Raw genomic sequence first — 56,152 nt, forward strand, 5'->3', positions numbered from 1 at the left:
AGCGGTTCCTAGACAGCTCCACTTCACTACCGGGGGCCTTCACCTGTCACATCGACTCACCCACGTGGGGCAGGACAACCTCCCTGGACATCACAACTAGCCGGTGCCGCCGGGGTCGCGCTGCAGCGGGGCGATGCCGTCCTCGCCCGCGAGCAGCCCCCAGCGGCTGGCGGTCAGCCGCAGGCTGGGCAGGTCGCTGAGCGAGAGCACCACCTCGTAGGTGCGCTCGTAGCCGGTGTGCGCGATGCGCCAGCGGCCGTCGTCGCAGCGCCGGTAGCGGTCGGTGTAGAAGGCGGCGCCGCGCAGCAGCATGTTGTGCGCCGGGATCAGCACGGTATCGGCGAGGTACCAGGTGCCGGTGGCGGTGTCGCCGTCCACGTCGATCTCCGGGTGGTCGCAGCGGTGCTCGGTGATCACGTGCGGGCCGAGGGTGTTGCGCAGGAAGGCGAGGAAGGCCTCGCGCGACTCGAACTGCAGGTACTCGCTGTAGGTGGCGGTCGCCTCCGGGATCATGGTGTCGGCGAACTCGTCCCAGGCCTTGGTGTCCAGGGTGCGCAGGTAGCGGAACTTGAGCCGCTCGATCGCGGCGACGTCGGCGGCCGCGCTGCGGTCCGCGCCGCCGTCGGTGCGCGGCAGCCCGCCCGGGCCGTCGAGCCCGACCCGGGAGAGGTCGGAATCCGCCCCGATCCGAGCGGGCTCGGCGGCCGCCGCACCCGCGTCGGCCCGGCCGTCGCGCGGGGGGCCTGCACCCGCCTCGGCGGCTTGCGACTCCCCGCGTCGGGTGCCTGCACCGGCCTCGGCGGCGGGCGGCTCACCGCGTCGGGTGCCTGCACCGGCCGCCGCAGCGGGCGGCTCCGCGCGTCGGGCTCCGGTGCCGGCCGGGGTGGCCCACTCATCAGCGGAATCCGCGCCTGCGGAGGCGCGCTGCCCGTCTCGCGCGCGGCGCGCGGCTCGGACGGGGCCGGCCTCGGCAGGCGGGGCTTCAGCCGAGATCCGCCCTGCGGCGGCCTGGCCCGCGGGCCCCATCCGCCTGCCGCCCGCGGCGATCGGGCCGTCGCCCTGCGGCCGGTCGGCGGCGGCGGGCCGATCGGTTACGGCGGCCGGGCGCGCGCGGGCGCCGCCCGGGGCACCCGCCCCGCGCGGCTCGGCCGCGCCACCGGCCGTTTCGCTGCGCTCCTGGTCCATGACTCCACGATCCCATCCGCTCGCACCCGCTCGACCGAATCGCGAAGATTTGTATCAGATCGCTATCACCGCGGCGGGCGACGCACCGCGGCGGTCAGGTCGCGATCGTGAAACAGGTGCGGCAGAAGTCCTCGCCGAACTCGGTGAGCCGGAGGCTCTTGCGCACAATCTTCGGCGCCCGCCCCGCCTTCTTCAGCGCCGCCTCGACCGAGGGCTGCACCTCGAGCACCATGTAGCGGCTCAGCACCACCGGGTCGTCCGAGGTCCGGGTGAGGCCGAGCCGGTTCAGGTTGATCAGGTACGCGCGGGACCGGTCCGGGTAGCGCACCCCCGCCTGCTCCGGCACCGAGGTGAGGTCGCCCTGGACCAGCTCGGAGCCGATGCCGAGCGGGCGGTTGGTGCGCACGTCCACCGCGGGCTGCGCGCCGTTCAACGCCATGAAGCGCAGGATCCGCGCCTCGTCGGGGGCGAGCTCGTCCAGGATCCGGTCGTAGGCCGGGTGCACGTCCTCGGTGAAGTAGACGTCGGCCGAGCGGGCCAGCAGCGCGTCGCCGCGGCGGCGCAGCTCCTCGGAGCTGGCCGAGCGCAGGTTCGGCCCGATCACCAGCGCCTGCTGCTGCGGCGGCGCGGCGCCGCCCCCGCTGCCGTTCGGCGTCGGCACGTAGCTGACGATCTCGCGCACCGACCCCTCGGTGACGCCGAGCGCGCTGCGCGCGATCGAGCGCAGCGCATTGCCGGTGCGCTCGGCGATATCGGCGGAGGACTCGCCGTCCAGCGCCGCCTGGGCGATCTCGCGGGTCACCTCGTAGCCGGTGCCGACGGCCCACTGCCCGCCGCGCACCACCGACCCCGCCGCCACCCCCGCGGCCCGGAACACCCCGCGGATCAGCCGCGCCTCGTTGCTGATCTGCCGCTGCTCGACATCGGCGCTGCGCTCCACCTCGCGGCTGCCCGGCCTGATCAGGTTCTGACCCGGTGCGGCCTGCCCGGTGGCGGTCCGTCCGGTTCTGTCGTCTGCCACGTCCTACTCCGAACTTCTCGACCCGCGGATGGAAACCGCCCCCAGAATATTGCCCCGCGCCCGCGACCGGTATGCCGGACCCGCGCATTCGGGCGCACCGTGCGGTTCCGCCGCCGCCCTGGTGCTAGTTTGGGGTGCCGGTGCGGCGGCGATCACTGGTGTGTCGGCAGGAGGAAGTCGTGTTGGAGAGTGCTTTCGGGGTCCATCCGACCATTCTCCTCGAGCTGTTGACCATCCCGCTTTTCACCGGCGTCATCGGCTATATCACCAACTGGACCGGCATCCTCATGCTGTTCCGGCCGATCGCGTTCCACGGCTTCCGGCTGCCCGGACTTCGCGCATTGTTTCCCTACCTGCCCAAGCGAATTCAGATCCTGCCGCTGCTGAGCTACGACGGCAGGCTGGGCTGGCAGGGCATCGTGCCCTCGCGCGCGGACAAGATGGCGAGTATCGCGGTCGACAAGGGGCTCTCGAAACTGGGCAGCGTCTCCGACTTCTATCGCGAGCTGGACCCGGAAAAGCTCGCCGAACATCTCACCCGGGTGGCCGACGCGCAGATCCGCGACATCGTCGAGGAAATCCTGCGCCGCGAGCATCCACAGCTCTGGTTCAACCTGCCCGCGCAAGTGCGCGAGAAGGTGCACGAGCGGGTCAAGCAGCAGCTGCCGGATATTCTCCGCGAACTCACCCTGGAATTGGGCGAGAACATCGATCAGCTGCTCGATGTGAAGCAGATGGTGATCCGCTATTTCCAGGCCAGGCCGCAACTGCTGAACCAGCTCTTCCAGGTGCTCGGCGCCAAGGAACTGCGCTTCATGCAGAATTTCGGCTTCTATTTCGGTGCCCCGATGGGCGTGCTGCTGGTCGGGATCCTGCACCTGACCGGCTGGTCCACCCTGGTGGTGCTGCCGGTCGGCGGCATCGTGATCGGCTGGGTGGTGAACTGGGTCGGGCTGAACATGATCTTCGCCCCGGCCTACCCCAAGTGGTGGTGCCCGTGGCGGCAGGGGCTGCTGATCAAGCGGCAGGGCGAGATCACCGACGGCTACGCCGAGCTGGTCTCCACCCAGGTGATCACGCTCGCCAATATCGGCGACGAGCTGCTGAACGGCCCGCGCTCGGACCGCACCATGCAGATGCTGGAGGACACGCTGCGCCCGGCCGCCGACCGCGCGCTCGGCCCGGCGCGGCCCGCGGTCAAGTTCATGCTCGGCAGCCGCGACTACGACACCCTGCAGAACACCTTCACCAGCGAGGCGATGGCCATCGCGCCGATCGCATTCGCCGATCCGGACTTCAACCAGCAGCAGGGCAAGCAGGTCAACGAGTACATCGCCAAGCAGATGGCGGCGCTCTCACCACCCGACTTCGTGGACATGCTGCGCGCCGCGATCAAGCAGGACGAGTGGCTGCTTTTCGTCCATGGCGGCGTGCTGGGGCTGATTGCCGGATACGCTCATATCCTGGTCTTCGGAACGGGAGTGGCAACCACATGGCTGTGAGCGATCCGGGTACGCCCGAGAGCGGCGGGGTCCCCGCCCGGCAGGACGGCGAACCGGAGGTGCTCGGCGCCCCGCCGCGCCGGGAGATCGCGCTCTCCGGGCAGGCGAAGCGGATCGTGCCGATCACGCCGCGGGAGACCGTGCGCGCCGCCACCGGCGTGGCGCGGGTGGCCTGGACCGCCGCCTCCGAGGTGACCACCTGGACCGTCGACACCGCGCTCGGCGTCACCTCGACCGTTGTCCGGGGCAGCATGGCGGGCAACCCGCCGCGGGAGGTGCTGGCGGAGGCCGAGTCCGAGGTGCGCGAGCGGCTGCGCCGGGTGCTCGGGGTCGACGCCGAGCACGCGGGCGGCGACGGCGTGCCGACGCTGCGCGAGCAGGGGGCCGCGCTGCTCCGGCTCTCGGCCAGCACCAGCGCCGAGCCCACCGAGATCCACCCGGCCTTCGCCCGCATCCTCGCCGAGCTCACCCCGGACGAGGCGCGGGTGCTGCGCTTCCTGCACCTGGACGGCCCGCAGCCCGCCATCGACATCCGGCTCGGCCGCCCGCGCACGCTCGGCTCGGACCGGAAGATCACCGGGATCACGGTGCTCGGCGAGCACGCCGGGCTACGCTTCCCGAACCGGATCCAGCAGTACCAGACCAACCTGCGCAGGCTCGGGCTGATCGAGTTCGACCGGGAGCCGGTCGGCAACCCGAACCGCTACCAGATCATCGAGGCCCAGGCCGCGGTGCGGGACCTGCTCAAGCGGTCCGGGCGCGGAGCCAAGGTGCAGTACCGGAGCGTGCTACTCAGCGGCTTCGGCACCGACTTCGTGCGCACCTGCCTGCCGGTGGTCGTGGACGGGCGCACCGCCGAGTCGAGCTGACGGCTCCGCCGCCCGCGGCCGATCAACGGCTCCCGCGGCCTGCTAGAACTCCTCGGCCAGCTCCATCCAGCGCTCCTCCGTGGTCGCCTTCTCGGCGCTGACCTGAACCAGCTCGGCGTTCAGCGTCGCCAGCCGGTCCGGCTCGGTGGCGGCGGCGAGCAGGGCGTCGTGCAGCGTCCGCTCGCGCTCGGTGAGCTTGTCCAGCGCGCGTTCCAGCCGGGTCAGCTCCTTGCGCGCGGCCCGGTAGGCGGCCGGGTCGACGGCCGACCTCGGCTCCTCGGCCGCGGGCGCGGCAGCCCCCCTGCGCGCGGGGGCGGCGCCGAGCGCGGCCCGCTTGCGCAGGTACTCCTCGATCCCGCCGGGCAGGTTGGTGAGCCCGCCGTCGCCGAAGAGCGCCCAGGTGGAGTCGCAGATCCGCTCGATCAGGTAGCGGTCGTGGCTGATCACCACGAGCGTGCCCGCCCAGTTGTCGAGCAGGTCCTCCAGCTGCTGCAGGGTGTCGATGTCCAGGTCGTTGGTGGGCTCGTCGAGCAGCAGCACGTTCGGCTCGGACATCAGGATGCGGGTGAGCTGCAGCCTGCGCCGCTCGCCGCCGGAGAGGTCGCGCACCGGGGTGCGCTGCCGCGCCGGGGTGAAGCCGAGCCGCTCGGCGAGCTGCCCGGCGGAGAGCTCGTAGCCGTCGCCGAGCTCGATCCGCTGCGCCACCTGCTGCACCGCCTCCAGCACCCGCATCTCCACCGGCAGGTCGTCGAGCTCTTGGCGCAGCCAGCCGATCCGGACCGTCTGGCCCTGAATTCGCTTGCCCGCGACCAGCTCGGCGTCGCCCGCGAGCGCGCGCAGCAGCGTGGTCTTGCCGCTGCCGTTCACCCCGACCAGGCCGACCCGCTCGCCGGGGGCCAGCCGCCAGGTGAGGTCGCGGAGCAGCTCGCGGCCGTCCGGGGTGGCCAGCGCGACCTCCTCCAGCTCGACCACCACGCGGCCCAGCCGCTTGCGCGCGAAGCTCGCCAGCGAGACGCTGTCCCGCGGCTCCGGGACGTCCGCGATCAGCGCCTCCGCCGCCTCCACCCGGTAGCGCGGCTTGGAGGTGCGGGCCTGCGGGCCGCGGCGCAGCCAGGCCAGCTCCTTGCGGGCCAGGTTGCGGCGGCGGGATTCGGTGGCGTCGGCCTGCCGCGCCCGCTCGGCGCGGGCGAAGATCCAGTCGCCGTAGCCGCCCTCGTAGCTCTCCACCTTGCCGCCGACGACCTCCCAGGTGCGGGTGGCGACGGTGTCGAGGAACCAGCGGTCGTGGGTGACGACGACGAGCGCGCTGCGCCGGGAGAGCAGGTGCTCGGCCAGCCACTGCACGCCCTCGACGTCGAGGTGGTTGGTCGGCTCGTCCAGGACCAGCAGGTCGAGCTCGCGGACCAGCGCGGCGGCCAGCGCGACCCGGCGGCGCTCGCCGCCGGAGAGCGACCCGACCGAGGTCTCCAGGCCGAGCCCGGCGATGCCGATGCCGTCCAGCACGCCGCGGATCCGCGGGTTGGCGGCGTACTCGTGCTCGGCCAGCTCGCCCGCGTGCACGCCCGCCTCGTCGGCGAGCCCGGCCAGCACCACCGAGCCGACCGTCGCGCCCTCCGGCAGCACGCCGCGCTGGGTCACCACCGCCATGCGCAGCCCGCCCACCCTGCTCACCCGGCCGCCGTCCGGCTCCTCCAGCCCGGTCAGCACCTCAAGCAGGGTGGTCTTGCCGCCGCCGTTCAGGCCGACGACGCCGATCCGCTCCCCGGCGTGCACACCGAGCGAGACGCCGTCGAGCAGCGGCTTGATGCCGAAGCTCTTCGACACCTGCTCCAGGTTGATCAGGTTGGACATGGATCCTTCCGGGGAAACGCGGGAAACCGACGGTCCAGATTACCGAGCGGGCGCTCGGGGCCGGTGAGCGCGGGGCTCCGGGGTCCGCTCCGCGGCATCGCCGGGCACCGGTCCTACTGGACGCATCGGCACCGGCAGCGCAGCCGCGGCTCGGGCGAGCCCCCCCACCCGCGCCCGCCGCGCCGAATGATCGGCGCTATTTCGCGTCCTCGCCGGGGACGATGCGCGCGCCGGGGACCGGGCCGGTCGCGGTGCGCACGCTGCGGCAGACGCCTGCCCCCGCGAGTTCGGCGGCGACGGAGACCGCGGCGTCCGCGCTCTCGCAGAGGAAGGCGCAGGTCGGCCCGGAGCCGGAGACGATCCCGGCCAGCGCACCCGCGGTGACCCCGGCGCGCAGGGTGCGGCGCAGCTCCGGCTTCAGCGAGAGCGCCGCCGCCTGCATGTCGTTGCCGAGCAGCGGCGCCAGCACCGCGGCATCGCCGCCCGCGAGCGCCTGGATGAGCTGCTGCGGCTCGCCGAGCCGCGGCGGGTCGCCCTGCGCGCGCAGCCGGTCCAGCTCGGCGAAGACCGCTGGCGTCGAGAGCCCGCCCTTGGCCAGCGCGAGCACCCAGTGGAAGGTGTTGCGGGCCAGCACCGGGAGCAGCCGCTCGCCCCGGCCGGTGCCGAGCGCGGTCCCGCCGTGCAGCGCGAACGGCACGTCGCTGCCGAGCTCGGCGGCGATACCGGCGAGGTCGTCCCGGCCGAGCCCGAGCTCCCAGAGCGCGTCCAGCCCGACCAGCGCGGCCGCCGCGTCGGCGCTGCCGCCCGCCATGCCGCCCGCCACCGGGATGCCCTTGCCGATGGCGATCTCCACCAGCGGCGCCCGCCCGGCCAGGTGCGCCAGCCGCACCGCGGCCTTCCAGACCAGGTTGGTGCGGTCGGTGGGGACGTCCGCGGCGCCCTCGCCGGAGACCTTCACGGTGAGCGAGCCCGCCGGGGCGATCCGGACGTCGTCGGTGAGCGAGAGCGCCTGGAAGACGGTGGTGAGATCGTGGTAGCCGTCCTGGCGTAAGTCGCCGACGCCGAGATGCAGGTTCACCTTGGAGGGTGCGCGCACGGTGAGGGGGCTCGGGACAACTGACAGCACGGTAGCCGAGCCTAACCGCTGCCCCGGCCGGACGCCCGGCCCCCGCGCATTGCGGTTCGATACCGGGCGGGGGTATCGTCGGAGTTCGGGATACCCCCGGGCAGTATCGCCCCGCCGGTGTCCGACCCATCCGACGAGCACAGGAGCCGAGATGCCGAGCACCACCTACACCGTCACCGGGATGACCTGCGGCCACTGTGCCGCCGCGGTGAAGTCCGAGATCGGCAAGATCGATGGCGTCACCGGGGTGGACGTCGACCTGGAGTCCGGCGCTGTGACGGTGGCGAGCACCGGCGCGCTCGCCGACGACGCCGTGCAGGCCGCCGTCGACGAGGCCGGTTACGAGGTCGCGCGCTGATGTCCGACCGGCTCAAGCTCGCAGGCTTCGGGGTCGCGCTGGTGGCGGTCTTCGCGGTGGCGCTCGGCATCGGCAAGCTCGCGGCGCCGGACTCCGAGCCCGCCGCGCCCGCCGCCGCCCCCGGCCTCGCGGACAGCGCCGACGGGTACACGCTCACCGCGATCGAGGCGCCCGGCGAGCCGAAGGCGCCCGGCGCGCTCCGCTTCCGGATCACCGACCGGGACGGCGCCGCGGTCACCCGCTTCGCCACCAGGCACGACGAGAAGCTGCACCTGATCGTGGTGCGGAGCGACGGCGCCGGGTACCGGCACGTGCACCCGGCCATGAGCCCGGACGGGGTCTGGTCGATCGACTGGAGCTGGGCCGAGCCGGGCAGCTACCGGGTCTTCGCCGACTTCGCCCCCGAGGGGGCGGACGAGCTGGTGCTCAGCCGGACCGTCGAGGTCGCGGGTGCGGTCGCGCCGCAGCCGGTGCCGCCGCCCGCCGCGGTGGCGCGGGTGGACGGGTACGAGGTCACGCTGACCGGTGACCTGAGCACCGCGGGCAGCGAGCTGCGCTTCACGGTCCGGCGGAACGGGGCCCCGGTCACCGATCTGGAGCCGTACCTCGGCGCCTACGCCCACCTGGTCGCGCTGCGCGCCGCGGACCTGGCCTACCTGCACGTGCACCCGGAGGGCGAGGTCGGGCGCACCCCGCCCGGACCCGAGGTCGCGTTCCACGCGGAGGCGCCGAGCACCGGCGACTACCTGCTGTACCTGGACTTCAAGCACGGGGGCCGGGTGCACACCGCGGAGTTCACCGCCTCGGTGGCCGAGCAGCCGTCCGATGACGGGCACGGCAACGAGCACGGCTCCGGTTCCGGCGAGCACGGGCACGGGCACGGGCACGGCTGATCGCCCGCGGGCCTGCGCCGGGACGGCGGCCGCGATTCAGCCCTGTTCCGCCAGCCGGACGTAGGCGGCGGTGTCCAGCGTCTCCCCGCGCGCGGCGGGATCGATCCCCGCCGCGCGCAGCCTGCGCTCGGCTTCGGCGGCGGACCCCGCCCACCCGGCGAGCGCGGCGCGCAGCGTCTTGCGGCGCTGAGCGAAGGCGGCGTCGATCACCGGGAAGACCCGCGCGCGGTGCGCGGCGTCGGTGGCCCACGGCGGCTCGGCGTAGCGGTCGATCCGCACCAGCCCGGACTCCACCCGCGGCACCGGCCAGAACACCTGCGTCCCCACCGCGCCCGCCCGGCGCACGGCCCCGAAGAACCCCGCCTTCACCGACGGCACCCCGTACACCCGGCTCCCCGGCGGCGCCGCCAGCCGATCCGCCACCTCGGCCTGCACCATCACCAGCGCGGTGGTCAACCCGGGCAGCTCGGCGAGCAGGTGCAGCAGCACCGGCACCGCGACGTTGTACGGCAGGTTCGCCACCAGCGCGGTCGGCGCGACCGGCAGCTCACCCGCGCTGACCCGCAGCGCGTCGGCCCGCACCACGTGCAGCCGCTCGGCCAGCTCGGGCGCGCGGTCGACGACGGTGCCGGGCAGCGCCGCGGCCAGCGCCGGATCGATCTCCACCGCGACCACGCTGCGCACCACGTCGAGCAGCGCCAGCGTCAGCGACCCGAGCCCCGGCCCGACCTCGAGCACGGTGTCCCCCGCCCCGACGCCCGCCGCGGCGACGATCCGCCGCACGGTATTGGCGTCGTGCACGAAGTTCTGCCCGAGCTGCTTGGTCGGCCGGATGCCGAACCGCTCGGCCAGCACCCGCACCTCGGCCGGGCCGAGCAGCGCCGCCTTCCCGCGCGCACCGGAGTCGGACTCGGGGTTACCTTCGGGTTCGGGCACCCCGGGAACCTATCAATCGCCGATGCCGAGCCGAGCGGTGCAGGCGGGCCAGGCGCCCCAGCCCTGCCGCGCCCTGGTCACCTCGGCGATGGCGATCTGCTCCTCGCGGGTGGCCAGGTCGGCGCGCGGCGCGTACTTGGTGCCGCCCTGCCGCTCCCAGGTGCTCTGGTCGAACTGGATGCCGCCGTAGTAGCCGTTGCCGGTGTTGATCGACCAGTTCCCGTTGGCCTCGCACTTGGCGAGCGCGTCCCAGACCGCGCCGTCGCGCACCGGAGGCACCTCGGTGCCCGGCTTGGTGCCCTTGCGCACCGTCTTGGGCTGCGCGGGCACGCTGACCGTGGCGCCGACCTGCTCACGCCCGATCTCCAGGCCGTTCACGGTGGTCACCGCGAAGGTCACGTCCTGAACGCCGGGCACGCCCTTGTTCTCGACGACGGTGCGGCTCTGATTCAGCTCCGGATCCTCGATCACGGTCTCCGGCGGCGGCAGCGGCATGGTCTCGGTGCGCTGCTCGGTCCTGGTGCGGGTGACGGTGACCCGCATGCCGTCCACGAGCGGGGTGGCCGCGGCGGGCTCGACGGTGTCCTGCTGCTGCAGCGGCACGCCCGCGACCCGGAGCAGCTCGCCCACGGTCGGCGCGGCCAGCCGCAGGTCGACGGCGGCGGCGCCCCCGTCGGCCAGCGACACCGCGCGCGGGCTCGCGATCTGCAGCGAGCCGCCCGCCAGCGGCAGCCGGTCGCCGCGTTCGGGCCAGACGTACATGTCGGCGGGCACGTCGAGCTGGGCCAGCGCGTCCCCGGCGGTGAGCCCGGTGGTCCAGACCTTCTCCGGCTTGCCGTCGATCGAGAGCTCGATCTCGCGGGCCCGGTTCACGGTGATGGTGGCGCCGTCCGAGAGCCCGTTGCCGACCCCGGGCAGGACGAGGTCGCGGTCGCTCAGCTCGAACCCCGCGGCGCGGAGCACGCCGCCGACATCGGTGGACATCGTGGTGAAGATGGTCTGCTCGCCGTCGACGACGATGGTCACCGTCTTGCGGTTCACGATGGCGAGCGCCGAGCCCACGATCAGCGTGAGCAACAGGGCGGCCACCGCGCTGTACAGCAGCGGCGAACGCGACCGGTTGATCCGCGTGAAGTGCGACATGGTCACAAGACGGTAACGAAGCGAGCCGCTCTCGGCAACCGCGCGAATCTGAACAGCGTCCTTCCAGGTCACGGCGCGATATCGCAGCCGCAGGTAGATAACGCCCCGGTCGCGATGAAAGTGACCCAGGACACACTACAGTTTTCGATCATGAACAGCCGGAAACCCCTGAGGGTCGGCGGTTACCGCAGCCGGTACACCCGCCTGGCATTGGCGGTGCTGATCTCGGCCAGCTCCGCGGGGTCATCGCCGCGCACCTCGGCCAGCGCCCGCACCGTGTACGGCAGGCAGTAGGACTCGTTCGGCGCGCCCCGGAACGGGTGCGGCGTCAGGTACGGCGCGTCGGTCTCGACCAGCAGCTGCGCGGCGGGCACCACCTGCGCCGCCTCCCGCAACTCGTGCGCGTTCTTGAAGCTCACGGTGCCGGAGAAGCTCAGCACGTACCCCTCGGCCACGCAGGCCAGCGCCATGTTCGTGTCGCCGGAGAAGCAGTGGAAGATGACCGTCTCCGGGGCGCCCTCGTCCAGCAGGACGGCGAGCAGGTCGTGGTCGGCCTCCCGGTTGTGGATCATGAGCGGCTTGCCCAGCCGCTTGGCCAGGTCGATATGCCAGCGGAACCCCTCGACCTGGGTCTCCACGTCGGCGCAGCCCTCCAGCTTGCCCGGCCAGTAGTAGTCGAGCCCGGTCTCGCCGACGGCGACCACCCGCGGGTCCGCCGCCAGCCGCTCCAACTCGGCCTTCGCGGCATCGTCGAGCGCGTTCGCCCGGGTCGGGTGCAGCGCGACCGCCGCGTACACCCGCTCGTCCCAGTGCGCGGCCTCGACCGCGAACCGCGCGGCCGCCAGGTCGTCGGCGACCGTCACGATCGTGCCGACCCCGACCGCGGCCGCCCGGTCGGCCAGCGCAGCGACGCCCGCGGGGTCGGTGGCGCCGCAGGCGTCGATGTGCGTGTGCGCGTCCACCAGCGGCGCGAGCGGCTCCGGCGGCTCCGGCGCGGGGCGCGTACGGCTCATCGGGGGCTCCGGGCGATATCGAGGGGAAGCGGGGCAGGCACGCGCATTACAGTAGACACACCATGAGCGAAGCCTTCTACCTCACCACGGCCATCGCCTATCCGAACGGCGCTCCGCACATCGGGCACGCGTACGAGTACATCTCGTCGGACGCGCTCGCCCGGTTCAAGCGGCTCGACGGATACGACGTCTTCTTCATGACCGGCACCGACGAGCACGGCCAGAAGATGCAGCAGACCGCGCAGGCCGAGGGCGTCCCGGTGGAGGAGCTCGCCGCGCGGAACTCCGACGTCTTCGAGGCCATGGACAAGGCGCTCGACATCTCCTACGACCGCTTCATCCGCACCACCGACAGCGATCACCTCGCCGCCAGCGTCGCCATCTGGGAGCGCATGCTCGCCAACGGCGACATCTACCTGGGCAACTACTCGGGCTGGTACTCGGTGCGCGACGAGGCGTTCTACACCGAGGAGGAGACGGAGCTGCGCGACGGCGTCCGCTACTCCACCGAGACCAACACCCCGGTCACCTGGACCGAGGAGTCGAACTTCTTCTTCCGGCTCTCCGCCTACCAGGACCGGCTGCTCGCGCTCTACGAGGAGCACCCCGAGTTCATCGCCCCCGCGACCCGGCGCAACGAGATCATCAGCTACGTCAAGGCCGGGCTCAAGGACCTCTCCATCTCGCGCACCACCTTCGACTGGGGCGTCCCGGTCCCCGGCCACCCGGACCACGTCATGTACGTCTGGGTCGACGCGCTCACCAACTACCTCACCGGCGTCGGCTTCCCGGACACCGAATCCGAGTCCTACCAGCGCTTCTGGCCCGCCGATGTGCACATCATCGGCAAGGACATCACCCGCTTCCACACCGTCTACTGGCCCGCCTTCCTGCTCTCCGCCGGGCTGGAGCTGCCGAAACGCGTGTTCGTGCACGGGTTCCTGTACAACAGGGGCGAGAAGATGTCGAAGTCGGTCGGCAACGTCGTCGACCCGCTCGCCCTCGTCGAGACCTACGGCCTGGACGCCGTCCGCTTCTTCCTGCTCCGCGAGATCTCCTACGGGCAGGACGGCAACTACAGCCACGAGGCCATCGTCGGGCGGATCAACACCGACCTCGCCAACGAGTTCGGCAACCTGGTGCAGCGCAGCCTGAAGATGGTCGCCCGCGACTTCGCCTCCGTCGTCCCGACGCCCGGCGAGTTCACCGCGGAGGATCAGGCCCTGCTCGACCGGGCCAACGGGCTGCTCGAGCAGGTGCGCGCCGAATACGACGGGCAGCAGCTGCATCTCGCGCTGGAGCTGCTCTGGTTGACGCTCGGCGAGGCGAACAGGTACTTCTCGGCTCAGCAGCCGTGGGCGCTGGCCAAGGCGGGTGACACCGCCCGCGAGGGCACGGTGCTCTACGTGACGCTGGAGGTCGTGCGGATCGTCGCGATCCTTGTCCAGCCGGTGATCCCGGGCTCGGCGGGCCGGATTCTCGATCTGCTCGGGCAGTCGGGTCGGAACTTCGCCGACCTCGCCGTCCCGCTGGCCGCGGGGGTGCAGCTGCCCGAGCCGGAGGCGGTTTTCCCGCGGTACGTCGAGCCGAAGTAGCCGCCGGTCAGGGCGGTGTCGTCACGGCCGCATGTGGGTCAGCCCGTGCTGGATGACGTCGACCATCCCCCTCCCCCCGGCGAACACCACGCGGGTGGGGTCGAGGCCGTCCTTCTCCTGCCCGCTGCACACCCCCACCACGAACGGGTTGGGGGTGTGCACCCACAGCGGTCCGCCCGACCAGCCGGGGCCGAGGTCGGGGCGCAGCGCGAACTCGAGCTCCTTGCCCGGGCTGTCGTCATCGATGTCGCGGATGCCCATGTTCAGCTCGACGGCGGGACGCCCACCGAAGGTGCCGGGGTAGCCGGAGGAGACGTAGCGGTGGCGGGAGTACTCGTCCTCGTCACCCCACGACTGCGAGCCCATCCAGCCGAGCACGGTGCCGAGCGGGTTGAAGAGCTTGCAGATGACGTAGTCGTAGCCGGTGGGGCCGTTGCCGCCGGGGTTGAAGCCCCAGTAGCTCTGCACGAACGAGGAGCCGAAGGGGCGGTCGCCGAGGCGGAAGGCGGGGACGAACTCCATGCTCCAGCTGCTCGCGCCCCACGGCGCCACGTGGCCCGCGGTGAGCATCAGGTTGGGGCCGACCAGGACACCGCTGGCGCGCGAGCCGTCGCCGTTCAACACGATGCCGACGGTGCACATGGGGTACAGCATCGGGTTGGGTTCCTCGTGCACGAGCGGCTCGGCGAAGACCTGGCCGTCGAGGGTGAAGGTCTCGGCCACCGCGGGCTCGGCGTAGGTCGCCCACGGCGGGCGGTACGGGGTGGTGGTGGCCGCGCCGCCCGCGAGCGCCGCGGCGGGGTCGACGGCGTGCTGCGCCTGGCCGGGGATCGCGTGCACGAGTCGGCGGATGTCGGAGGGGATCTCGGTGCGCTCGAGCAGGCGGCCGGGCGCGGAATCGATGGTGGTCATGATGTGCTCCGTGCGGAAGGGTGCTCAGGACTGGGGGGCGCGGACGAGTCCGGCGCCGATGTCGGCGGGGTCGGTGTCGGGGGCGAGCCCGTCGAAGGTGGCCTCGCCGATCAGCTTGGCCTGCAGGACCAGCGGGGCGAGCCTGCCCTGCGCGGCCAGCTTCTGTGCCCACAGCGCCGCGACGCCTGCGACGTGCGGGGTGGCCATGCTGGTGCCGCTCATGCTCTCGATGCCGCCGCCGAGGCCGGCGCTCTCGATGTCGACACCGGGCGCGGAGACGGTCGCGCGGGCATTGGAGAACGGCGCGACGGCCTGGCCCCGCGGGGTGCGGCCGAGCGCGCCGACGGCGATGATGCCGGTCGCCGCGGCGGGCGGGGCGACGTCGATCTCGAACGGGGGCGTGCGGTGCCTGCCGCTCTCGTTGCCGGTGGCCGCGACGACCATCGGCTGGCCGACCCCCGCGGTGAGGAACTGCGACAGCGTCTCGAACAGTTTGATGTTGGCGGTGTAGGCGCGCAGCGCCAGTGAGGTCGCCACCGGGATCGGCAGGCGGCGCTCGGTGACCAGGCCTTCGACGTAGCCGGGGAAATCGATGCCGAGCGACATCGAGATCACGTGCGCGCCATTGTCGCGCGCCCACAGGATCGCCTCCGCGATCGTGTCGCTGCCGCCCCCGCCGGGGCCGAGGACCTTGCCGATCAGCGCCCTGGTCACGCCGCGCGCGACGCCGATCCGCGTGCCGCCGACGTCGCGGCCGAAGATCGTTCCTGCGCAGTGCGTGCCGTGGCCGTTCTTGTCGTGCGCCGACCCGTTGCCGGTGAAATCCTTGGTGACCAGGGTGACGCCGGTGAAGGCCGGGTGGTCAGGTTCGATGCCGGTGTCGAGCACCGCGACGGTGATGCCGGTGCCGGTGAACGGGGAGGTCGTCGCGCCGACGGCGGCGACGCCCCAGGTCGGCCCGGCCGCCGCGGGCGCGGGGCCGCCGCGTGCGGTCGGCTCGACGAGCCGCATCGGCATCGCCGGGCCGAAGCCGACGACGGTCGGATCGGCGGCGACCGAACGCAGCGTCGCCGGGGTGATCTCGTCGATGTCGACGCGGACGTCGGCGGCGGTCTCGGCGGGCAGGGCCGCGGGGCCGATATTGGGTTCGGGCAGCACCGCGCGGGCGGGGGCGCGCAGCACGATGAGTTTCTCGCCCGCGAGAACATGGGTTGGACCAGGCATGATGTCTCCGATTTCCGAGGTGGAGGGTACGAGGAGGCATCAAGGCTAGGTCCGGGCACGGCGTCGAATCGCGAGTAGCGGGGTACCCCAATCGCGACCCGACCGCCGACCCCGCACCGGTGATTACGGCGCGGGGTCGGCGACGCGGCGCCTACTTCCAGGCGCCGAAGAGGCGGTCGGCCTCCTTGGCCAACGCCGCCTGCAGGAACGGGCCGAAGCTGACCCGGGCGACCCCGGCGTCGGCGAGCTCCTTCAGGTTCGGGGCGTCGGGAATGCCGATGGCGTTCACCGGCTTCGGGAGCTCGGCGGTGAGGCGGCGGAGGTCGGCGTCGCTGTGCCTGCCGACCGGGTAGAGGACATCGGCGCCCGCCTCGACGGCGAGGTTCAGTCGGGCGATGGCGCGGTCGACGCGATCGCTCTCGTCGCCGTCCTGGCGGAGGAAGAGGTCGGTGCGGGCGTTGACGACGACGTGCACGCCCGCCGCATCGGCGAACTGGCGGAGACCGCGGACGAGGTCGGCGTGCTCCTCGGCCCCGCGCAGCCGCTTGCCCTCGCTGTGCACGGTGTCCTCGATATTGAGGCCGATCGCCCCGGCTTCCAGCAGCCCGTCGATGAGCTGCGCGGGCTCCAGCCCGTACCCGGACTCGATGTCGACCGAGACCGGGACGTCGACGGCCTCGGTGATCTGCCTGGCCCGGGTGAGCAGCTCGGTGTAGCTCATCCCCTCCCCGTCCGGCCTGCCGATGGAATCGGCGACCGGGTGGCTGCCGACGGTGAGCGCGGAGAACCCGGCGGCGACGGCGAGATTCGCCGACCACGCGTCCCACACGGTGGGGAGGACGGCGGGGGTGCCGGGGCGGTGCAGTTCCAGGAACGTCTTGGCCTTGCTCTCCAGAGAGGTCATGTCCCGATCATGCGTCGTCCCGGCGATTCCCGCATACCTCCCGGCCAGCCGGGTGCGTCGGCGCGGCGGGCGGCGAGGACGGCGTCGTAGAGGGCGCGGCGGGGGGCGCCGGTCTCGGCGGCGAGGTCGGCGCAGGCGTCCTTGAGGCGGATGCCCGCGGCGACCCTGGCCTCGACCTCGTCGACCAGGTCGGCCGGATCGAGGGAGACCGGCGCGGCGCCGGCGAGGACGACGGTGATCTCGCCGCGGGCGCCGTCGGCGGCCCAGGCCGCGAGCTCGCCGAGGGTGCCGCGGACGACCTCCTCGTAGGTCTTGGTGAGTTCGCGGCAGACGGCGGCGCGGCGGTCTGGGCCGAGCACGGCGACGGCGTCCGCGAGACAGTCGGCGAGGCGGTGCGGCGCCTCGAAGAAGACGCAGGCGCGCGGCTCGGTGCGCAGCGTGCCGAGCCATTCGCGGCGGGCGCCCTGCTTGCGCGGGGCGAAGCCGTCGAAGCAGAACCGCTCGACGGGGAGCGCGGAGAGCGCGAGCGCGGTGGTCACCGCGGAGGGCCCGGGCAGGCAGGTGACCGGGAGGTCGCGCTCGGCGCAGGCGGCGACGAGGCGGTAGCCGGGGTCGCTGACCGACGGCATGCCCGCGTCGGTGACCAGCAGCACGGTCCTGCCGTCGGCGATCTCGGCGAGCAGCGCGGGGATCCGGGCCGCCTCGACGTGGTCGTAGAAACTGACCACCCGGCCGGTGATCTCGACGCCGAGCGCCTTCGCCAGCGAGCGGGTGCGCCTGGTGTCCTCGGCCGCGATCACGTCGGCGGCGCCGAGCGCGTCGCGCAGCCGCTGCGAGGCGTCGCCGATCTCGCCCATCGGCGTCGCCGCCAGTACCAGCCTGCCCGGTTCGGTCACGGTGCTCCATTCTCCACCGCCTACGATCGGGGCGTGACCCAGGTGACCGGCCCGCGCGCGACGGCGCCCCCCGTGCCCCCACCCGCGCGGTCGAGTCCGGCGCCGCGGCGCCCGGTCCCGGACTTCGGCCCGGTCGACACCGCGCGCGGCTGGATCGTCACCGGCGTGCTCACGCTGATCGCCGCGATCACCCGCTTCGCCTACCTCGGCTACCCCACCGACGCGGGCACCCCGGTCTTCGACGAGAAGCACTACGCGCCGCAGGCCTGGCAGATGCTCACCGGCAACGGCGTCGAGGACAACCCCGGCTACGGCCTGGTGGTGCACCCGCCGGTGGGCAAGCAGCTGATCGCCATCGGCGAGGCGATCTTCGGCTACAACGCGTGGGGCTGGCGCTTCTCCGCGGCGGTCGCGGGGACCCTGCTGGTGCTGCTGGTGATCCGGATCGTGCGCCGGATGGCGCGCTCGACGCTGGTCGGCGCGATCGCCGGGCTGCTGCTGATCGCGGACGGGCTGACCTTCGTCTCCTCCCGGATCGGCATGCTCGACATCTTCATGGCGCTCTTCGTGGTCGCCGCCTTCGGCTGCCTGATCGTGGACCGGGACGAGGTCAGACACCGGTTGGCGCTCGCCGATTTCGAGGGCAGGGCCGCGTTCACCGCGTGGGGGCCGCGGGTCGGGGTGCGCTGGTGGCGGTTCGGGGCGGGGGTGCTGCTCGGGCTCGCCTGCGGCACCAAGTGGTCGTCGATCTACTTCGTGATGGCGTTCGGGCTGCTCAGCGTGGCCTTCGACGTGGCGGCGCGGCGCACCTACGGGGTGCCGCGGCCGTGGCTCGGCACGCTGGTCCGCGATGTCGGGCCCGCGCTGTACGCGCTGGTGCTGATTCCGCTGGTGGTGTACCTGGGCAGCTACGCGGCGTGGTTCGCGAGCGAGGTCGGGGTGTACCGCTGGGCGGTCGGGAACCAGGTCGGCACCGGCGGGCCGTTCGCCTTCGTGCCGGACGCCCTCCGCTCGCTCTGGTTCTACAGCGGCGAGAGCCTGCGCTTCCACTCCGAGCTCACCAACTCGGCGGGCAACCACCACCCGTGGGAGTCCAAGCCGTGGACCTGGCCGATGGGGCTGCGGCCGATGCTCTACTACTACGCCGACGGCGGCGTCACCGGCTGCGGCCAGACCCAGTGCGTCAAGGCGGTCATGCTGGTCGGCACCCCGGCGCTGTGGTGGATCGCGTTCCCGGCGCTGGCCTGGATGATCTGGCGCGGCGTCGTCCGCAGGGACTGGCGGTACGGCGCGGTGCTGGTCGGCTACGGCGCGGCCTGGCTGCCCTGGTTCCTCACCCTGGACCGGCAAATGTACTACTTCTACGCCGTCGCGCTGGCGCCGTTCCTGGTGATGGGGGTCGCGCTGGTGCTCGGCGACGTGCTCGGCCCGGATCGGCGGTTGCCCCGGCTGCGCGGCGCGGCGAAACCCGCGGTGCCGAGCGAGCGGCACAGCCTCGGGCTGCTCGCCGTCTGCCTCTACCTGGGGCTGGTGATCGCGAACTTCGTCTGGCTCTGGCCGATCCTCACCGCGCTGCCGATCACGCCGGGCAACTGGCACGACCACCTCTGGCTGCCCAGCTGGCGCTGACTTGACCGTGCCGCGACGGCATACCTTTCGATGGAGGGGACCGCCCACCGGAAGGACACCATGGAGATCGCCGAGCTGGACGCCACCGCCCAGGCCGAACTCGTGCACACCGGCCAGGCCACCCCTGCCGACCTGGTGCGAGCCGCGATCGAGGCCGTCGAACGGCTCGACCCGCAGCTGGACACCGTGCTCACCCGGACCTTCGAGTACGCGCTCGAGCAGGCCCGCACGGTCGCGAAGGACGCGCCCTTCCCCGGCGTGCCGATGCTGCTCAAGGACTACCACCTGCAGCTCGCGGGCTACCCGTTCAGCCACGGCGGGGTGCCGCTGCTGCGCGACCACGTCTCCGACACCACCACCTACCTGGCCGAGAGCCTGCGCGACGCGGGCTTCGCCTTCCTCGGCCGCAGCCGCACCCCGCTCATGGGCGTGGTCATGGGGACGCACGACCCCGAAGTGAAGACCATGCCGCGCAACCCGTGGAACCCGGAGTACTCCACCGGCGCGTCGAGCAGCGGCTCGGCGGCCGCGGTCGCCGCGCACCTGGTCCCGCTGGCGCACGGCAACGACGGCGGCGGCTCGCTGCGCATGCCCGCCGCGCTGAACGGGGTGGTCGCGCTCAAGGCCACCCGCGGCCGGATCTCGCTCGGCCCGCACGCCGGGCCGACCATGGCGGTCGACCTCTCCTGGGGTGAGGAGTTCGTGCTCACCCGCTCGGTGCGGGACTCCGCCGCGCTGCTCCCGCTGGTCGAGGGGCGCCGCCCCGGCGACCCGTTCCCGCCGGTCCGCGCCGAGACCTCCGGCGTGCAGGGCCCGCTGCGGATCGGGCTCGCCACCACCCCGCCGCTGGCCGGGATCGAGACCGACCCGCAGAACGCGCGGGCCGCCGAGGAGGCCGCGACCGCACTCGCCGAGCTGGGCCACACCGTGGTCCCGGTACAGCCGCCGCGCTACGACATCGGCGCGCACAACTGGCAGTACGGCATTCCGGCCAGCCCGGCGCTGATCGGGCTGGCCCGCACCCTGGACACCATCGGCGCGCTGGTCGGCAGGCCGGTCACCCAGCGCGACGTCGGGCCGGTGGTGTGGGCGATCGCCGAACTCGGCGGCGCCTTCACCGGGACGATGGCGCTGGAGTTCGCCGAGTACCACCAGTCCGTGGTGGTCGGCTGGGACCGCTGGTGGGACGAGCAGCGGCTGGACGTCCTGCTCACCCCGACCACCGCGCGGCGCACCCCGCCGATGACCGACTTCCTGCCGCCGCCGCACGGCACCTTCCAGGTGGACTGGGAGACCCCGGTCAACAATGCCGGTGCGCTGGCCCAGCTCACCCCGCTGATCGCCTACACCCAGATCTACAACTGGTCCGGCCAGCCCGCCGTCAACCTCCCGCTCGGCGTCGACGACGACGGCCTCCCGCTCGGGGTCCAGCTCGGCGGGCGCAGGCTGCGCGAGGACCAGCTGCTCGACCTGGCGGCGGCGCTGGAGGTGGCCCGGCCGTGGGCCGGGCGCAGGCCGCGGATCCGGGCCGGTCAGCCGGGCGGCGGCGCGGCCTCGAGCGCGGAGCGTATGTAGCGCAGCGCACTGCGGTCGTCCAGGCCGAGCCGCCGGATCGCGGCGACGTACTCGGTGGCGGCCCGGCCCGCGAGGTCGCGGGTGGGGTCGCCGGAGGAGGCGATGAAGGTGCCCTGCCTGCCCCTGGTCTCCAGTACCCCGTCGGCTTCCAGCTCCCGGTAGGCGCGGGCCACGGTGTTCGGGGCCAGCCCGAGCTGCCCGGCCAGCGCCCGCACCGTCGGGATCTTGGTGCCCGCGGTGAGCGCCCCGGAGCGCACCTGGGCGACGACGCCGATCCGCAGCTGCTCGTAGGGCGGCACCGCGGAGTCGTGGGTGATCTCGAACTCGAGCACGGCTCACACCCCGTCGCGGGCGATCGGGCAGGACAGGCAGCGCGGGCCGCCGCGCCCGGAGCCGATCTCCGAGCCGGGGATCGGCAGCACCTCGATCCCGGCATCGCGCAGCCTGGCATTGGTCATCTCGTTGCGCTCGTAGGCGACGACGACGCCGGGCGCGAGCGCGAGCGTGTTGTTGCCGTCGTCCCACTGCTCGCGCTCGGCGGTAACGCCGTCCAGCCCGGTGTCGATCACCCGGAGCTTGCCGATCCCCATGGCCTCGGCCGCGGCGGGCAGGAACGGGTCGGGCCCGGCCATGCTCACCCCGCCGTCGCCGGTACGACCGCCGTAGCCGGGTTCGCGGCGGATGGTGAAGGCGTTCAGCGAATCGCGGACCGCCGGGTACATGACCACCGCGTCGGTGTCGACCATGGTGCAGACGGTGTCCAGGTGCATGGTGGCCCGGTTCTGTGCGATCGGCACCACCAGCACGGTGTGCGCCAGGTCGTCGTCGAAGAGGCTGCGCGCCAGCGCCTCCGCCCCGGCCGGGGTGGTGCGCTCGCCCACCCCGACCGCGACCACGCCGGGCGCGAGGAGCAGCACGTCGCCGCCCTCGATCGGCGCGGTGTGCGATTCGTAGGCCCGCCGCACCCCGAGGAAGCGCGGGTGGAAGGCGTAGATCAGGTCGGTGAGCGAGGTCTCCCGGCCGCGCGCGGGCAGCGCCAGCGCGGTGATCGCCACCCGCGGCCCGACCCAGAACGAGGAGTCCCTGGTGAACATGAGGTTGGGCAGCGGGTCGATCACGAAGTCGCTGCCGTGGTGCATGCGGCGCACCAGCGAGGCGGCGTCCGGGCCGAACGGCAGCTCGTCGAAGGTCATCCCGGCGATCAGCACGTTCGCCAGCTCCGGCCCCGGCACCCCGCGCAGGTAGGCGGCGAGCTCATCGGCGAGCGGGTGGCCGAGCCTGCGCGCGTCCACCGCGCCCGCGATGCCCTGGACCCGCGCGGCGCCGCTCACCCCCAGCGTCTCGGCGAGCAGCTCGCCGAGCAGCAGCACCTCGACCCCGCGGTCGCGCAGCACGTCCGCGAAGGTGTCGTGCTCCTGCTGCGCCCGCTCGACCCACGGGATGGCGTCGAAGAGCAGCTGGTCGTTGTTGCGCGGGGTGAGCCTGCGCAGCTCGTCGCCGGGGCGGTGCAGCAGCACCGCGCGCAACCTGCCGACCTCGGAGGTCACCGCGAGCCGGACCTTCGCCTCGTGCCCTTCCCCTTCGTCCATGTACCGACCGTAGTCGCACCCGCGGCGCACGGCACGGCGATTCGGTCCCGGACGGAAGCAACCTGAAGTATTGTTGAGGTGAATGGAGGAGTCCGATGACGACTGCCGATTGGCGTGCGAAGGAGCTGACCCCCGGTCAACTCTCCGAGCGGAGCGGAGTAGCCGTGTCCGCCCTGCACTTCTACGAGCGCGAAGGTCTCATCTCGAGCCGCCGCACCAGCGGGAACCAGCGACGCTACACCAGGGAGACGCTGCGCCGGGTGGCCTTCATCCGGATCTCGCAGCGAGTCGGCATCCCGCTCAGCGAGATCAGGGACGCGCTCGACCGGCTGCCCGCGGGCCGCACCCCGACCCGCCGCGACTGGGAGACGCTCTCCACCGCCTGGCGCACCGACCTGGACGACCGGATCACCCAGCTGGTCCGGCTGCGCGACAACCTGACCGGCTGCATCGGCTGCGGCTGCCTCTCGCTCGGCAGCTGCAGGCTGGTCAACGAGGGCGACCGGCTCGGCAACGACGGGCCGGGCGCCCGGGTGCTCGACGTGCACCTGAACTGCCAGGAGAGCACCGTGTGCGACCCGGCCCCGGACGGCGCGTGCGAGCCGATGGAGAGCGTCGGCTAGCTAGCGCCGCGGCTCGCGCAGCAGCCGCGCGAAGTACTGCGCCGCCTGCCCGATCACGAACTCGTACGGCAGCGCGAACTTCCGCTTCCACCAGTAGGCGAAGCGGATGTCGAACGAGGTGAAGACGAGGAAGCGGTCCTTCTCGACGCCCTTCACGATGGCGGCGGCGACCTTCTCCGGGGCGACGGCGTGCCCGGTGAAGCGGTCGTGCAGCCGGCGCACCCGCGGGTCCTCCTTGTCCACGCCGACCAGCTCGAAGGAGCGCACCAGCGGCGTGTTCACCGCGCCCGGCGCGACCACGTGCACCGAGATGCCGTGCGGGGCCAGGTCGAAGCGGAGCACCTCGGAGACGCCGCGGATGCCGAACTTGCTCGCGCTGTAGGCGGCGTGCCACGGCAGCGCGATCAACCCGGCCGCCGAGGAGACGTTCACCAGCGCGCCGCCGCGCCCGGCCCTGACCATCGGCGGCACGAAGGTCTCGATGACGTGGATCGGGCCCATCAGGTTGACCTCGACCATGCGCCGCCAGTGCCGGTGCTCCAGGTTCTCCACCGTGCCCCAGGCCGAGGTACCCGCGATGTTCAGCACGAGGTCCAGCGCGACGTGCTCGCTGTGCACCGCCTCGGCGAACGCGGTGACCGCGTCGTGGTCGGTGATGTCGAGCGCGCGGAGCGCGAGCACCGTCCCGCCCGCCGCCCGGACCAGGTCGGCGGTCTCGGTCAGCCCTTGCTCGTCGATGTCGGTGAGCACGAGCTGTCCGCCCTGCTCCGCCAGCGCCACCGCGGTGGCCCGCCCTATCCCGCTCGCGGCCCCGGTCACCAGCGCCTTCGCATTCCGAACGGTCACCTTGCGGCGCCGTCGGATACCCACCACAGCCACAGCACGTTCCTCTCGTCAGCGGGCGTCCCGTCGTCGCAGGGTACTTCGGCACGCTCGCCGCTCCGGTGCGGCCGTGCTCAGCGGGCCAGCACCGCGAGCATCCCGGCGACCGCCCGTCCCCAGGTGAACTGCTCGGCCCGGTGCCGCGCGGCCAGCCTGCGGCCGACCGTCGGCATGGCGAGCACGCCGTCAACGGCGCGGGCGAAGGCGGCGGGGTCGTCGGCGGCGACGGCGCCGCACTCCGCGGTGACGATGTCGGCGAGCGCGGAGGAGCGGCTGGCGACCACCGGCGTCCCCGCGGCCAGCGCCTCCAGCGCGGCCAGCCCGAAGGTCTCGTGCGGGCCGGGCGCCAGCGAGACATCGGCCGTGGCGAGCAGGGAGGCGACCCGGTTGCGGTCGGAGATGAAGCCGGTGAAGCGCACCGCGGGCGCGCCGCCGGGCAGCGCGGGCAGCAGCCGGGCGCGCCGCTCCAGCGCCTCCCGGCGCGGCCCGTCACCGGCCACCACCAGCCGCGCGCCGATCCCGGCGTCGGCCAGCGCACCGATCGCCTCGATGCTCCGGTCCACCCGCTTCTCCACCGAGAGCCTGCCGCAGTGCACCAGCAGCGGGTGCCCGGCCACGCCGAGCTCGGCGCGCAGCCCCGCGTCCACCCGGTCCGGGCTGAAGAGCTCCAGGTCCACGCCGAGCGGTACCAACTCCACATTCGGGGCGTCGATCCGGCGGAACTCGGCGCGGGCGAACTCGGTGGTGCAGACGACGACGTCGTACTGCTCGGCGGTACGCCGGTTGGCGATGTCGGCGCACGCCCTGGCCGCCGGGCCGGGCAGCACCTGGCCGAGCAGCCGGTCCAGCCGCTCGTGCGAGATCATCACCCCCGCCACGCCGCGCCTGCGCGCCCAGCGGCCGAAGCCGCGCAGCGTGAGCCGGTCGGAGACCTCGAGCACGTCCGGCCGCAGCCCGGCCAGCACGTCGGCGACCCGGCGCGGGTCGGCGGCGCGGTACCCGCCGGTGCCGGGAATCGGCAGCGCGGGCAGGGTGATCCGCACGGCGCCGGTGGGCAGCACCTCCTCGGTGCGGCGCGGGCCGGGCACGATCAGCACCACCTCGTGCCCGGAGCCGACGTACCCCTCCCCCAGGTGGTGCAGCGCGGTGCGCAGCCCCCCGGAGCGCGGGCCGTAGAAATTGGCGAGCTGCACGATGCGCACCCGCCGATCGTGGAGGCGGCGGCGTGCCCGGCGACCAACGCCGCGTGAACGCGGCCCGAAGAGGCGGCGAACCGCGCGCTTCAGCGCGCGGGCAGGCTGCGATCCGGCCGCGGCAGGTCGAGGTCGAGCGGGATCCGCCCCTCGACCAGGTGCACCTCGACCTGCTCGGCGGGCATCGGCCGCGCGATCAGGAACCCCTGCGCCCGATAGCAACCGAGCCCGACCAGGGTGCGGGCGGCGACCGGCGTCTCCACGCCCTCGCCGACCACGCCGAGCCCGAACGAACCGGCCAGCCCGATGATGGACTTCACGATCGCCAGGTCGTCGGCGCTGGCGCCGAGCCGCTGCACGAAGCCGCGGTCGATCTTCACCGCGTCCACCGGCAGCGCCTTCAGGTGCGAGAGCGAGCTGTAGCCGGTGCCGAAGTCGTCGATGGCGATCTGCACGCCCATCCGCTTGAGCCCGCGCAGCGTCACCTGGGTGCGCGAGAGGTCCTGCACCACCACGTGTTCGGTGATCTCCAGGCAGATCGAGCTGCCGTCGATGCCGAAGAGCCGGAGCATGTCCTCGATCCGCTCCACGAAATCCAGGCTGACCAGCTGCACCGGCGAGACATTGATCCGCATGACGACATCCGCGGCCAGCCCCCGCCTGCGCCACTCGGCGAACTGCGCGCAGGCCGAGCGGATCACCCAGCGGCCCAGCTCGCCCGCCAGGTTGGTGGCCTCGGCCACGCTGACGAAGGCGCCCGGCGGCAGCAGCCCCCTGGTCGGGTGCAGCCAGCGCACCAGCGCCTCCAGCGCGACCACCCGGCCGGTGCGCAGGTCCACCTCGGGCTGGTAGTGCAGGATGAGCGAGCCGTCGGCGACCGCGCCGCGCAGGTTCAGCTCCACGTCGTCCTGCAGCTCGAACTGGGCGCGCATGGCGTCGGTGAAGACCGCGACCCCGTTGCCGCCGCCGGACTTGGCCGAGAGCAGCGCGTGGTCGGCCCGGCGCAGCACGTCGGCGACGGTGGTCTCGCCCGGGATGCCGAGCGCGACCCCGACGCTCGCGCCGCGGCTCACCGACTCCCCGCCGACCGTCACCCGGCGCCCGATCAGCTGCTGGATCCGGGTGGCCTCGTTCTCCGCGGCCACCGCGTCCATCGGCTTGACCGGGACGATCACGAACTCGTCGCCGCCGAGCCTGGCGATCATGTCGGTGGGGTCCAGGTTCTCCCGGAGCCGGGCGGAGAGCGAGCGGATGAAATTGTCACCCGCGGTGTGTCCCAGAAAGTCGTTCAACGCCTTGAGCCGGTCCAGGTCGAGGAAGAAGGTCGCGACCGGGCCCGGGCTACCGGCCCGCAAACGGTCCTCCATGTGCTCGAGCAGCGCCCTGCGGTTCGCCAGCCCGGTCAGGTCGTCGTGCAGCGCGATGTAGCGCAGCCGCTCCTCCGCGACCACCCTGGCCTGCAGCTGGGCGAAGAGCGCGGCGATCGCCTTGAGCACATTGAGCTCGCGGGTGCTCCAATCCCGGTCGCCGACCTTGATGAAGCCGAGCAGCCCGGTGGACTCGCCGCGGGAGAGCAGCGGCACCGCCGCCGAGGTCACGTAGGGCAGCCCGGAGGCGCGCCGGATGGTCTCCTGGTAGTCGGCGTCGTCCCTGGTGACCAGGAACGGCTCGGTCGCGTTCTCCAGCGCCTTGAAGACCGAGTCGGCCTTGTCGAAGTAGACGACCCGGAGCGGGTCCGGGTCCGGCACGTCCTCGCGCGGCGGCCACTCGGCGACCAGGACGGTCGCGCGGCGTTCGCGGTCGGTATGCCGGACATAGCTGAAATCGACGTCGAAGTACTCCACCAGGGTCGCCAGTACCCGTTCGGTGGCCGCCACCATCGTGGTCGCGTCGACACCCATCAGCTCGGAGGCGACTGTGGTCACCAGTGAGTCGAGTGTCCGCCGAGGCACCTTGTCTCCGATCGCACTAGCTGCTGGTGTCCACGCCCGGCAGCGGGCGTCGCCTGCTCCGGACCGTCGCGTCGGCGGCCCGGCTCACGCGCAGCGCCAATGCCATGGTCTCACGTTCGGGAACGCCGACGAGGTGTAGGAATCGTCCCTGAAGTGAGGTCAGTGTATCCACGAAGCCGGGGGAAATCGCGGCCAGTTCGCTGACGTCGCGCGCGTAGAGGAAGACCGGGGAGATCGGTTGCACCGCAAGACCCGCTCGTTGCGCCGCGATCCAGACCCGCTCCGCGGCGGCGCCGCCGCGGGCGTAACCGGTCAATCCCGGCCCGTCCGCCGTCTCGGAAGGCACCGTCAGCACCAGCAGCGCGGCCGCCGCGAGCACCCGATCACGGGTGCTGTCCCCCAGCGCGGCGCCGCCCGACCAGTCCCGCAGATTCGCCATGATGTCGGGGCGTCGCGCCACCTCCAGCGCCACCTGCTCGTCCGGCGCGAGCTCGAGGCTGCGCACGTCGATACCGGTCGTCAGGTCCTCGCTCACCGCCCTGACCTCAGCGAACAACTCGCCGTGCAGGGCGGGCTCCAGATAGCGGACGCGATCCGAGCCCGCCAGGATCGCGGCCGCCTCGGCGAGCGCGTCCTGCTCGTCGACGATCCGCAACACCGCACCTTCCGCCGTTGCGGCGTTGCGCAGCTCGGCCAGGAGTGTCCCGTCCAGTGCGCCGCCCGCGCCGAGCCTGCGGTTGGTCTCGCGGCGCAGTGCCCACGGATAGTCGGCGGCGAGCGCCGGATCGGTGCCGCGTCCCAGACGCAGCTTCGCGATCAGGCCACCGCTGTCCGATTCGCGCAATTCTGTGGAGCCGAGGATGCCGAGCGCCGCGGCGGCCGCGCGCGCGTTGTAGAGCGCGGCGCCGAGCGCCACCGCGCTGCCGCGGAAGCGGTGGTCGAGCGCGGTGCGGTAGTCGGTACGCAGCGCGATCCGGATCTCGTCGCCGTCCGCGCTCAGCGTCCACGGCTGCGCATTGCCGCCGGAGGGGGCGCGCCGCGCGCAGTGCAGCACCCGCTCGACGTCGGTGGCGCCTGCGGGCGGCAGATGCGGATCCAGCTCGTCCGGCTCGGCCGCCGACGCCGGCTGTGCCCCTGGTGCCGCCAGCCGGTCCAGCTCGGTCTCCAGATCGATCCGGACCCGGCCGGAGGGCAGCGCGCCGCCGAGCCCGATCCGGCGCACCGCGGCGGCCACCAGCGCGCCGCCGAGCATGACCTCGCTGCCCAGCTGCGGCCAGGCCGCGAGGGTTTCGTCGATCTCGACCATGCTGGCGCCCATCCGGGCGGAGATCTGGTCCGCGCCGAGGATGCCCATGACGTAGGGCGCCTTGTCCCTGGAGGCGAGGCCGCGCAGGTCGGCGGCCTTGACCCCGCCGAGCATGCCGTGGAAGGGCTCGCGCTCCGGCTCCAGGTCGTAGCGCTCGACGTCGAGCAGGCCGCGGTCGCTGGTCTCCATGATCACCGGCAGCCCGACGGTCCGCGCGTGTTCGCGGACCAGCAGCTTGACGTCGAGCGAGTCGCACTCCTCGACCACCAGCGAAAGCCCGGCCATGAACGCCGCGACGGACTCCGCGTCCACGCCCCCGGTGCACACCTCGACCGGCAGGTAGGGGTCGAGCTCGGCGATCCGCCGCGCCGTCACCACCGCCTTGTTCACCCCGATGTCGAAGAGCGTGGCGGGCACCCGGTTCAGGTTGGAGAGCGCGATCGCGTCGAAGTCGGCCAGCCGCAGCGCGCCGCAGACCCCCTCCTGCGCCAGCGCGTAGGCGACGGCGTGGCCGACGCTCTGCCCCACCACCCCGATCCGCAGCTCGGCGAGGACCGCCTGCTCGGCGGCGGTGAGCTTGTTCCGGTTGCGGTTCAGCCGGACCGCGCGGAACTCCTGCTCGGCGGGCAGCCCGAGCAGCCGGTTGCGCCACGGGTAGTAGACCCAGCGGTCCCCCGCGGGCGGCGGGGTGTCCGGGATCTCGGCCAGCTCCGCGCGCAGCGGGGCGCGCAGGTCGGTGACCTCCACCCCGGGGCGCGCCCGCAGCTCGGCGATGGCGGCCGCGGCCGAGGGCGCCGCGGGGTCGAGGACGAGCGGCCGGTGCGCCGCGGCGGCGTCAGCAGCCATGGAACGGCCGCGGGCGGGGCTCGGGCACGCCGAGCTCGGCCCACTCGGCCCGCATCGCCGCGTACTGGTCGGGCGCCGCGGCGGTGCGGTAGAGCCTGCTGTCCCACCAGATCGGCACGGTGCGGTAGCGGTCGTCCGGGTACGGCACCGGCGCGATCTCGGTGGCCGCGGCGCCGCCGCTCGCCGCGTGCCTGGCCGCGGTGAACGAGGCGACGGTGGCGAAGCAGAAGCGCGCGCCGAGCAGCCGCGGCGCGTGTGCAAGGCAGCGCGAGATCGCGGCGCCGAGCTCGTTGCGGTACGGCGTCTCCCGCGACACCCAGGCGCCGCGCCCCTCGACCACGCCGAACGGCAGCCGCCCGGCCATCATCATGCGCAGCGCGCTCTCCCCCTGGCGGCCCTCCCAGGCCAGCAGCGAGGTGACGTCGACGACCCGCCGGTACGGCCCCTGCACCCGGACCCCGGCCACCACCCGGCCGCCCGCGTCGGTGGCGGTGCAGAAGAGCGCGGTGGTGTCGCCGTCGGCGGTGGCGGCCAGCTCCAGCGCCTGCTCCACCCCGAAGTGCCGGTAGGTGCGCAGCGCGCCGTCCAGGTAGCGGGCCCACAGCCCGGGCTCGGCGGCGGGGGTCGCCAGCCGGATGCGGCAGCCGGAGGCCCGGTCGAGGAAGTGTCTGCCTGCCGTGGTGATCGTGCGCCGCGAGTGGTCGTCGGGTGCGCCCGCGGGGCCGACTGCGATCGTTTCGACAGTCATCTGGTCAACTCCTGCTACCGCCGCCGGGCGGCCCTCGAACCGGTGCGGCAGCCTGCTCGAACGTACTGTCCGGTTCGCCTGCCAGTGGAAGTATCCGTCATTCGACAGGAATTGACCACTTATCCGGTTAATCTCCCGTGACCATGTCACATTTCTATTAATTCACCCCCGGGTGGGTGCCGAGTCCAATATGGAGTGATACCGGATAGACCGGTTGGCCGCGCAGTGGCAACCTGCTGGCAACCTGACCGGAAGTGTCCTGGTCAGACCAGGATCGAGATGAACAATTCGACCGCGTCCGGCTTGCGCCAGACCTCGATCTCCTCCCGGTAGGCCCTGGTGATCTCGGCCGAGGCGGTCGCGTCGTCGACCTGGGCCCAGACGTCCTCCACCGGGTCGTGGTAGTCGCCGTTCGGCTCGAACCTGGCGAAGACGCCCTTCGGCACCCGCACCAGCACGTCGCCCACCGGGACCTCGGCGGGCTCCGGGTAGTCGAGGCACACGACGGCGTTGTAGCTCCCGGCGGGGTCGGGCACGTAGAGCGTGTAGAGCAGGCGCCCGGCGATGTCCCGGTCGCGCAGCCGGTCCTTGAGGAACTCGATCAGGTCGCTGTTGCTGACCTTGAAGCTGGGCCGCACGCGGGGGACGACCAGCCCGCCGTAGATCGCCTCGGGGCGCACCGCGATCGTGTAGGTCATCGCGGCTCTACCGCCAGGTAGAGCTCGATCTTGTAGGCGTGCGGGTACCACTCGAAATCACCGGAGTAGGTGCGCTTCAGCTGATTGTGTTCCTCGGCGTAGGATATTTGCGTCCACAAATCCGTCATAATCTGCGGGAAATTCCCCATCGACGAGAATTTCGCATACTTTCCGCGCGGCAACCTGGCCACGATATGACCCCTCGTGACTTCCTCGAACGACGAACACCGGTAGCCGACGATCTGCGTGTTGTACGTCCCGAGCTCGCCGGAGTAATCGGTGTAGGCGCTGGCGAGCGGGCCACCGAGGTCCTGGTGCAGCACCGCCGTCCAGGCCGCCTCCAGTGCCTGGTCCCGCAGCTCTCCGAGCGCGCGCTTCGGGCTGCGCACCGGCAGCCCGGCAACCCACGTCTCGTCCCGCTCGACGATTTCGAACTGCATGGATCGACTCTTTCGGGTGAAACCGGGGTAGCTCCCGCCAAGGGGCTCTTCGGAGGTGCCATGCTATCAACCCGGAGATCCGGTGATCGATCGCCCGGCCGTGGCGCGGTCATTCCCGCCGCGACATTGATCGACAGCCGGTATCGGATTCCTGCGCAGACGAAGGGAAAGTGAACCATCGGTAATCCCGGAGTTCCCGCCGAACGAATCGGAGGCCGGGCGGCGACCGGCCGGAAATCCGGTCACGGGCGAATCACCGACCCCGCCGAGGTCACCGCCGTCCGCTCGATCGCCGAGCTGGACGCCGCCGTCGCGGAGTGCTTCGGCTGCCCCCGGCTGGTGGCCTGGCGCGAGCGGGTGGCGCGGGAGAAGCGCGCCGCCTTCCGGGAGCAGACGTACTGGGGCCGGGCCGTGCCCGCCTTCGGGCCCGCGGACGCCGCGCTGCTCATCGTCGGGCTCGCGCCTGCCGCGCACGGCGCCAACCGCACCGGCCGGATGTTCACCGGCGACCGCAGCGGCGACGTGCTCTACGCCGCGCTGCACGCCGTCGGGCTGGCCAACCAGCCCACCGCCGTCGCCGCCGACGACGGGCTGCGGCTGCACGGCGTCCGGATCACCGCGCCGGTGCACTGCGCGCCGCCGGAGAACAAGCCGACGGTCGACGAGCGCGACCGCTGCGGGCACTGGCTCGACCTGGAGCTCGGGCTGCTCGCGCCCACCCTGCGCGCGGTGGTCGTGCTCGGCGGGTTCGGCTGGCAGGCGCTGCTCCCGGTCCTCGGCACCAACGGTTGGCAGGTGCCGCGCCCGCGGCCGCGCTTCGGGCACGGCGCGCAGGTCACGCTGGCTCCCGCGACCGCGGAGCGGCGGCCGCTGCACGTCTTCGGCAGCTACCACGTGAGCCAGCAGAACACCTTCACCGGCAGGCTCACCCCGGCCATGCTGGAGCAGGTCCTCGCCGCGGCGGGCGGCGCGGCCGGGCTTCCGGTCAGGACGGACGGGCGATAGCGGCGATCACCACCCGGCCCTCCCACACCGTGACCGTGACGAACTGGCGGTACGTGCGCACGGCGCCGTCCGGGCGGGCCTCGGTGATCACCACGTCGAAGCGGCCGTCCGCCATCTGCGTGATCAACACGCAGTGCTGCGTGTTCGGCGGCACCGAGGCGATCCCCGCGTCGATCACCTCGACCGACGAGACCGCCGCGTCCGGCGTGGTCACCGCGCGCGCCGCGGTGCCGGAGCGGGTCACGTAGTACGCGTGCTGGAAGGCGAGCACCGCCTCGGGGCCGGTCTCGGTGGAGCCGAGGCCGTTGCCGCGGACCAGCCCGTTCTCCCTGGTCGGCTCGCAGCCGGGGCCGCCGCCGAGAATCGGGTCGGTGATCGCCGCGACCGGCTGCCTCGGGTTCGTCGCCGCCGCGGTGTAGGTGAGCACCACCGCCGCCGTCGCCAGCGAGCCCGCCACCGCCACCAGGCCGACCACCAGGGAGCGGCGCACCCGCGGCTTCGCGGGCGCGGGCCGTTCCGCGGAGGAGAGCCCGGGGGTGAGCATGCCAGGCCAGAGCGGGGCGGCCTGCCGCTTCTTCGGCGGGGGCCCGACCCGCTGCGGGGGCGGGGGGCCGACGCGGTCGCGGCGCACGGCGTCGCGCAGGGAGCCGGGCGGCGGTGGGCCCTCGCCGCGCCGCCTGCCCTGCGGAGGGCGGGGCTGTTCGCCCGGGCGCGGCAGGCGCGGGAGTGCGCCCGATGCGGGGGAAGACGGTTCGCCGGAGCGTGCGGTGTCCGGGCGGACGCGCGGCAGCGCTCCCGAGGCGGGTGCGTCGGGCCGCCGCGAGTTCTCGGGGATGCGCCTGGGCAGGGTTCCCGGGGCGGAGGCGTCCGGGTGGACGCGCGGTAGGGCACCCGAAGCAGGGGCGTCGGGACGCACGCGCGGAAGTTCACCAGAGCGCGGGGCGTCAGGACGCACGCGCGGCGGGGCTCCCGAAACAGGGGCGTCGGGACGCACGCGCGGCAAGGCTCCAGAAGCAGGTGCATCAGGCCGGCGTGGCAATGCTCCCGAAATGGGATCGTCAGGACGCAGGCGTGGCAGGGCTCCTGAAGCGGGAGCATCAGGGCGCACACGCGGTAGGGCACCCGAAGCGGGAGCGTCGGGGCGGACGCGCGGTATTTCACCGGAGCGCGGGGCGTCGGGGCGCACGTGCGGCGAGGATTCCGGAGCGGGAGCGTCGGGGCGCGGGCGCGGCGGCTCACCGGAGCGCGGGGCCTCGGGCCGGACTCGCGGCAATGCTCCCGAAGCGGGGGCGTCGGGGCGGGAGCGGGGCGGCTCGGCCGGGCGCGCGGCATCCGGGCGGATGCGCGGGAATTCGCCGGTGCGGTAGGCATCCGGGGGCACCCGCGGTATCTCCCCCGAGCGGTGCGCACCGCCGGTTCGGCGCCCGAAGAGCGGGAATCGCCCGGAGGGCGGCCCATCACCCCCTGGCGCCCCCTGCGCTTCACCGAACGACGCGGCGCCGGTCATCTCACCGCCTCCACGTCGCGGGGCACCGCCCGCAGGCCCCGCCCCGAAAGTCCCTCCGCTGCGCCGAGGCTCACCGTCGGGCAGCTCGCCCCGGCGACCCGGCGGGTCGTACGGACCGGGCTGCCGAGGGCGCCCCGCTCCGTCGCCGTACGGCATCATCTCACCGCGCCGCCCCACCGCGCGCCCGAACGGCCCCGGCTCGGAAACCCCGCCTCCGCGCGGCCCCGCATCCCGCACGGGCCACGGCGCCGAAACCTCACTCTCCCGCGGCCCCCCATCCCGCACGGGCCACGGCTCGGAAACCCCGCCCTCCCGCGGCACGGCACCCCGCGGCTCCCCCCACGGCACCGGCCCGGCATTCCGCACCGGCCCCGGCGCGGCCCCCCGGGGCGGAACCGCCTCGTCCGGCTCCTCCCGCGGCAACCGAACCGGCCCCCACTCGTCGCTGCGCACCCGCCGCACCACCCCGCCGCGCGGCCCTGGAACCTCGGCCCCGCGCTCCGGCGGCACCCCGTCGCGCTGCGCGTCCGCCCGCCGCGAGGAGCCGCGGCGCCCGCTCTCCCGACGCGCGGCATCGCGAAGCGTCTCACCCCGGGGAGCCGCCCGTCCCGCGGCATCCCTTTCCCTCGGCTCGGACGCGTTCCACGACATCATGATCTCGCCACACTCCCTCTGCCGGAGCCCCGCACCACCGAGCCCCGTGGGTCCCTCTCAATGCCGTTGTGCAATAACAAGATTGCATATATCCGCTGTTCACGCTGCTCGAATGCGCCGGACCGACCGGGGCGGCCGGTGTCCGCGCCCACTCCGCAAACCCGCAGTGAACGACCGGACTTTCCCAGCGCACCCCGAATTACGCTGAGCCCGGCGTCTTTCGAACACCCCCCGAGAATTCTGTGATCCAGATCTCCCGCCCCGGCGATCCGTCGAGGGTGGTTGCCATCTGGAAGTACCGTTCGGAAGGACGGCACGAACTGCACAGATGTAATTCCGAGGGTTCGCTCAGCGGTCCCCACCCGCGCGCTTCGGCGCCTCGAACGCGGTCACGACGGCCGCGACCAGGATCAGGATCGCGGAGACCAGCAGCGCCACCTCGAGCCCGTGGTGGAACGCCGCCTTCCCGGTGTTCAACACCTCGTTGATCTTCGAGAGGTACGGCAGGTACGGCGTGATGTTCGTGCCCTCCGGGATCCCGCCCCGCTGCACCGCGTCCACCGCGAACGGCTGCAACTCAGCGGGCAGCCCGAGCTCCGACATCCGCGCCTTCAGGTCCGCGGTGAGCAGCGAGTTCACCAGCGCGCCGAGCACCGCCACCCCGACCGCCGAGCCGACCTGCCGCATCGTATTGGTCGCCGCGGCCGCCATCCCCGAGTGCGCGGCGGGCAGCCCGGAGAGCACCGCCGAGGTCAGCGGCACCACCGCGACGCCGAAGCCGAGCCCCGCCAGTGCCATGGCCGCGGCGAGCGACGGATCGTGGATCGGCCCCGCCAGCGCGTGCCGGGTGAGCAGGATGCCCGCGGCCCCCGCCAGACACCCGGCGATCATCGGCGGCCACGCCCCGCGGCGCGCCACCCAGAATCCCGCGGCCAGCGAGCCGAGCACGATGGCGACGGCCATCGGCGCGAACACCGTCGCCGTCCGCGCCCCCGAGTACGAGTGCGTCACCTGTAGGTACAGCGCGGTGCAGAAGAAGATCGAGAAGATCCCGAAGTAGACGGCGAAGGCCACCACCAGCGCGCTCCGCACCGCGGGCGGCCGCAGATAGCGCAGCTGCAGCATGGGCGCCCGTGCCCGCAGCTCGACCGCGACGAAGGCGACCAGCGCGACCCCGCCCGCCCCGAAGAGCGCGAGCACCGGCGCCGAGGTGTACCCCCGGTGCTCGCCCGCGACGGCCGCGTAGATCACCGCGCCGAGAAACCCGGCGCCGAGCACGAACCCGGCCCAGTCGATCGGCCCGTCCGGCCGGTCGGAGCTCTCCGGCACCGACCACAGCGCCGCCAGCAGCGCCGCCGCCCCGAGTACCAGGTTGAACCAGAAGATCGAGCGCCACCCGTACGCGTGCACCAGCACCCCGCCGAGCACCGGCCCCGCGGCCAGCGCCAGCCCGGCCGCCGCCGCCCACACCCCGAGCGCCTTGGCGCGGGCGCGCTCGTCCGGGAAGATGTGGCGCAGCAGCGAGAGCGTGCCCGGCTCCGATGCCGCCGCACCGACCCCCATGATCGCGCGGCCGAGGATCAGCAGCGGCACGGTGGCCGCGAGCGCCGCGACCACCGACCCGGCGCAGAAGACCACCAGCCCCGCGATCATCACCCGCTTCCGTCCCCACCGGTCGCCGAGCGAGCCGCCCGCCAGCATGAGTCCGGCGAAGACCACCGTGTACGCGTTGACCACCCACTGCAGTGCACTCACGTCGGCGCGCAGCTCGTTCCGGATGGCGCCGAGCGCCACGCTGACGATGGTGGTGTCGAGAAAGGTCACGAACACCACGGCGGTGACCGCCGCGAGTGCCGTGACCGGTCGCGCCGCCGTGCTCGGCGCCCGGTCCGTCGGCCCCACGCGCACAGGGTACGGCGCGTTCCGGCCCGGCACCCCGAATGGCCCGTGAACAGCGGACGACAGCGCGGCTACCCTGCACCGGGGAGGCGATACGTCCGCTCAGCCGGTGCGCAGTGCGATGTCGAACTGATCGGCGCGCCCCGAGTGCAGTTTTCGCACGCCGCTGCCGTCGATCGCCACCCGATAGATACCGAAATCTTTCAACGGATTCTGCTGATCTATCGTCTTCGGGTCCATGGGCCCGCCCACGAATACCAGCGTGCTGCCGTCCGGAGTGAAGACCGGGTCGTCGGCGGCCTCCATCTGCTGTCCCTCGTCGGTGACCTGCCGGGCCGCACCGCCGTCGACAGGGATCATGAATATTTCCGCCGAAGAACCAGAAAGTGCCTGAGCGGGATCGGTGAACACCTGCCCTGGCGCATTCATCGCCGACCGGTGATAGGCGATCCATTTCCCATCCGGCGAAAACGCCGGATTGCCCAGATAGTCGAACCCTTCCGTCTCCGGAGTGCGGATGATCTCTTCGGCGCCCCCACCTCCGTCCACGTTCACCACATAGAGAGCATCCTGGTCAGCGTTCACCACCGCGATCTTCCTGCCGTCCGGAGACCACGATAGGTATTCGAAGCCTTCGTGATTCATTTCCTTCGAACTCGCGACCATGCGTACGCCGCGACCGTCTCGATCCATGACGTAGAGCCCGGACGGCCTGTCATTGTTCCCGAGACGCCAATACGCTATCCGCTCTCCATCCGGTGAGAACTGCGGCAGCCCCACGAGATCATCCTCGTCGCCCGTGTCCACGAGGAGCTGGTGGCCGCTCCCGTCGAAGGCGATCGTGTGGATCTCCGTCGCCCCCGAGCTGTAGGCGGACCCATCGGTGCTCGTCGTCACGAAGACGACAGCGGAGCCGTCGGCTGTCACGTCGTACTCGTTCACGACATCGATGGAGTGGTGGCTGCGATTGCTCGTCGCCAGCAGCACGGGGTAGACGATGAGCGTCGGCCCCGCGTCCCCGGGAGTCATCGAGTAGATTCCGACTTCGTTGTCGACCGAGCGCGCGAAAATTATCCGGGATCCATCATCCGATAAATGCACATCCCCGAAGTAGTCGGTCTCACCTGTAGTCATCTGCTTCGCGGGATCGTCCCCCACTCGGTAATAAAGCTGAGTATCGCCGTCGCGATGTTCCACGAAGAGCAGCGACAGCGGATCAGCGGCACCTCGTCCGATTCCGATGTCGTCTCCATTGATTCCGGACCCGCAGCCGGCAACTGCCAGACACAGAATGATCACCATTGCTGCGCGCTTCATCCGACCCTTTCCGTAGTACGGACGTGAACAGGGCCAGTGTTCCACGGGCTCGAATTCGCACGTGTCGCCCGATCGAAGGACAGCGACCGTTCGGACGCGAATATGTCCGAAGAACCGGACATCACAACGGTGCCGGAAACGAAAGAGGCTCCCGCCTGTGCGGAAGCCTCTTCGGTGGAGCTAAGGGGAATCGAACCCCTGACCTTCTCGATGCGAACGAGACGCGCTACCAACTGCGCTATAGCCCCGTGCGGCTCCGGGGAACCGCGCTGTGACACTGTATCAGGACGTTGCCGCAGACTCCGAATCGAGGCCGTGAGCTGGGGCGATGCCCCGTACGGCCTCGATTCGGCGAACTACTCGCCCACGGCGCGGCGCATGTCGGCGGTACGGTTGCGCAGGGCGCGGGCGGCGGCCGGGTCGAAGGTCTCCAACTGCTCGAAGTCGGGGGCCTCGTCGTCGGGTTCGAGCAGGACGGAGCGGCGGCGCAGCAGGCGGGCGGTGTCCCGGTCCATGCCGACGGCGGCGCGGCGTTCCCGGCGCGGGGCGGCCGGTTCGACCTCCGCCTCCTCGGCCTCGGCCGCCGAGCGGCCGCGGGCGAGCCGGGCGGAGCGGCGGCGCCGGATCTCCTCCTCCATCCTGACCTGCTTGCGCAGGTACGCCAGGTAGGCGACGAGCACGGCCAGGCTCAGCCCGGTGCCCCACCACAGCGCGGGCGCGACGGCGAGGCCGAGGCCGCCGCAGAGCAGCCCCGCGAGCAGCAGGCCGAGCACGGCGCGCTGCCGGAAGGTGTAGCGCGCGGCGCGGGCGATGGCGTCGGCTTCGGGGTCGTAGCCGCCGCGGCCGCGGCGGGTGGGGACGAAGTCGTCGTCGGTGCGCTCGGCGGGCTTCTCGGCATCCCGCTCGCCCTCGGAGCCGGTGTCCCCGTCCGCGTAGCCGTCGTCGTCCAGGCGCGCGGGGGTCTTCGCGGGGGCGGGTGGGATGCGCGCGCTCACCCTGGAGTCGGCGGCGGGTGCGGGGGCGGAGGCGTCCTCGTCCTCGTACTCGGCGTCGTCCTCGTAGGGCTCGTCCACATACTCCGCGGCCTCGGTGCCCCGGTCCTCGTCGTCGAAATCGTCCTCGGCAAGGTCGCTGTCGACACGGTCGTCTTCGGCCCGGTCGCCTTCAGTGAGGTCATCGTCGGTGAGGTCGTCATCGGTGAGGTCGTCGTCGAAGTCGTCGTCGGCACGATCGTCGAGGTCCACCGCCGCTCCGGCGGGGCCGTCCGCGGTGGAGGCTCCTGCGGTCTCGGCGGCGACAGTGTCCGCGGGCCCATCCTCCGGGTCGCGAGGATCGGTGACGGTGTCTTCGTCGTCGGTGACGGGCTCGTCGGCCGATGTCGTCATCCGATCCTCCGCATCATCGCTCTGGGGAAGCCTTCTCGTGCGTCGGGTGGGTCGGTAGTCGGGGTCGCTGTCGTGGCGGCCGTTCTTGCGACGGCGTTTCGAGCCGCCGCGGTACAGCACACGGGTCGCCAGCGCGGCGTCGGTGGTGCGCCGGATGCGCGGGTGCCGGTTCGCGAGCATGGGGAAGATGACGAAGACCCACAGCACGACGAGCCCGATCCACAGGATCGAATTCGGCATGTCGTCAGCACCTCCGTCCCCGCCGGGATTGGTCCACTCGGCCCGCGGCCGGGCCGCACCCCGCCGAGCGACCGCGCAGGCCCTCGTCCGGGGCGGCGGTTCGGCCGCCGCGGAGGCACTTCGGCCGACCTCCTCACCGGTCGGTCGAGCACCTCACAGGCTCCGTGCCGGCGGCGCGGGACGCACCACCGACGTCCGTAGGTTAATTCCGGGTAGAGATCACAACGAGCAGGCGCGCCGTGCACTTGCGCCACAGCAGTCACATTTCCACCACTTCCGCGGCGCGTGCAGCCACCGTATTCCTTTCCCCCGGACGATCCATTCCCCTCGGCGGTGCGCTACCGCAGCTCAGAGCGGCGTCGCGCGTCCCTCCCGCACGATCCGGTCGACCACGGTGCCGAGCACCTCTTCGACCGTGATACCCACCAGCAGATGATCACGCCAGGCGCCGTCGACATCGAGGTAGCGGCGCAGCAACCCCTCCTCGCGGAACCCGGCGTGCCGCAGCACCGCCTGGCTGGCCAGGTTCTCCGGCCGCACGGTGGCCTCCACCCGGTGCAGCCCTACCGGGCCGAAGCAGTGGTCGAGGCCGAGCGCGAGCGCCGCGGTGGCCACGCCCTTCCCGCTCAGGTCGCGCGCCACCCAGTACCCGATCCAGGCCGAGCGCAGCGCGCCGCGCACGATATTGCCCACCGTGATCTGCCCGGCGAAGTCGCCGTCCACCTCGATCGCCAGCGGGATCATGGCGCCGCGCCGCGCCTCGGCCTTCAGCCCGGACCAGAGCGACGGCCAGTTCGAGGCGTGGTTGCGCGCCTCCCAGGTGCCGCGGCCGGTCGGCTCCCACGGCTCCAGGTGGTCACGGTCGCGCAGCCGGATCCGGCTCCAGGCGGCGGCATCCCGCAGCCGCACCGGCCGCAGCCGCACCTCACCGGCGGTCACCAGGACCGGGCCGATCCTGGCGGGCCACCCCGGATGCTGCGCACCCCGGAGAACGCTCATGCCCGCGCCTCAGCCGCGCTGGGAGAGGAACGCGACGCGCACCTCGTCACCGGTGCGGATCTCGGTCTCGTCCGGCTCGATCACGATCAGGCTGTTGGCCTCGGCGAGGGTGGCGAGCAGGTGCGAGGAGCCGTTGGTGCCGTTGCCGAGCGGCTGCACCAGGTAGTCGCCGGTGGTCTCGTCGCGCATGAGCTGCGCGCGCAGGTACCCCTTCCGCCCCGCCATGGAGGTGACCGGCATGATCGTCCTGGCCCGGATGACGCGGCGCATGGGATGCCTGCGGCCGAGCGCGATCCGGATCAGCGGACGCACCATCACCTCGAAGACGACCAGCGCGCTCACCGGATTGGCGGGCAGCAGGAAGGTCGGCACCTCGTCCCGGCCGAGCCTGCCGAAGCCCTGCACCGAGCCGGGATGCATGGCGACCCTGGCGATCTCCAGTTCGCCGAGCCCGTCCAGCGCCTCGCGCACCTGCTCGGAGGCCCAGCCGCCGACGGCGCCCGCGATCACCACCACCTCGGAACGCATCAGCTGCCCCTCGACCACGTCGCGCAGCCTGCGCGGGTCCGAGCTGACGATGCCGACCCGGTTCACGTCGGCGCCCGCGTCGCGCGCCGCGGCGGCCAGCGCGTAGGAGTTCACATCGTAGACCTGCCCCGGCCCCGGCGTGCGGTCGATGTCGATGAGCTCGCCGCCCACCGAGATCACCGAGAGCCGCGGCCGCGGGTGCACGAGCACCTTGTCCTGCCCGACCGCGGCGAGCAGCCCGACCTGCGCCGGGCCGATGATGGTGCCCGCGCGCACCGCGACGTCGCCGGGCTGCACGTCGTCGCCGATCCGGCGCACGTAGTCGCCGGAGCGCACCGGCTCGTAGACCTTGATCCGTGCCCGGCCGCCATCGGTGAAGTCCAGCGGGAGCACGGCGTCGGCGAGCGTCGGCAGCGGCGCCCCGGTGTCGACCCGGACGCTCTGCCTCGGCTGCAGCCGGATCGGCTGCCTGGAACCGGCCACCACCTCGCCGACGACCGGCAGCGTGAGGTCGACCAGCTCGCCGGTCTCGTCCCTGATGTCGGAGCCCGCCGCCGAGACGTCGACGCTGCGGACGGCGTAGCCGTCGATGGCCGCCTGGTCGAAGCCGGGGAGTGGCCGCTCGGTGACGACATCCTCGGCGCACAGCAGCCCCTGGGCCTCCGAGATCGCGACCCGGACCGGCCTCGGCGCGACCGCGGCCGCGGTCACCTTGATCTGCTGATCCTCAACCGAGCGCATCCAGCCCTTCCCTGCTCCTCTCGCACGCCGCCGCTACCGCATCGGCACCGGCGTGCGTACAGCCGGGCGGCGAACACATTCGTACCCGACGTGTCCACCGCCCGTGAAATTCGACCGCGCCCGTCAGTCGTAGGTCGTCAGCTGGGGATCCCAGTCCGGGCCGAGCCGGTGCTGCAGCCACTCCCGAAGGGCCGGGCCGTACTCCTCCCGTTCCAGGGCGAAATCGACCGCTGCTCGAAGATAACCGCCCGGGTTGCCCAAATCGTGGCGCGACCCACGGTGGACCACGACATGAACCGGATGCCCCTCCGCGATCAGCAGCGCAATGGCATCGGTCAGCTGGAGTTCACCGCCCGCGCCCGGCTCGATCCGGCGCAGCGCGTCGAAGATCGCGCGGTCGAGCAGGTACCGCCCAGCGGCGGCGTAGGTGGACGGCGCGTCGGCCAGCGCCGGCTTCTCCACCATGCCGTTGACCCGGAGCACATTCGGGTTCACCGCGTCCGGCACGACCTCGACGTCGAAGACGCCGTAGGCGCTGACCTGCTCCTTGGGCACGTCGATCGCGCACAGCACCGAGCCGCCGCGCTTGCGCCGCACCCGGCTCATCACGTCGAGCACGCCGGACGGCAGCACCAGGTCGTCCGGGAGCAGCACGGCGATGGCGTCCTCGTCGTCGTCGAGCACCGCCTCCGCCTGGGCGACCGCGTGTCCGAGGCCGAGCGGCTCCTCCTGCACCACCGAGCTGACGTCGAGCAGCCCCGGCGCCCGGCGCACCTTCTCCAGCGCCTCGATCTTGCCGCGCTCGGCGAGCGTGCTCTCCAGCACCAGGTCCTCGATGAAGTGCGCGACGACCCCGTCCTTGCCCGGCGAGGTGACGATCACCAGCCGCTGCGCGCCCGAGTCCGCCGCCTCGGTGGCGACCAGCTCGATCCCCGGCGTGTCGACCACCGGGAGCAGTTCCTTCGGCACCGTCTTCGTGACGGGCAGGAAGCGCGTCCCCAGCCCCGCCGCCGGCACCACAGCCGTGCGGAAGACCCCTACCCCGCCATTCGCCGACTGTCCGGCCTTCGCTGTCATACGCCTACCCTATCCATCCATTACATCGCGGGTCCGCCGTACGACGGCCTGCCATTCCGCTGAGCCTATGGTGACGTTCATGGAGATGCCCGGTGAGCGCGGAAAACATGCATGGCGCGACGACATCCTGGCCCGTAGGAACCGGCTCCCCACGGCACAGCACGATGCCGAAGCACTGGCACTCGCCGAGACGATAACCACAGTTCTGTCCGGCCGGGTCGGTTCCGGCCGCGCGCCGGTGGTGGCGGCCTACGTCCCGGTGCGCGGCGAGCCGGGCGACCTGCGCATGCTCGACGCGCTGATCCGGGCAGGCGCCGAGGTGCTGCTTCCGGTCACCGGCGAGCCGGGCGCACTGAGTTGGGCCGCCTACACCGGTGCCGCCCACCTGGTGCGCCGCCGCTTCGGGCTGCGCGAACCGGACGGGCCGGTGCTTCCCCCCGCGGCACTGGCCGGAGCCGGGGTGGTCCTCATTCCCGCGCTCGCCGTCGATCGCCGCGGGGTGCGGCTCGGCCGCGGCGCGGGCTACTACGACCGGAGCCTCGACCTGGCGGCGCCGGGCGCGCGGCTCATCGCGGTGGTCCGGGACGCGGAGTTGGTGCCCGTGCTGCCCGAGGAGCCGCACGACCATCGGGTGGGATGGGCCTTGACGCCCGCGGCCGGTTTGACGCGGCTCGCCGCCGCTGGAGGCCATTCCTGACCGGGAATGAACATCCGATTGGCAACGTTGGCACTGTCGGCGGTAGAGTGCTAGATCGACACAGCCCCGGAGGATCTCGATGCCTACTTATTCGTACGCGTGCACCCAGTGTGACAATCGGTTCGACATCGTCCAGTCCTTCAGCGACGACACGCTGACCGAGTGCCCCGAGTGCACGGGCAGGCTGCGCAAGCTCTTCAACTCCGTCGGCATCGTCTTCAAGGGCAGCGGCTTCTACCGCACCGACAGCCGGGGCGGCTCCGGCACGGCGAGCGAGCCCGCCAAGACCGACTCCGGCTCGTCCGGCTCCGATTCGTCGTCGAGCACGAGCACCCCCGCGCCTGCTTCGTCGGCATCGGCTTCCTCCTCGGGTTCGTCGAGCACCAGTACCGCTGTCGCGAGCTGATCGTAGGCATCCGGCCCGCGCCGCGAAGCCGGGCCGGGCCGAGTTGTCCACAGCTCCGTCGCCATCCACAGGGGCCGGATCGAGCCGGTTCCCGACCGGTGCCGCGCTCCTAGGCTTCGGCCATGCCTCGCTCCGATTCCCCGTTCCGCCGCTCCGCGCTCGGCTCCGAGAGCCGGGTGCTGGAAGCCTTCCGCAACCGCCCGCCCTGGCTCGACGGCATCCTTGCCCGACGGTTACTCGCCGGTTTGCTGGCGCTGCTCGCGGGCGCGCTCTTCCTCCGCGGTGATCCGGGCGCGGCCCGGACCGAGGTCCTGGTCGCGAGCCGTGATCTGACCGCGGGCAGCCTGCTCACCGATACCGATCTGCGCGCCGTCGCGCAGCCGTCGGGCACCCTGCCGGACGGCGCGGTGCGCGATTCCGCCGCCCTGCTCGGCGCCACGCTGACCGGCGCCATGCGCGCAGGCGAGATCTTCACCGACGTGCGCACCGTCAATCCCCGGCTGGCCGGGGTCGCGACCGGCTCCGCGGATGCCAGGATCGTGCCGCTGCGGCTCGCCGACTCGGCGGTCGCCGAGATCCTGCGCGCGGGCGACCGGGTGGACGTCATCGGCGCGGCGAGCGATGGCGCGGGCCGCGAATCCGATCGCCCGCCGCGCACGCTCGCCAGGGACGCGGCCGTCGTTCTGGTCTCGGCGACCGGTGACGGCCGTGGAGCGGAGCGGGTGGTGCTGGTCGCCATGGATACCGGGTACGCCACCGCGGTGGCGGCGGCCTCGCTGAGCAGCGCGCTCACGGTGGTGTTCCATTGAGGGCCCGGCGTGGGAAACGCGAAGGCGGGCCCGTCGCCGAAGCGACGGACCCGCCGGTGATCACGCGGATCGGAGTGCGATCAGCCGATGCTGAACGGCTGGCCCCACAGGGTCACGACCGACATCACGTTGTCGGTCTCCACCTTGACCCGCACGAAGGCGCGCGCCTGGGCGTAGCCACCGCAGCCGGTCAGCCCGATGGTGGAATCGGCCCAGGTCACCGAGCCGGAGTTGCCCTTGAACGAGTTGTTCGTCGAGTGATCCTCGTCGCCGTAGTCGTCCGGCTTCTCGATGTCGAGGATGTAGAACGAGGTCGCCTGGCCCGGGCCGAGCGACAGGCTGCCGCCGCCGCCACCCGCGACGCTGCCGCTGGCACCGTCTTCGGTCCCCGTGATGGTGCCCTCCAGGCCGCCCGTGACACCGCCACCGGCGATGTTGACCTGGCAGCCCACGACATAGCCCGGGTAGATCTTGCCGCCGACGTCCTCGCCGCCCTCGATCGAGACCTGCGCCGAAGCCGACACCCACGCATTGCGGTGCACCGGGGTCGAGCCCAGCGACGGGCTGATGGTGGCCGACTCGCCGACCAGGTTCACCGTCACCACGGTGCCGTCGGAGAGCGTCTCGGTGATGGTGCCGCCCGGCAGCGGCACGAAGGTGTCGGCGTTCGCGGCGCCGGTGGAGAACAGGCCCACGGCGACCGCGGCGGCGGCACCAACGCCTGCCACCCGCGCCAGGTTCTTACGATTGATCATCTGTATTGCCCCTTGAGGGTCGTATTCGCTTCAGCGAGAGGAAGGTTGAGGAAGAGACCGGTGTCAGCCGATGCTGAACGGCAGGCCGTACAGGCTGGTCTTCGAGTAGTTGTCACCGATGATCTCGACGACGCTGTAGGCACGGGCCTGCGCGTAACCGGCGCAGCCCTGGATCTCGATCTCGACATCCTGGTACTCGACCGAGTACACGCCCGGCTTCGTGATGTCCTTCGCTTCGATCTGCACGAACTTGACCTCACCGGGGCCCAGGTCCAGGCCGAGCGAGCCGCTCAGGGTGCCCGAGTCCACGGCCAGACCGAAATCGAGGCCCGCGGAGATCGCGTCATCGGCGATCGAGACCTGGCAACCGACGATGTAGCCGGTGTTGACCTGCGACGCGCCGTGCGTCGAAGAGTTGTTGCTCCCCGGCTCGCCAGCGGGGCCGTTGAACGGGCCCACCTCGCCCTCGGGGGTCTCGGTCACATCCGCGGTGGTCGTGCCCGATACCCAGACCACGCGGCCCGCGCCGTTGGCCGCCAGCGACGGCGACACGATCGCGCTCTCCGCGGTGCGGGTCAGGGTGACCCCCGGGCCCAGCTTCTGGCCGTCCGGCAACGGCACGAAGGTGTCGGCATTGGCCGCGCCGGTCGAAAGCAGGCCCATGGCAACGGCCGCGGCAGCGCCGACGCCCGCAACGCGGGCACCGTGGCGCAGACCGTTGATGCGGTTCTCGCTCATACTTCCCCTCATCAGGTTCGAACAGGCAGCTCGACCATCGAGACTGCACGTGGTCCTCTCAGGCCCAGCTCAGTTTGTCGCCCGTTTGTTGCCGTTATGTAACCGACTGTTATTTCGGCGCAACACCCCGACCTGGCTAATCGGAACCGGGATTCGCCCATGTCGAAGCCGCCCCCACGGTCGAATCCGGGGTGAACGGCACCGCAACAGACGGTTCCCGTGAGGGAGAGTAAACGCTTCGAAAGCAAACCGCCCGACTAGATTTCATTTAGATCATCGTGATCCATGTCACAGTTCGGACACGCCAGCGGGGTGTTTGACGTGCACAAACGCGGGGGAACGACCGTTCGGCCCTACCCGGCAGTAGCGCAAATCACCACTAGCGGAAGGCATTGATGAGGTGCGCAAAGTGGCCGCGGCGAAGTGGCTCGGCATTCACTTGTGGCGGCAGGAATTTCCGCTCGGAAAGGCCACGGGCCGGGCCGCGGGGCGGCCGGGCCGGCCGAGTGTCCGGCCATATGTCAAGGCGGAGTTACCGAAACGGAGGGAAGGAGGCTCAACCGTGATGCGGGGGCACCTGGGAGCGCAACCAGTGATCGTCGGAATCATCACGGCGCGAACCGTCGTCGCGTTCGTCGCGGGTGGTGTCCGGCAGCGGGTCGCCGAAGATGCGGGCGAGCCGCGCCGCGTCCCCCGCCCGGCGTGGGCGGGGGCCGTCGGCAGCGTCGGCGGGGGAGATTACTCCGCCAGCCCGGAGAGCTCGTCGACCACGCGGCTGGCGAGCGGGCTGAGCGTCGCCATGCCGTCGCGGACGGCGGAGCGCGAACCCGCCAGGTTCACCACCAGGGTGCTGCCGGAGACGCCGGCCAGGCCGCGGGAGAGCACCGCGTCCAGCGAACCGGCCACCCGGCCGGAGGAGCGCAGCGCCTCGCTGATGCCGGGCAGCTCCCGGTCGAGCACCTGCGCGGTGGCCTCCGGGGTGACGTCGCGCGGCGACATACCGGTGCCGCCGACCGAGATCACCAGGTCGACACCGCCGATGACCGCGGTGTTCAGCGCGTTGCGGATCTCCACCTCGTCCGCCTGCACCGAGACCGAGGCGTCGACGAGGAACCCCGCCTCGGTGAGCAGTTCGGTGACCAGCGGGCCGATCGAATCCTCGGCGCCGTGCGCCGTCCGATCATCGACGACGACCACCAGTGCCCGCCCCGCCACAGGAGCATCGATTTCCATGCCGCTCACCGTAGCGCCCAGCGGCGACAGCCCCACCGAACCCCCTGGCAGCACGCGCATCATCGGCCCGCCTCCGCCGGTGCGGCGTCCAGCGTCACCTGGACGGTCTTCGGGTTGTTGCCCTGTTCGTCGGTGTAGGTCACCGTCACCTTGTCTCCTGGTTGGTGGGAACGGACCGCCGCGATCAGCGCGTCACCGGAATCGATGACCCGATCGTCGACCTTCGTGACGACCGCTCCGGCCGGGATCCCCGCCTTGGCGGCGGGGCCGTCCTGGGTCGCTTCGAGCACCTGCGCCCGGGTGTCCTGCGGGCGCAGCTTGATGCCGATCTGGGCGTAGGTGGCCCTGCCGGTCTTGATCAGCTGATCGGCGACCCGGCGGGCCTGGTCCACCGGGATGGCGAAGCCGAGGCCGATCGAGCCGCTCTGCTGGCCGCCGGTCTCGCCACCGAGGGTGGCGATGGCGGTATTGATGCCGATCAGCTTGCCCTCGCCGTCCACCAGCGCGCCGCCGGAGTTGCCCGGGTTGATGGCGGCGTCGGTCTGCACCGCGTCGATCACCGGGTTGACGCCGGGGGCGGTGCCGGAGCCGCTCGTCGAGACCGGGCGGTTCAGCGAGGAGACGATGCCGGTGGTGACGGTGCCCGCCAGGCCGAGCGGGGAGCCGATGGCGATCACCGCCTGGCCGACCTGCAGCTCGGCGGAGCTGCCGAGCTCGACCGGGGTGAGCCCGGTCTTGCCCTCGGCCTTGATGACCGCGAGGTCGGAGACCGGGTCGGCGCCGACGATGGTGGCCGGAGCGGTGGAGCCGTCGCTGAAGACGACCTCCATCCTGGCGCCGGTGCCGCCGCCGGTGGCGACGTGGTTGTTGGTCAGGATCAGGCCGTCCGAGGAGAGCACGACGCCGGAGCCCTCACCCTCGGCGCGGTTGCTCGCGACCTTGATCATCACGACGCTGGGCAGCACCTTCTGCGCCACCGCCTGGATCGAGCCCGCGGGGGCGTTGGAGACGGTGTTCACGTTCGGCTTCGGGGCGTCGAGGGCGTTGGCGACCGTCGAGCCCGCGTCCCGGTCGACCGCGACCGCGCCGACGACGCCGCCGATGCCGCCGCTCACCAGGGCGAGGACCAGTGCGCCCGCCACCAGCGCGGTGCGCCGCGGGCGGCGGGCCGGGCCGGGGTCGGACGGGCCGCCGCCGTAGGCGGGCGGGAGGGTGCCCGGCGGGACCGGGCCGCCCGGCTGGGCGTAGCCGGGGCCCTGGCCGTAACCGGCCGGGATCGACCCGGTGGCCGGACCTGATCCGTACCGCCCCTGCGCTGCGTACCCGCCCGTGCCGTAGTCCGAGCCCTGGTACGCACCGAAGACGTTGGTCGCCTGCTCGGGGCCTGCGTCAGGCCCGCCCGAGACGCCGCTCCCCTGCTCGCCCCCGCGGCCGACCTCGGGGCGGCCGATGAAGCCGGCCGTGTGGTCCGGCCCCGCACCGCCGTGCTGCGCGCCGGTACCAGCGGCTCCCTGCTCGGAGCCCCGAGCGACATCGGGCCCGCCCGAGATGCCACTCGTCCGGTCCGGCCCCGCGCCGCCGTGCTCGGCGCCCGGAGCACCGGACCCCGCGGGCCCGAACCCGCCGGGCCCGTACCCACCCTGCGGCCCGTACGGCCCTGGCGCCCACGGCGACCCCTGCCCGGACAGCTGCTGGGTGGGGTGCGGGGTGCCCGCGGGCTGCTCGCCCGCGCGGCGCTGGTTTTCCTCGGTCACGGCGAATCCTCGGTGCTCGGCTGTGGGTCCTGCTCGTAGTACCCCCCAGCCTGCTCATCACGACTGAGAACGAACTGAGACGGCGCTATCAGTTTTCCGAGAGCTGCTCGGGCCTGCCCTCCTCGCCGGGGAGCACGATGCGGATGAGCGCGCCGCCGCGCTCGGAGGCGTCGACGGTGATGGTGCCGCCGTGCTTGGTCACCACCTGCTTGACGATGGCGAGGCCGAGCCCGGAGCCGGGCATGGAGCGGGAGGCGGTGGTCCGGTAGAAGCGCTCGAAGACCAGCTCGCGCTCGCCGGGCGGGATGCCGGGCCCGGCGTCGTCGACGGCGAGTTCGAGCAGCCCGCGGCTCACCTCGCGCATGGTGACCAGCACCCTGGCGCCGCCCGGGCTCCACTTGGCGGCGTTGTCGAGCACATTGAGCACGGCCCGCTCCAGCCCGGCCTCGTGGCCGTAGACGAACCACGGCCGCAGCTCGGCGACGAACTCGATGGCGCCGCGCCTGCGCCGGGCGCGCTCCAGCGCCCGCTCCGCGACCTCACCGAGGTCGACCCGGTCGTAGACGGTCTCCGGGGCGTCCTCGCGGGCCAGGTCGACCAGGTCCCCGACCAGGGTGGAGAGCTCCTCGATCTGCCCCATGACGTCGGCGCGCAGCTCGGCCATGTCCTCCTCGGGCAGCCGGGGCGCCCCCGGCCTGCTGGAGGCGATGAGCAGCTCCATATTGGTGCGCAGGGAGGTGAGCGGGGTGCGCAGCTCGTGCCCGGCGTCGGCGACCAGCCTGCGCTGCCGGTCCCGCGACTCGGTGAGCGCGCGCAGCATGGTGTTGAAGCTCTCGGTGAGCCTGGCCAGCTCGTCGTCGCCGGTGACCTGGATCGGGGTGAGGTCGTCGGTGCGGGCGACCCGCTCGGTGGCCGCGGTGAGCCGGGCGATCGGCCGCAGCCCGGTGCGGCCGACCGCGGTGCCCGCGGCGGCGGCGAGCACGACGCCGCAGCCGCCGACCACGAACATGAGCCAGGCGAGCCGGTCGAGCACCTCCCTGGTCGGCTCCAGCCGCTGCGAGACCACCAGCGTCGCCCCGGAGTTGGTGCGCTGGGCGAGCACCCGCTGGTTGTCGACGGTGCGCAGGGAGAACTCGCGCTGCCCGGCGGCGACCGCCATCTCGTCGGCCCCGACCGGCGGGTCGGTGGGCTGCGGGGGCACGTACTGCTTCTCGTCGCCGAAGATCAGCGCGACGCCGACGTCGTTGGAGTACAGCCCGGCCAGGATGATCGAGTAGAAGCCGAGGCTGTCGAAGTTGTTGTCGATGAGCGTGGAGGCGCGGGCGCGCAGCTGCGAGTCGACGTCGGCGTAGAGCGAGCGCGCCACCATGGCGTAGGCGGCGATCGAGGCCAGCGCCACCGCGATGGCGACCACCGAGGCGGCCAGCAGCGTGACCCGCCAGCGCAGCGAGACCGAGCGGGTGAGCGGCGTCGGCGGGCGCATCTCCGCCTGCGGCTGCGGCTCCGCCGAGCGCGGCTCGGCCGGGCGCGGGTTGCCGAGCGTCGCGATCACCGGCCGCCTGGCACCGCGGGTCACGGCGGGGTCTCGCGGAGCACGTACCCGACTCCGCGCACGGTGTGGATGAGCCGCGGCTCGCCCTCGGCCTCGGTCTTGCGGCGCAGGTAGCCGATGTAGACCTCCAGCGCGTTGCCCGAGGTCGGGAAGTCGTAGCCCCAGACCTCCTCCAGGATCCGGCTGCGGGTGAGCACCCGGCGCGGGTTCGCCATCAGCATCTCCAGCAGCGAGAACTCGGTGCGGGTGAGGCTGATGGCCCTGGTGTCCCTGGTGACCTCCCTGGTGACCGGATCCAGCGACAGATCCGCGAACCGCAGGGTTTCCGAGGCCTCACCGGGTGCGCCCCCGGTCCGGCGCAGCAGCGCGCGCAGCCGGGCGAGCAATTCCTCGAGCGCGAACGGCTTCGGCAAATAGTCGTCGGCGCCCGCGTCGAGTCCGGCGACGCGTTCGGAAACGGAATCCCGCGCCGTCAAAACCAGAATCGGAAGGTCGTCTCCGGTACTGCGCAGCCTGCGGCACACCTCCAGACCGTCCAGCCGTGGCATCATCACATCCAGCACCAGTGCATCGGGGCGCTGGATGGTCGCCTTCTCGAGTGCGTCGACGCCGTCGACCGCCAGATCCACGGTGTAGCCGTTGAAGGTCAGCGACCGGCGCAACGATTCGCGAACGGCGCGGTCGTCGTCGACTACCAGAATCCGCATGTGACCAGTGTGGCCCCACGGACTGAGAGGCGACTGAGAGGGTGTGTCCGACACGCCGTGACGCGACTCGCCGGTGATCCTGGCGAATCCATCTCGGAACGATCACAGTCCGGTCACATGCGGTGACCAGCGCCTTTTATCCGAAGTCGCCGAAGTGCTTCCGGGCGGACGGGCCGAGAGCCCCGAAAGGCGTTCTGTGACGCCATATTCGAGAAAAACATACTGAGTACCCCAGATTGCTCGCGCTCACTCCGCGCGGTATGTTCACCGCGGTAAAAAGAAGACCCTTCGTTGGTTCTGTGATGCGGCTTGATCCACATCCGACGAGCAACCACGCGCCGCCGGGGGTCACTCGTGAAGCGGAGGCGACGGAAGCGGATGGAAGCTGCACCGCGATCCTGGCAATTCAGCCTGTCGAACTGGTCCGTCACCCGCAAGGTGGGGATCGTTCTGGTGCTGCCGGTACTGCTGGCGACCGTATTCGCGGTTCTGCGTATCAACAACGAGTTGCGCACCATGGAGCAACTCCACGCAGCAACCGAACAAGCGATCATCATCCGGCCGGTCATGCGGTACGGAACAGCCACCGAGCAACTCGCCATCGCGGCGTCGTCCTCGTGGGGCAACATCGCCGACCCGGCCACGGCGACCGCGCTGACGCGGTTCGACCAGGCACTCGCCGAACTCGAGGTCGCGATGCAGACCAACGAGGTCAGCGGGCGGGTGACCGCGGAGCTCGCCTCCGCGGTGGCGACCGGCTCGACCATGCGGAACAGCCTGCGCAACGGCTCGCCCGCCATGGTCGGTGAGCAGGCCGACGAGATCGCGGCCAGGATCGGCAACGCGCTGGCGCGCTCGCCCTCCGTCGACGACCTGGTGATCCAGCGCTACTTCCTGCAGCTGGGCGCGATCCAGTCGGCGCGCCGCACGCTGACCCAGCAGCAGCTGCTGATCGGGATGCCGGACGCCGCGCGCAACCCCGGCGTGCAGGCCAAGGTGCTCATCTCGGCGGGCGCCGAGATGACCATGGTCTCGACCTACTCGCTGATCCTGCCGGAGAACGCGGGCAACCTGCAGCCGCTGCTCGCCGCGGTGCAGACCCGGCTCGCGGCCTTCAGCCAGAACGTCGGCGACCCGGCGGCGAACCCGGTGGTCGCCGAGTCGCTGCGGGCCAGCGCCGACACCTACACCGTCACCACCGACCAGCTGATGGACATCATCGACTCGTCGCTGGCATCCAGGACGGTGGACGCGCAGGCCAGCGCGCTGCGCGAGGCCAGCATCGTGATCGGCATGCTGCTCGCGGGCCTGGCGCTGGCGCTCTCGGTGGCCCGCACGCTGGTGGTGCCGGTGCGCAGGCTGCGGCGCGACGCGCTCGAGGTCGCGCACGTCAAGCTGCCGGACGAGCTCGCGGTGGTGCGCGCGGGCGGCGCCACCCCGCAGATCACCCCGGTGGGCGTGCACAGCACCGACGAGATCGGGCAGCTGGCCCGCGCCGTGGACGAGATCCACGAGCAGGCGCTCGCGCTCGCCGCCGAGCAGGCGCGGCTCCGGGTGCAGATCGGCAACATGTTCGAGACGCTCTCCCGGCGCAGCCAGTCGCTGGTGGAGCAGCAGCTCACGCTGATCGAGGAGCTGGAGCACGACGAGGACGACGGCGAGCGGCTGCAGAGCCTGTTCCGCCTCGACCACCTCGCCACCCGCATGCGCCGCAACGGCGACAACCTGCTCGTGCTCGCCGGTACCCAGCTGCGCCGCGGCCAGCTGCACCCGGTTCCGCTCTCGGACATGCTCTGGAGCGCGGTCTCCCAGGTGGAGGATTACCAGCGGGTGGAGATCGGCTCGGTGCCGGAGGGCGTCGTGCCCGGCGAGCCCGCGGTCGACATCGAGCACCTGCTGGCCGAGCTGATCGACAACGCGCTGCGCTACTCGCCGCCGACCACCGCGGTCGCGGTGATGGTGGCCCGCGCGGTGGACGGCGGCTACCTGATCGAGATCACCGACCGCGGCCTCGGCATGGCGTCGGAGGACCTGCAGGCCACCAACGAGCGGCTGGCCTCCGGTGGTGAGGTCAATGTCGAGACCGCGCGCCGGATGGGGCTGTTCGTGGTCGGCAGGCTGGCCAAGCGGCACACCATCACGGTGAGCCTGCGGCGCACCTCGACCATGGCGCAGCAGCCCGGCATCACGGCGAGCGTGCACCTGCCCGGCGCGCTGGTCGCGCCGCAGCTGGACCCCACCGACCCGAGCGGCAAGCAGCTCGGCGGCGCGCGGGACGACGGCTTCGGCTCCGCGCCGACCCGCAACCTGGTCCCGGTGCCGAGCCTGCCGCAGCGGGAGACCGTGAGCAACGGCTTCGGCGGCGGCTCCACCGCCACAGGGCTGCCGCAGCGCCGCCCGGCCATGCGGGTGGCGGACACGCCGGAGCAGCCGAGCATCTCGGTGCCCGGCCGCGCCGGCGACCGCACCGGCTCCGACCGCTCGCGGAGCTCCGCGTTCGGCGCGGACGAGCCGTACCGCCCGACCACCGGCGGCTTCCCCGCTGTCGACCCGCACAACCCGCCCACCGGCACCGACCTGTGGGCGGAGAACAAGGACGAGCCGGTCGAGGACGGCCAGTTCGCCCAGTTCACCAGCGGCTCCGGGCTTCCGGTGCGCAGGCCGGGCGAGCACGCGCCCGCCGGGGTCCTGCCCGGCACCGAGGACCGGCCCGAGCGCGCGGCGCAGCCCTCGCCGCGCGACGAGCGGCGGGCCGAGCCCGCCGACACCGGGGAGCGGCCGGTCACCGCCAGGCGCCCGGTGCCGGACTACGACGGCCCCGAGTACGCCACCCAGGCGTACCGCCCGTTCGACCGGCCCGCGCACACCGGCGAGCAGCAGCGGCTCCGCCGGGCCGAGGAGACCGACGACGGCCGCGAGCAGTCCGGCTCGTCCCGGCTGCAGCCCATCGACGGGGAGTCTCCGACCCCCATCTACCAGCGCATGGTCTCCGAGTGGCTGGTCGAACCGGCGTCGTCCGAGGCGGCTCCCGGCTCGTGGTCGTCGCCTGCCGACGCGGGCTGGTCCGCCGCGGCCGACGCGAGCAAGCCGACCACCTCGTCGCGCACCGCGGGCGGGCTGCCCATCCGCAGGCCGGGCGCGCAGTTGGTGCCGGGCGGCCTCGCGCAGGCGGAGGAGCAGGGTGACCGCGACCCTGAGGAGATTCGCAACAACCTCACCAGGCATCTCAGCGGGGTCCGCAGCGGGCGGGCCAATGTGCAGTACAACGACGGAGGGCTTGCATGACCAACGCCAACAGCACCACAGACGAGAACTTGAACTGGCTGGTCGCCCGGTTCACCCGGGACATCCCCGGCGTCTCGCACGCCGTCCTGGTGTCGGCCGACGGCCTGCTGCAGGCCACCAGCCCGCATCTGCCGTCCGACCGGGCCGAGCAGCTGGCGGCCGTCACCGCCGGGCTGGCGAGCCTCTCCGCGGGCGCCGCGCAGCTGTTCGACGGCGGTAAGGTGATGCAGTCGATCGTCGAGATGCAGCGCGGGTACCTCCTGGTGATGAGCGTCGGAAACGGCTCGCACCTGGCAGTTCTCGCCAACAAATCGCACGATATCGGCCGCATCGGGTACGAGATGGCCCTGCTCGTCGACCGGGTCGGCAGTGTCGTGTCGGCGACCGCGCGGACCGCCGTCTGAGCTTGCCATGTCCAGCCCGCACGGCTCCGGACCGTATCGACCCACCACTCGCGTTCGGCCCTACGCTCTGACTTCGGGGCGAACCGAGCCCGCGGTGGACCTGCCGCTCGAAGCGGTGATCGAAACCCTGTCGCACAACGCGCATCTCGACTGGCCGTCCGGTGACATCCGTACCGAGATCCTGCGTCTCGGCACGCACCGGTTGTCCGTCGCTGAGATCGCCGCACATCTGGACCGCCCGCTGGGTATGGTCCGGGTGGTGATCGGCGATCTCGTCGTGGACGGCGCCATGCGCATGCACATCACACTGACCGAACAGACGAGCTTCAGCGAGCGCCGTACCCTGATGGAGAGGACATTGCGTGGACTCCGCGCCCTTTAGGAAACAAGGGCCCGAAAGCAAGATCGGGCCCGAAGGCAGCACCGGGCCCGATGATGCCGATACCCGGACCGCGTCCACCAAGATCGTGGTGGCGGGTGGGTTCGGCGCCGGGAAGACGACGTTCGTCGGCGCGGTGTCCGAGATCGTGCCGCTGCGCACCGAGGCGATGGTCACCCAGTTCTCGGACGGCATCGACGATCTCGCCGATACGCCGCAGAAGGAGACCACCACGGTCGCGATGGACTTCGGGCGGATCATCCTGCCGGGCAACCTGACGCTGTACCTGTTCGGCACGCCCGGCCAGCGCCGCTTCTGGTTCATGTGGGACGACCTGATCCGCGGCGCGATCGGCGCCGTCGTCCTGATCGACACCCGCAGGCTGGAGGACAGCTTCGCCGCGGTGGACTTCTTCGAGGCCCGCGGGCTGCCGTTCCTGATCGCGGTGAACCGCTTCCCGCACGCGCCGCGCTTCCCGATCGCCGAGCTGCGCGAGGCGCTCTCGGTGCGCGAGGGGGTGCCGATCGTCGACATCGACGCGCGCAACGCCAACGAGGTGCGGCAGGCGCTCGCCGCGGTCACCGAGTACGCCATCGCGGAGCTCAAGTCGCAAGAACTGGAAGGGGCCGCACGGCATGGCTGAGGTCCAGCTGCTGGCGGAGGGCGCCGAGGTCGACCTGTTCGTCCTCGGGCCGTGGATCGCCGGGCTCTCCGTTGCCATTTCGCTGCTCGGCGCGCTGGTCGGGTTCGCCTGCATCGTGCACAGCGTGCGCTCGGCCCGCTTCCGGCTGGTCTGGCTGACCGCGGCCGCCGTCTCGATCGGCGGCATCGGCATCTGGCTGGCCACCTCGGTCACGCTGCTCGGGCTCGACGTCTCCAGCACCGTGCTGCGCTACGACCTGGCCTACCAGATCGCCGCGCTCGCGATCGCCTTCGGCTCGGTGCTCGCGGGGCTGCTGCTGCTCGGCCGCTCCTTCCGGCTGCCGCTGCTGCTGACCGGCGGCCTCGTCATGGGGCTCGGCACCGCGACCGCGCTGTACCTGAGCCTCGGCTCGATCAGCGTGCAGGGCAAGGTGGACATCTCGCCGTGGCCCGCCGCGGTGGCCGCGGTGGTGGCGGTGCTGGTGTGCTGCGGCACGCTGTGGTCGTTCCAGGCGCTACGCGGCAGGCCC

Annotated in this window: 50 protein-coding genes and 1 tRNA gene (1 of these 51 cut by a window edge); 17 read left to right on the plus strand and 34 right to left on the minus strand. The window is 72.3% G+C overall.

What is annotated here, in order from left to right; all coding sequences use genetic code 11:
• Window positions 1-96: 96 nt before the first annotated feature.
• Together ACFUUZ_RS20350 and ACFUUZ_RS20355 are read right to left on the minus strand one after the other, a co-directional pair.
• Complete coding sequence (locus ACFUUZ_RS20350) at window positions 97-636, minus strand: nuclear transport factor 2 family protein (RefSeq protein ID WP_378698502.1); 540 nt, start codon at window positions 634-636, stop codon at window positions 97-99.
• A 643-nt stretch (window positions 637-1,279) separates the two neighbouring features.
• Window positions 1,280-2,206, minus strand: coding sequence for a DUF4393 domain-containing protein (locus ACFUUZ_RS20355; RefSeq protein WP_378698402.1), 927 nt, complete (start codon window positions 2,204-2,206; stop codon window positions 1,280-1,282).
• Window positions 2,207-2,340: 134 nt separating this feature from the next.
• Here ACFUUZ_RS20355 and ACFUUZ_RS20360 point away from each other — a divergent pair, with 134 nt between their 5' ends.
• Window positions 2,341-3,708, plus strand: a complete 1,368-nt coding sequence (locus ACFUUZ_RS20360; protein WP_378698403.1) for a hypothetical protein — start codon at window positions 2,341-2,343, stop codon at window positions 3,706-3,708.
• The gene (locus ACFUUZ_RS20365; protein ID WP_378698405.1) at window positions 3,699-4,577 is read left to right on the plus strand and encodes an Abi-alpha family protein; all 879 of its coding nucleotides are present in this window, start codon (window positions 3,699-3,701) and stop codon (window positions 4,575-4,577) included. Before ACFUUZ_RS20360 ends, ACFUUZ_RS20365 begins: the two co-directional genes overlap by 10 nt.
• Before the next feature lie 42 nt (window positions 4,578-4,619).
• Here ACFUUZ_RS20365 and ACFUUZ_RS20370 read toward each other — a convergent pair whose 3' ends face one another.
• Window positions 4,620-6,428 (minus strand): ABC-F family ATP-binding cassette domain-containing protein, encoded by a 1,809-nt coding sequence (locus ACFUUZ_RS20370; RefSeq protein ID WP_378698407.1) that lies wholly within the window; start codon window positions 6,426-6,428, stop codon window positions 4,620-4,622.
• 196 nt (window positions 6,429-6,624) lie between these two features.
• Window positions 6,625-7,554 (minus strand): 4-(cytidine 5'-diphospho)-2-C-methyl-D-erythritol kinase, encoded by a 930-nt coding sequence (locus ACFUUZ_RS20375; RefSeq protein ID WP_378698409.1) that lies wholly within the window; start codon window positions 7,552-7,554, stop codon window positions 6,625-6,627.
• 151 nt (window positions 7,555-7,705) lie between these two features.
• Between ACFUUZ_RS20375 and ACFUUZ_RS20380 the strand changes: the two genes are divergently transcribed.
• Window positions 7,706-7,912, plus strand: a complete 207-nt coding sequence (locus tag ACFUUZ_RS20380; protein ID WP_378698410.1) for a heavy-metal-associated domain-containing protein — start codon at window positions 7,706-7,708, stop codon at window positions 7,910-7,912.
• Window positions 7,912-8,805, plus strand: a complete 894-nt coding sequence (locus ACFUUZ_RS20385) for a hypothetical protein (RefSeq protein WP_378698412.1) — start codon at window positions 7,912-7,914, stop codon at window positions 8,803-8,805. The genes ACFUUZ_RS20380 and ACFUUZ_RS20385 overlap by 1 nt, the downstream gene beginning before the upstream one ends.
• A 36-nt stretch (window positions 8,806-8,841) precedes the next feature.
• On the opposite strand, the gene rsmA is transcribed toward ACFUUZ_RS20385, so the two are convergent.
• The 3 genes from rsmA to ACFUUZ_RS20400 form a co-directional block, all read right to left on the minus strand.
• Window positions 8,842-9,741 carry a 16S rRNA (adenine(1518)-N(6)/adenine(1519)-N(6))-dimethyltransferase RsmA gene (gene rsmA, locus ACFUUZ_RS20390; protein WP_378698414.1) on the minus strand — a complete coding sequence of 300 codons (900 nt, stop codon included), beginning with the start codon at window positions 9,739-9,741 and terminating at the stop codon, window positions 8,842-8,844.
• Between the two features lie 12 nt (window positions 9,742-9,753).
• Window positions 9,754-10,884, minus strand: a complete 1,131-nt coding sequence (locus ACFUUZ_RS20395) for a transglycosylase family protein (protein ID WP_378698416.1) — start codon at window positions 10,882-10,884, stop codon at window positions 9,754-9,756.
• A gap of 182 nt (window positions 10,885-11,066) precedes the next feature.
• On the minus strand, window positions 11,067-11,897 hold the full coding sequence (locus ACFUUZ_RS20400; protein WP_378698418.1) for a TatD family hydrolase: 831 nt from the start codon (window positions 11,895-11,897) through the stop codon (window positions 11,067-11,069).
• A 62-nt stretch (window positions 11,898-11,959) separates the two neighbouring features.
• Between ACFUUZ_RS20400 and metG the strand changes: the two genes are divergently transcribed.
• Window positions 11,960-13,492 carry a methionine--tRNA ligase gene (gene metG / locus ACFUUZ_RS20405; protein WP_378698420.1) on the plus strand — a complete coding sequence of 511 codons (1,533 nt, stop codon included), beginning with the start codon at window positions 11,960-11,962 and terminating at the stop codon, window positions 13,490-13,492.
• 21 nt (window positions 13,493-13,513) lie between these two features.
• Here the strand turns inward: metG and ACFUUZ_RS20410 are convergent, their stop codons facing one another.
• The 4 genes from ACFUUZ_RS20410 to rsmI all read right to left on the minus strand — a co-directional run bounded on the left by ACFUUZ_RS20410 (window position 13,514) and on the right by rsmI (window position 17,428).
• The gene (locus tag ACFUUZ_RS20410) at window positions 13,514-14,404 is read right to left on the minus strand and encodes a trypsin-like serine peptidase (protein ID WP_378698422.1); all 891 of its coding nucleotides are present in this window, start codon (window positions 14,402-14,404) and stop codon (window positions 13,514-13,516) included.
• Window positions 14,405-14,428: 24 nt separating this feature from the next.
• A complete protein-coding gene (locus tag ACFUUZ_RS20415; RefSeq protein ID WP_378698424.1) occupies window positions 14,429-15,628 on the minus strand; it encodes a S8 family serine peptidase in 1,200 nt (399 codons plus the stop codon).
• A gap of 151 nt (window positions 15,629-15,779) precedes the next feature.
• The gene (locus ACFUUZ_RS20420) at window positions 15,780-16,532 is read right to left on the minus strand and encodes an isocitrate lyase/phosphoenolpyruvate mutase family protein (RefSeq protein WP_378698426.1); all 753 of its coding nucleotides are present in this window, start codon (window positions 16,530-16,532) and stop codon (window positions 15,780-15,782) included.
• A complete protein-coding gene (rsmI, locus tag ACFUUZ_RS20425; RefSeq protein WP_378698428.1) occupies window positions 16,529-17,428 on the minus strand; it encodes a 16S rRNA (cytidine(1402)-2'-O)-methyltransferase in 900 nt (299 codons plus the stop codon). Before rsmI ends, ACFUUZ_RS20420 begins: the two co-directional genes overlap by 4 nt.
• A gap of 33 nt (window positions 17,429-17,461) precedes the next feature.
• Between rsmI and ACFUUZ_RS20430 the strand changes: the two genes are divergently transcribed.
• A complete protein-coding gene (locus tag ACFUUZ_RS20430) occupies window positions 17,462-19,057 on the plus strand; it encodes a dolichyl-phosphate-mannose--protein mannosyltransferase (RefSeq protein WP_378698430.1) in 1,596 nt (531 codons plus the stop codon).
• A gap of 30 nt (window positions 19,058-19,087) precedes the next feature.
• Window positions 19,088-20,632, plus strand: a complete 1,545-nt coding sequence (locus tag ACFUUZ_RS20435) for an amidase (protein WP_378698432.1) — start codon at window positions 19,088-19,090, stop codon at window positions 20,630-20,632.
• On the opposite strand, the gene ACFUUZ_RS20440 is transcribed toward ACFUUZ_RS20435, so the two are convergent.
• Both ACFUUZ_RS20440 and ACFUUZ_RS20445 read right to left on the minus strand, forming a co-directional pair.
• Window positions 20,590-20,964: a GntR family transcriptional regulator gene (locus ACFUUZ_RS20440; protein WP_378698434.1), complete on the minus strand. Its 375-nt coding sequence runs from the start codon at window positions 20,962-20,964 to the stop codon at window positions 20,590-20,592. The two genes, ACFUUZ_RS20435 and ACFUUZ_RS20440, sit on opposite strands and share 43 nt — an antisense overlap.
• Before the next feature lie 3 nt (window positions 20,965-20,967).
• Window positions 20,968-22,221, minus strand: coding sequence for an arginine deiminase (locus tag ACFUUZ_RS20445; RefSeq protein WP_378698436.1), 1,254 nt, complete (start codon window positions 22,219-22,221; stop codon window positions 20,968-20,970).
• A gap of 95 nt (window positions 22,222-22,316) precedes the next feature.
• Here ACFUUZ_RS20445 and soxR point away from each other — a divergent pair, with 95 nt between their 5' ends.
• Entirely contained in the window at window positions 22,317-22,844 is a 528-nt protein-coding gene (gene soxR / locus ACFUUZ_RS20450; RefSeq protein ID WP_378698438.1) for a redox-sensitive transcriptional activator SoxR, read from the plus strand.
• Here the strand turns inward: soxR and ACFUUZ_RS20455 are convergent, their stop codons facing one another.
• The 7 genes from ACFUUZ_RS20455 to ACFUUZ_RS20485 all read right to left on the minus strand — a co-directional run bounded on the left by ACFUUZ_RS20455 (window position 22,845) and on the right by ACFUUZ_RS20485 (window position 30,909).
• The gene (locus ACFUUZ_RS20455) at window positions 22,845-23,690 is read right to left on the minus strand and encodes an SDR family oxidoreductase (protein ID WP_378698440.1); all 846 of its coding nucleotides are present in this window, start codon (window positions 23,688-23,690) and stop codon (window positions 22,845-22,847) included.
• Between the two features lie 110 nt (window positions 23,691-23,800).
• On the minus strand, window positions 23,801-24,928 hold the full coding sequence (locus ACFUUZ_RS20460; protein WP_378698442.1) for a glycosyltransferase: 1,128 nt from the start codon (window positions 24,926-24,928) through the stop codon (window positions 23,801-23,803).
• 80 nt (window positions 24,929-25,008) lie between these two features.
• Complete coding sequence (locus ACFUUZ_RS20465) at window positions 25,009-26,844, minus strand: putative bifunctional diguanylate cyclase/phosphodiesterase (protein WP_378698443.1); 1,836 nt, start codon at window positions 26,842-26,844, stop codon at window positions 25,009-25,011.
• A gap of 43 nt (window positions 26,845-26,887) precedes the next feature.
• On the minus strand, window positions 26,888-29,023 hold the full coding sequence (locus ACFUUZ_RS20470) for an Rv1355c family protein (protein ID WP_378698444.1): 2,136 nt from the start codon (window positions 29,021-29,023) through the stop codon (window positions 26,888-26,890).
• Entirely contained in the window at window positions 29,013-29,771 is a 759-nt protein-coding gene (locus tag ACFUUZ_RS20475) for a hypothetical protein (protein ID WP_378698445.1), read from the minus strand. Before ACFUUZ_RS20475 ends, ACFUUZ_RS20470 begins: the two co-directional genes overlap by 11 nt.
• A 263-nt stretch (window positions 29,772-30,034) precedes the next feature.
• On the minus strand, window positions 30,035-30,469 hold the full coding sequence (locus ACFUUZ_RS20480; protein WP_378698446.1) for an effector binding domain-containing protein: 435 nt from the start codon (window positions 30,467-30,469) through the stop codon (window positions 30,035-30,037).
• Window positions 30,466-30,909 (minus strand): GyrI-like domain-containing protein, encoded by a 444-nt coding sequence (locus tag ACFUUZ_RS20485; RefSeq protein WP_378698447.1) that lies wholly within the window; start codon window positions 30,907-30,909, stop codon window positions 30,466-30,468. The genes ACFUUZ_RS20480 and ACFUUZ_RS20485 overlap by 4 nt, the downstream gene beginning before the upstream one ends.
• A gap of 252 nt (window positions 30,910-31,161) precedes the next feature.
• On the opposite strand from ACFUUZ_RS20485, the gene ACFUUZ_RS20490 reads away from it, so the two are divergent.
• Window positions 31,162-31,914 carry a uracil-DNA glycosylase gene (locus tag ACFUUZ_RS20490; protein WP_378698504.1) on the plus strand — a complete coding sequence of 251 codons (753 nt, stop codon included), beginning with the start codon at window positions 31,162-31,164 and terminating at the stop codon, window positions 31,912-31,914.
• Here ACFUUZ_RS20490 and ACFUUZ_RS20495 read toward each other — a convergent pair.
• The 8 genes from ACFUUZ_RS20495 to ACFUUZ_RS20530 form a co-directional block, all read right to left on the minus strand.
• Complete coding sequence (locus ACFUUZ_RS20495) at window positions 31,895-32,545, minus strand: hypothetical protein (RefSeq protein ID WP_378698448.1); 651 nt, start codon at window positions 32,543-32,545, stop codon at window positions 31,895-31,897. The two genes, ACFUUZ_RS20490 and ACFUUZ_RS20495, sit on opposite strands and share 20 nt — an antisense overlap.
• Window positions 32,546-34,423: 1,878 nt before the next feature.
• The gene (locus ACFUUZ_RS20500; RefSeq protein WP_378698449.1) at window positions 34,424-35,977 is read right to left on the minus strand and encodes an MFS transporter; all 1,554 of its coding nucleotides are present in this window, start codon (window positions 35,975-35,977) and stop codon (window positions 34,424-34,426) included.
• A 99-nt stretch (window positions 35,978-36,076) separates the two neighbouring features.
• Window positions 36,077-37,291: a hypothetical protein gene (locus ACFUUZ_RS20505; RefSeq protein ID WP_378698451.1), complete on the minus strand. Its 1,215-nt coding sequence runs from the start codon at window positions 37,289-37,291 to the stop codon at window positions 36,077-36,079.
• Between the two features lie 175 nt (window positions 37,292-37,466).
• Window positions 37,467-37,539, minus strand: a tRNA-Ala gene (locus ACFUUZ_RS20510).
• A 108-nt stretch (window positions 37,540-37,647) separates the two neighbouring features.
• Window positions 37,648-38,916, minus strand: a complete 1,269-nt coding sequence (glpR, locus tag ACFUUZ_RS20515) for a gephyrin-like molybdotransferase receptor GlpR (protein ID WP_378698453.1) — start codon at window positions 38,914-38,916, stop codon at window positions 37,648-37,650.
• A gap of 348 nt (window positions 38,917-39,264) precedes the next feature.
• Window positions 39,265-39,915, minus strand: coding sequence for a GNAT family N-acetyltransferase (locus ACFUUZ_RS20520; protein WP_378698455.1), 651 nt, complete (start codon window positions 39,913-39,915; stop codon window positions 39,265-39,267).
• A gap of 9 nt (window positions 39,916-39,924) precedes the next feature.
• Complete coding sequence (glp, locus tag ACFUUZ_RS20525; RefSeq protein ID WP_378698457.1) at window positions 39,925-41,184, minus strand: gephyrin-like molybdotransferase Glp; 1,260 nt, start codon at window positions 41,182-41,184, stop codon at window positions 39,925-39,927.
• Window positions 41,185-41,307: 123 nt separating this feature from the next.
• Window positions 41,308-42,261, minus strand: a complete 954-nt coding sequence (locus tag ACFUUZ_RS20530) for a UTP--glucose-1-phosphate uridylyltransferase (RefSeq protein WP_378698459.1) — start codon at window positions 42,259-42,261, stop codon at window positions 41,308-41,310.
• A 79-nt stretch (window positions 42,262-42,340) separates the two neighbouring features.
• Between ACFUUZ_RS20530 and ACFUUZ_RS20535 the strand changes: the two genes are divergently transcribed.
• From ACFUUZ_RS20535 to ACFUUZ_RS20545, 3 genes are all read left to right on the plus strand, one after another.
• Window positions 42,341-42,958 carry a 5-formyltetrahydrofolate cyclo-ligase gene (locus ACFUUZ_RS20535; RefSeq protein WP_378698461.1) on the plus strand — a complete coding sequence of 206 codons (618 nt, stop codon included), beginning with the start codon at window positions 42,341-42,343 and terminating at the stop codon, window positions 42,956-42,958.
• A 79-nt stretch (window positions 42,959-43,037) separates the two neighbouring features.
• Complete coding sequence (locus tag ACFUUZ_RS20540; RefSeq protein ID WP_378698463.1) at window positions 43,038-43,364, plus strand: FmdB family zinc ribbon protein; 327 nt, start codon at window positions 43,038-43,040, stop codon at window positions 43,362-43,364.
• Between the two features lie 122 nt (window positions 43,365-43,486).
• Window positions 43,487-44,173: an SAF domain-containing protein gene (locus ACFUUZ_RS20545; protein ID WP_378698465.1), complete on the plus strand. Its 687-nt coding sequence runs from the start codon at window positions 43,487-43,489 to the stop codon at window positions 44,171-44,173.
• An 80-nt stretch (window positions 44,174-44,253) separates the two neighbouring features.
• On the opposite strand, the gene ACFUUZ_RS20550 is transcribed toward ACFUUZ_RS20545, so the two are convergent.
• The 6 genes from ACFUUZ_RS20550 to ACFUUZ_RS20575 all read right to left on the minus strand — a co-directional run bounded on the left by ACFUUZ_RS20550 (window position 44,254) and on the right by ACFUUZ_RS20575 (window position 50,912).
• Window positions 44,254-44,928 carry an MspA family porin gene (locus ACFUUZ_RS20550; protein WP_378698467.1) on the minus strand — a complete coding sequence of 225 codons (675 nt, stop codon included), beginning with the start codon at window positions 44,926-44,928 and terminating at the stop codon, window positions 44,254-44,256.
• A 63-nt stretch (window positions 44,929-44,991) separates the two neighbouring features.
• A complete protein-coding gene (locus ACFUUZ_RS20555; RefSeq protein WP_378698470.1) occupies window positions 44,992-45,666 on the minus strand; it encodes an MspA family porin in 675 nt (224 codons plus the stop codon).
• Between the two features lie 738 nt (window positions 45,667-46,404).
• On the minus strand, window positions 46,405-46,959 hold the full coding sequence (locus ACFUUZ_RS20560) for a molybdenum cofactor biosynthesis protein B (RefSeq protein WP_378698505.1): 555 nt from the start codon (window positions 46,957-46,959) through the stop codon (window positions 46,405-46,407).
• Window positions 46,959-48,653 (minus strand): trypsin-like peptidase domain-containing protein, encoded by a 1,695-nt coding sequence (locus tag ACFUUZ_RS20565; RefSeq protein ID WP_378698472.1) that lies wholly within the window; start codon window positions 48,651-48,653, stop codon window positions 46,959-46,961. The genes ACFUUZ_RS20560 and ACFUUZ_RS20565 overlap by 1 nt, the downstream gene beginning before the upstream one ends.
• An 88-nt stretch (window positions 48,654-48,741) precedes the next feature.
• Window positions 48,742-50,136, minus strand: coding sequence for an ATP-binding protein (locus ACFUUZ_RS20570; RefSeq protein ID WP_378698507.1), 1,395 nt, complete (start codon window positions 50,134-50,136; stop codon window positions 48,742-48,744).
• Window positions 50,137-50,225: 89 nt separating this feature from the next.
• The gene (locus ACFUUZ_RS20575; protein ID WP_378698474.1) at window positions 50,226-50,912 is read right to left on the minus strand and encodes a response regulator transcription factor; all 687 of its coding nucleotides are present in this window, start codon (window positions 50,910-50,912) and stop codon (window positions 50,226-50,228) included.
• A 378-nt stretch (window positions 50,913-51,290) separates the two neighbouring features.
• On the opposite strand from ACFUUZ_RS20575, the gene ACFUUZ_RS20580 reads away from it, so the two are divergent.
• The 5 genes in view from ACFUUZ_RS20580 to ACFUUZ_RS20600 are tightly spaced (at most 22 nt apart) and all read left to right on the plus strand, a layout consistent with a single transcriptional unit that may run on beyond the window.
• Complete coding sequence (locus tag ACFUUZ_RS20580; RefSeq protein ID WP_378698476.1) at window positions 51,291-54,197, plus strand: ATP-binding protein; 2,907 nt, start codon at window positions 51,291-51,293, stop codon at window positions 54,195-54,197.
• Entirely contained in the window at window positions 54,194-54,601 is a 408-nt protein-coding gene (locus tag ACFUUZ_RS20585; RefSeq protein WP_378698477.1) for a roadblock/LC7 domain-containing protein, read from the plus strand. Before ACFUUZ_RS20580 ends, ACFUUZ_RS20585 begins: the two co-directional genes overlap by 4 nt.
• 7 nt (window positions 54,602-54,608) lie before the next feature.
• Window positions 54,609-54,983, plus strand: a complete 375-nt coding sequence (locus ACFUUZ_RS20590; protein WP_378698478.1) for a DUF742 domain-containing protein — start codon at window positions 54,609-54,611, stop codon at window positions 54,981-54,983.
• Between the two features lie 22 nt (window positions 54,984-55,005).
• Window positions 55,006-55,623: an ATP/GTP-binding protein gene (locus tag ACFUUZ_RS20595; RefSeq protein WP_378698509.1), complete on the plus strand. Its 618-nt coding sequence runs from the start codon at window positions 55,006-55,008 to the stop codon at window positions 55,621-55,623.
• On the plus strand, window positions 55,616-56,152 hold the 5' portion of the coding sequence (locus ACFUUZ_RS20600; RefSeq protein ID WP_378698480.1) for a hypothetical protein. 261 nt of this gene lie beyond the right edge of the window; only the first 537 of its 798 coding nucleotides appear in the window; its start codon is at window positions 55,616-55,618; its stop codon lies off the right edge, out of view. The genes ACFUUZ_RS20595 and ACFUUZ_RS20600 overlap by 8 nt, the downstream gene beginning before the upstream one ends.

Source organism: Nocardia sp. NPDC057353 (assembly GCF_042667085.1).
Classification (GTDB): domain Bacteria; phylum Actinomycetota; class Actinomycetes; order Mycobacteriales; family Mycobacteriaceae; genus Nocardia.

What these genes read in the sequence shown, in the direction of transcription:
- ACFUUZ_RS20520 (WP_378698455.1), bottom strand. Translation starts at nt 39,915, where the DNA reads ATGAGCGTTCTCCGGGGTGCGCAGCATCCGGGGTGGCCCGCCAGGATC.
- ACFUUZ_RS20555 (WP_378698470.1), bottom strand. Translation starts at nt 45,666, where the DNA reads ATGAGCGAGAACCGCATCAACGGTCTGCGCCACGGTGCCCGCGTTGCG.
- glpR (WP_378698453.1), bottom strand. Translation starts at nt 38,916, where the DNA reads ATGCCGAATTCGATCCTGTGGATCGGGCTCGTCGTGCTGTGGGTCTTC.
- ACFUUZ_RS20550 (WP_378698467.1), bottom strand. Translation starts at nt 44,928, where the DNA reads ATGATCAATCGTAAGAACCTGGCGCGGGTGGCAGGCGTTGGTGCCGCC.
- ACFUUZ_RS20445 (WP_378698436.1), bottom strand. Translation starts at nt 22,221, where the DNA reads ATGGACGAAGGGGAAGGGCACGAGGCGAAGGTCCGGCTCGCGGTGACC.
- ACFUUZ_RS20585 (WP_378698477.1), top strand. Translation starts at nt 54,194, where the DNA reads ATGACCAACGCCAACAGCACCACAGACGAGAACTTGAACTGGCTGGTC.
- ACFUUZ_RS20590 (WP_378698478.1), top strand. Translation starts at nt 54,609, where the DNA reads ATGTCCAGCCCGCACGGCTCCGGACCGTATCGACCCACCACTCGCGTT.
- ACFUUZ_RS20480 (WP_378698446.1), bottom strand. Translation starts at nt 30,469, where the DNA reads ATGACCTACACGATCGCGGTGCGCCCCGAGGCGATCTACGGCGGGCTG.
- ACFUUZ_RS20370 (WP_378698407.1), bottom strand. Translation starts at nt 6,428, where the DNA reads ATGTCCAACCTGATCAACCTGGAGCAGGTGTCGAAGAGCTTCGGCATC.
- ACFUUZ_RS20485 (WP_378698447.1), bottom strand. Translation starts at nt 30,909, where the DNA reads ATGCAGTTCGAAATCGTCGAGCGGGACGAGACGTGGGTTGCCGGGCTG.
- ACFUUZ_RS20365 (WP_378698405.1), top strand. Translation starts at nt 3,699, where the DNA reads ATGGCTGTGAGCGATCCGGGTACGCCCGAGAGCGGCGGGGTCCCCGCC.
- ACFUUZ_RS20410 (WP_378698422.1), bottom strand. Translation starts at nt 14,404, where the DNA reads ATGACCACCATCGATTCCGCGCCCGGCCGCCTGCTCGAGCGCACCGAG.
- glp (WP_378698457.1), bottom strand. Translation starts at nt 41,184, where the DNA reads ATGCGCTCGGTTGAGGATCAGCAGATCAAGGTGACCGCGGCCGCGGTC.
- ACFUUZ_RS20420 (WP_378698426.1), bottom strand. Translation starts at nt 16,532, where the DNA reads ATGACCTCTCTGGAGAGCAAGGCCAAGACGTTCCTGGAACTGCACCGC.
- ACFUUZ_RS20435 (WP_378698432.1), top strand. Translation starts at nt 19,088, where the DNA reads ATGGAGGGGACCGCCCACCGGAAGGACACCATGGAGATCGCCGAGCTG.
- ACFUUZ_RS20385 (WP_378698412.1), top strand. Translation starts at nt 7,912, where the DNA reads ATGTCCGACCGGCTCAAGCTCGCAGGCTTCGGGGTCGCGCTGGTGGCG.
- ACFUUZ_RS20395 (WP_378698416.1), bottom strand. Translation starts at nt 10,884, where the DNA reads ATGTCGCACTTCACGCGGATCAACCGGTCGCGTTCGCCGCTGCTGTAC.
- ACFUUZ_RS20415 (WP_378698424.1), bottom strand. Translation starts at nt 15,628, where the DNA reads ATGCCTGGTCCAACCCATGTTCTCGCGGGCGAGAAACTCATCGTGCTG.
- ACFUUZ_RS20475 (WP_378698445.1), bottom strand. Translation starts at nt 29,771, where the DNA reads ATGACTGTCGAAACGATCGCAGTCGGCCCCGCGGGCGCACCCGACGAC.
- ACFUUZ_RS20470 (WP_378698444.1), bottom strand. Translation starts at nt 29,023, where the DNA reads ATGGCTGCTGACGCCGCCGCGGCGCACCGGCCGCTCGTCCTCGACCCC.
- metG (WP_378698420.1), top strand. Translation starts at nt 11,960, where the DNA reads ATGAGCGAAGCCTTCTACCTCACCACGGCCATCGCCTATCCGAACGGC.
- ACFUUZ_RS20575 (WP_378698474.1), bottom strand. Translation starts at nt 50,912, where the DNA reads ATGCGGATTCTGGTAGTCGACGACGACCGCGCCGTTCGCGAATCGTTG.
- ACFUUZ_RS20580 (WP_378698476.1), top strand. Translation starts at nt 51,291, where the DNA reads ATGGAAGCTGCACCGCGATCCTGGCAATTCAGCCTGTCGAACTGGTCC.
- ACFUUZ_RS20400 (WP_378698418.1), bottom strand. Translation starts at nt 11,897, where the DNA reads ATGAGCCGTACGCGCCCCGCGCCGGAGCCGCCGGAGCCGCTCGCGCCG.
- ACFUUZ_RS20535 (WP_378698461.1), top strand. Translation starts at nt 42,341, where the DNA reads ATGGAGATGCCCGGTGAGCGCGGAAAACATGCATGGCGCGACGACATC.
- soxR (WP_378698438.1), top strand. Translation starts at nt 22,317, where the DNA reads ATGACGACTGCCGATTGGCGTGCGAAGGAGCTGACCCCCGGTCAACTC.
- ACFUUZ_RS20560 (WP_378698505.1), bottom strand. Translation starts at nt 46,959, where the DNA reads ATGCGCGTGCTGCCAGGGGGTTCGGTGGGGCTGTCGCCGCTGGGCGCT.
- ACFUUZ_RS20530 (WP_378698459.1), bottom strand. Translation starts at nt 42,261, where the DNA reads ATGACAGCGAAGGCCGGACAGTCGGCGAATGGCGGGGTAGGGGTCTTC.
- ACFUUZ_RS20540 (WP_378698463.1), top strand. Translation starts at nt 43,038, where the DNA reads ATGCCTACTTATTCGTACGCGTGCACCCAGTGTGACAATCGGTTCGAC.
- ACFUUZ_RS20545 (WP_378698465.1), top strand. Translation starts at nt 43,487, where the DNA reads ATGCCTCGCTCCGATTCCCCGTTCCGCCGCTCCGCGCTCGGCTCCGAG.
- ACFUUZ_RS20570 (WP_378698507.1), bottom strand. Translation starts at nt 50,136, where the DNA reads ATGCGCCCGCCGACGCCGCTCACCCGCTCGGTCTCGCTGCGCTGGCGG.
- ACFUUZ_RS20380 (WP_378698410.1), top strand. Translation starts at nt 7,706, where the DNA reads ATGCCGAGCACCACCTACACCGTCACCGGGATGACCTGCGGCCACTGT.
- ACFUUZ_RS20505 (WP_378698451.1), bottom strand. Translation starts at nt 37,291, where the DNA reads ATGAAGCGCGCAGCAATGGTGATCATTCTGTGTCTGGCAGTTGCCGGC.